The 57671-nt window shown below is 60.1% G+C and carries 50 protein-coding genes and 1 pseudogene (1 of these 51 running past the window's edge); 11 read left to right on the top strand and 40 right to left on the bottom strand.

The annotated features are described in order from the left end of the window. A protein-coding gene (gene ilvA, locus ACXIUA_RS11955; protein ID WP_421629300.1) for a threonine ammonia-lyase IlvA crosses the window boundary here: on the bottom strand, positions 1–258 show its 5' portion. 1032 nt of this gene lie to the left of the window's left edge; the window shows 258 of its 1290 coding nt (coding positions 1–258); its start codon is at positions 256–258; its stop codon lies beyond the left edge, outside the window. Between the two features lie 194 nt (positions 259–452). Here ilvA and ACXIUA_RS11950 point away from each other — a divergent pair, with 194 nt between their 5' ends. Next, positions 453–911 (top strand): hypothetical protein, encoded by a 459-nt coding sequence (locus ACXIUA_RS11950; protein ID WP_070362236.1) that lies wholly within the window; start codon positions 453–455, stop codon positions 909–911. 36 nt (positions 912–947) lie between these two features. Then, positions 948–1322 (top strand): hypothetical protein, encoded by a 375-nt coding sequence (locus tag ACXIUA_RS11945; RefSeq protein ID WP_256008081.1) that lies wholly within the window; start codon positions 948–950, stop codon positions 1320–1322. Between the two features lie 80 nt (positions 1323–1402). Here the strand turns inward: ACXIUA_RS11945 and ACXIUA_RS11940 are convergent, their stop codons facing one another. From ACXIUA_RS11940 to lspA, 8 genes are all read right to left on the bottom strand, one after another. After that, positions 1403–2611 carry a cobalamin-independent methionine synthase II family protein gene (locus ACXIUA_RS11940; protein ID WP_256008080.1) on the bottom strand — a complete coding sequence of 403 codons (1209 nt, stop codon included), beginning with the start codon at positions 2609–2611 and terminating at the stop codon, positions 1403–1405. Positions 2612–2712: 101 nt separating this feature from the next. Further along, positions 2713–6276 carry a DNA polymerase III subunit alpha gene (gene dnaE / locus ACXIUA_RS11935; RefSeq protein WP_070362233.1) on the bottom strand — a complete coding sequence of 1188 codons (3564 nt, stop codon included), beginning with the start codon at positions 6274–6276 and terminating at the stop codon, positions 2713–2715. Positions 6277–6332: 56 nt separating this feature from the next. Continuing rightward, on the bottom strand, positions 6333–7613 hold the full coding sequence (locus ACXIUA_RS11930) for an ABC transporter permease (protein WP_457976936.1): 1281 nt from the start codon (positions 7611–7613) through the stop codon (positions 6333–6335). After that, positions 7610–8323 (bottom strand): ABC transporter ATP-binding protein, encoded by a 714-nt coding sequence (locus ACXIUA_RS11925; protein WP_070478973.1) that lies wholly within the window; start codon positions 8321–8323, stop codon positions 7610–7612. Before ACXIUA_RS11925 ends, ACXIUA_RS11930 begins: the two co-directional genes overlap by 4 nt. Positions 8324–8509: 186 nt before the next feature. Further along, entirely contained in the window at positions 8510–10177 is a 1668-nt protein-coding gene (locus tag ACXIUA_RS11920) for an efflux RND transporter periplasmic adaptor subunit (protein ID WP_457976935.1), read from the bottom strand. Positions 10178–10241: 64 nt separating this feature from the next. Beyond that, entirely contained in the window at positions 10242–10790 is a 549-nt protein-coding gene (locus ACXIUA_RS11915; protein ID WP_457976934.1) for a hypothetical protein, read from the bottom strand. Further along, entirely contained in the window at positions 10783–11673 is an 891-nt protein-coding gene (locus tag ACXIUA_RS11910) for an RluA family pseudouridine synthase (protein ID WP_070976582.1), read from the bottom strand. The genes ACXIUA_RS11915 and ACXIUA_RS11910 overlap by 8 nt, the downstream gene beginning before the upstream one ends. 44 nt (positions 11674–11717) lie before the next feature. Then, positions 11718–12230 carry a signal peptidase II gene (gene lspA / locus ACXIUA_RS11905; protein WP_457976933.1) on the bottom strand — a complete coding sequence of 171 codons (513 nt, stop codon included), beginning with the start codon at positions 12228–12230 and terminating at the stop codon, positions 11718–11720. Positions 12231–12302: 72 nt separating this feature from the next. Here lspA and ACXIUA_RS11900 point away from each other — a divergent pair, with 72 nt between their 5' ends. Beyond that, positions 12303–13235 carry a DUF6263 family protein gene (locus ACXIUA_RS11900; protein WP_070362227.1) on the top strand — a complete coding sequence of 311 codons (933 nt, stop codon included), beginning with the start codon at positions 12303–12305 and terminating at the stop codon, positions 13233–13235. Positions 13236–13269: 34 nt separating this feature from the next. After that, positions 13270–14967, top strand: coding sequence for an ABC-F family ATP-binding cassette domain-containing protein (locus ACXIUA_RS11895; RefSeq protein WP_070976578.1), 1698 nt, complete (start codon positions 13270–13272; stop codon positions 14965–14967). 7 nt (positions 14968–14974) lie between these two features. On the opposite strand, the gene ACXIUA_RS11890 is transcribed toward ACXIUA_RS11895, so the two are convergent. Beyond that, on the bottom strand, positions 14975–15565 hold the full coding sequence (locus ACXIUA_RS11890) for a hypothetical protein (RefSeq protein WP_256041660.1): 591 nt from the start codon (positions 15563–15565) through the stop codon (positions 14975–14977). Between the two features lie 130 nt (positions 15566–15695). On the opposite strand from ACXIUA_RS11890, the gene ACXIUA_RS11885 reads away from it, so the two are divergent. Beyond that, a complete protein-coding gene (locus tag ACXIUA_RS11885; protein WP_457976932.1) occupies positions 15696–16607 on the top strand; it encodes an asparaginase in 912 nt (303 codons plus the stop codon). Here ACXIUA_RS11885 and ACXIUA_RS11880 read toward each other — a convergent pair. The 6 genes and pseudogenes from ACXIUA_RS11880 to rpsP all read right to left on the bottom strand — a co-directional run bounded on the left by ACXIUA_RS11880 (position 16596) and on the right by rpsP (position 23991). Then, positions 16596–17981 (bottom strand): DNA polymerase IV, encoded by a 1386-nt coding sequence (locus tag ACXIUA_RS11880; RefSeq protein WP_070976574.1) that lies wholly within the window; start codon positions 17979–17981, stop codon positions 16596–16598. The genes ACXIUA_RS11885 and ACXIUA_RS11880 overlap by 12 nt on opposite strands. A gap of 6 nt (positions 17982–17987) precedes the next feature. Continuing rightward, positions 17988–21176 (bottom strand): isoleucine--tRNA ligase, encoded by a 3189-nt coding sequence (ileS, locus tag ACXIUA_RS11875; protein ID WP_457976943.1) that lies wholly within the window; start codon positions 21174–21176, stop codon positions 17988–17990. Between the two features lie 344 nt (positions 21177–21520). Then, positions 21521–21703, bottom strand: a pseudogene (locus tag ACXIUA_RS11870) (DivIVA domain-containing protein); the annotation flags it as partial. A gap of 10 nt (positions 21704–21713) precedes the next feature. Further along, complete coding sequence (gene trmD / locus ACXIUA_RS11865; RefSeq protein WP_457976931.1) at positions 21714–22901, bottom strand: tRNA (guanosine(37)-N1)-methyltransferase TrmD; 1188 nt, start codon at positions 22899–22901, stop codon at positions 21714–21716. Next, the gene (gene rimM / locus ACXIUA_RS11860) at positions 22894–23406 is read right to left on the bottom strand and encodes a ribosome maturation factor RimM (protein WP_457976930.1); all 513 of its coding nucleotides are present in this window, start codon (positions 23404–23406) and stop codon (positions 22894–22896) included. Before rimM ends, trmD begins: the two co-directional genes overlap by 8 nt. A gap of 90 nt (positions 23407–23496) precedes the next feature. Next, positions 23497–23991 (bottom strand): 30S ribosomal protein S16, encoded by a 495-nt coding sequence (gene rpsP, locus ACXIUA_RS11855; RefSeq protein WP_070362270.1) that lies wholly within the window; start codon positions 23989–23991, stop codon positions 23497–23499. Positions 23992–24349: 358 nt separating this feature from the next. Between rpsP and ACXIUA_RS11850 the strand changes: the two genes are divergently transcribed. Further along, the gene (locus ACXIUA_RS11850) at positions 24350–26515 is read left to right on the top strand and encodes an acyltransferase family protein (protein ID WP_457976929.1); all 2166 of its coding nucleotides are present in this window, start codon (positions 24350–24352) and stop codon (positions 26513–26515) included. Positions 26516–26579: 64 nt separating this feature from the next. On the opposite strand, the gene ffh is transcribed toward ACXIUA_RS11850, so the two are convergent. Together ffh and ftsY are read right to left on the bottom strand one after the other, a co-directional pair. Continuing rightward, on the bottom strand, positions 26580–28181 hold the full coding sequence (gene ffh / locus ACXIUA_RS11845; protein ID WP_070478854.1) for a signal recognition particle protein: 1602 nt from the start codon (positions 28179–28181) through the stop codon (positions 26580–26582). A gap of 95 nt (positions 28182–28276) precedes the next feature. Further along, positions 28277–29860, bottom strand: a complete 1584-nt coding sequence (gene ftsY / locus ACXIUA_RS11840; protein WP_457976928.1) for a signal recognition particle-docking protein FtsY — start codon at positions 29858–29860, stop codon at positions 28277–28279. A gap of 78 nt (positions 29861–29938) precedes the next feature. On the opposite strand from ftsY, the gene ACXIUA_RS11835 reads away from it, so the two are divergent. Beyond that, positions 29939–30463, top strand: a complete 525-nt coding sequence (locus tag ACXIUA_RS11835; protein ID WP_070362267.1) for an META domain-containing protein — start codon at positions 29939–29941, stop codon at positions 30461–30463. Positions 30464–30478: 15 nt separating this feature from the next. Here the strand turns inward: ACXIUA_RS11835 and smc are convergent, their stop codons facing one another. The 7 genes from smc to ACXIUA_RS11800 form a co-directional block, all read right to left on the bottom strand. Next, positions 30479–33943: a chromosome segregation protein SMC gene (gene smc, locus ACXIUA_RS11830; RefSeq protein ID WP_457976927.1), complete on the bottom strand. Its 3465-nt coding sequence runs from the start codon at positions 33941–33943 to the stop codon at positions 30479–30481. Positions 33944–33953: 10 nt separating this feature from the next. Further along, positions 33954–34238, bottom strand: a complete 285-nt coding sequence (locus tag ACXIUA_RS11825; protein ID WP_071572497.1) for an acylphosphatase — start codon at positions 34236–34238, stop codon at positions 33954–33956. A gap of 3 nt (positions 34239–34241) precedes the next feature. Continuing rightward, positions 34242–35777: an alanine/glycine:cation symporter family protein gene (locus tag ACXIUA_RS11820; RefSeq protein ID WP_256005139.1), complete on the bottom strand. Its 1536-nt coding sequence runs from the start codon at positions 35775–35777 to the stop codon at positions 34242–34244. Positions 35778–35805: 28 nt separating this feature from the next. Then, complete coding sequence (gene mutM / locus ACXIUA_RS11815; protein ID WP_288792003.1) at positions 35806–36642, bottom strand: bifunctional DNA-formamidopyrimidine glycosylase/DNA-(apurinic or apyrimidinic site) lyase; 837 nt, start codon at positions 36640–36642, stop codon at positions 35806–35808. 3 nt (positions 36643–36645) lie between these two features. Beyond that, on the bottom strand, positions 36646–37431 hold the full coding sequence (gene rnc / locus ACXIUA_RS11810; protein WP_457976926.1) for a ribonuclease III: 786 nt from the start codon (positions 37429–37431) through the stop codon (positions 36646–36648). Then, complete coding sequence (locus tag ACXIUA_RS11805) at positions 37428–37964, bottom strand: YceD family protein (RefSeq protein WP_070362261.1); 537 nt, start codon at positions 37962–37964, stop codon at positions 37428–37430. Before ACXIUA_RS11805 ends, rnc begins: the two co-directional genes overlap by 4 nt. Positions 37965–38027: 63 nt before the next feature. Then, entirely contained in the window at positions 38028–38759 is a 732-nt protein-coding gene (locus tag ACXIUA_RS11800) for a DivIVA domain-containing protein (RefSeq protein WP_070363481.1), read from the bottom strand. A gap of 74 nt (positions 38760–38833) precedes the next feature. On the opposite strand from ACXIUA_RS11800, the gene ACXIUA_RS11795 reads away from it, so the two are divergent. Beyond that, a complete protein-coding gene (locus ACXIUA_RS11795; RefSeq protein ID WP_256000299.1) occupies positions 38834–39958 on the top strand; it encodes a glycerate kinase family protein in 1125 nt (374 codons plus the stop codon). On the opposite strand, the gene ACXIUA_RS11790 is transcribed toward ACXIUA_RS11795, so the two are convergent. After that, positions 39928–40326 carry a hypothetical protein gene (locus ACXIUA_RS11790; protein WP_070362260.1) on the bottom strand — a complete coding sequence of 133 codons (399 nt, stop codon included), beginning with the start codon at positions 40324–40326 and terminating at the stop codon, positions 39928–39930. The genes ACXIUA_RS11795 and ACXIUA_RS11790 overlap by 31 nt on opposite strands. A gap of 39 nt (positions 40327–40365) precedes the next feature. Here ACXIUA_RS11790 and ACXIUA_RS11785 point away from each other — a divergent pair, with 39 nt between their 5' ends. The 3 genes from ACXIUA_RS11785 (at position 40366) to ACXIUA_RS11775 (ending at position 45504) form a co-directional block, all read left to right on the top strand. Continuing rightward, a complete protein-coding gene (locus ACXIUA_RS11785) occupies positions 40366–41688 on the top strand; it encodes a DUF4921 family protein (RefSeq protein ID WP_176754849.1) in 1323 nt (440 codons plus the stop codon). A 97-nt stretch (positions 41689–41785) separates the two neighbouring features. Continuing rightward, positions 41786–43042, top strand: a complete 1257-nt coding sequence (locus ACXIUA_RS11780) for an amidohydrolase (protein WP_457976925.1) — start codon at positions 41786–41788, stop codon at positions 43040–43042. Between the two features lie 65 nt (positions 43043–43107). Beyond that, positions 43108–45504 (top strand): glycogen/starch/alpha-glucan phosphorylase, encoded by a 2397-nt coding sequence (locus ACXIUA_RS11775; protein ID WP_070976623.1) that lies wholly within the window; start codon positions 43108–43110, stop codon positions 45502–45504. A 139-nt stretch (positions 45505–45643) separates the two neighbouring features. Here ACXIUA_RS11775 and pyk read toward each other — a convergent pair whose 3' ends face one another. The 14 genes from pyk to hisD form a co-directional block, all read right to left on the bottom strand. Then, positions 45644–47089 (bottom strand): pyruvate kinase, encoded by a 1446-nt coding sequence (pyk, locus tag ACXIUA_RS11770; protein WP_070478976.1) that lies wholly within the window; start codon positions 47087–47089, stop codon positions 45644–45646. A 110-nt stretch (positions 47090–47199) separates the two neighbouring features. Then, on the bottom strand, positions 47200–48090 hold the full coding sequence (gene lgt, locus ACXIUA_RS11765) for a prolipoprotein diacylglyceryl transferase (RefSeq protein ID WP_284804492.1): 891 nt from the start codon (positions 48088–48090) through the stop codon (positions 47200–47202). An 18-nt stretch (positions 48091–48108) separates the two neighbouring features. Beyond that, entirely contained in the window at positions 48109–48903 is a 795-nt protein-coding gene (locus tag ACXIUA_RS11760) for a hypothetical protein (RefSeq protein ID WP_070362256.1), read from the bottom strand. 103 nt (positions 48904–49006) lie between these two features. Continuing rightward, positions 49007–49651 (bottom strand): TIGR02234 family membrane protein, encoded by a 645-nt coding sequence (locus tag ACXIUA_RS11755; protein ID WP_070362255.1) that lies wholly within the window; start codon positions 49649–49651, stop codon positions 49007–49009. After that, positions 49652–50020 carry a phosphoribosyl-AMP cyclohydrolase gene (gene hisI / locus ACXIUA_RS11750; protein WP_070362254.1) on the bottom strand — a complete coding sequence of 123 codons (369 nt, stop codon included), beginning with the start codon at positions 50018–50020 and terminating at the stop codon, positions 49652–49654. Next, positions 50020–50793 (bottom strand): imidazole glycerol phosphate synthase subunit HisF, encoded by a 774-nt coding sequence (gene hisF, locus ACXIUA_RS11745; protein WP_070478840.1) that lies wholly within the window; start codon positions 50791–50793, stop codon positions 50020–50022. Before hisF ends, hisI begins: the two co-directional genes overlap by 1 nt. Positions 50794–50863: 70 nt before the next feature. After that, positions 50864–51688, bottom strand: a complete 825-nt coding sequence (locus ACXIUA_RS11740; protein WP_071572489.1) for an inositol monophosphatase family protein — start codon at positions 51686–51688, stop codon at positions 50864–50866. Between the two features lie 5 nt (positions 51689–51693). After that, on the bottom strand, positions 51694–52443 hold the full coding sequence (gene priA / locus ACXIUA_RS11735; RefSeq protein WP_457976942.1) for a bifunctional 1-(5-phosphoribosyl)-5-((5-phosphoribosylamino)methylideneamino)imidazole-4-carboxamide isomerase/phosphoribosylanthranilate isomerase PriA: 750 nt from the start codon (positions 52441–52443) through the stop codon (positions 51694–51696). A gap of 44 nt (positions 52444–52487) precedes the next feature. Beyond that, entirely contained in the window at positions 52488–53141 is a 654-nt protein-coding gene (gene hisH / locus ACXIUA_RS11730; protein WP_143000865.1) for an imidazole glycerol phosphate synthase subunit HisH, read from the bottom strand. 11 nt (positions 53142–53152) lie between these two features. Then, positions 53153–54379, bottom strand: a complete 1227-nt coding sequence (locus tag ACXIUA_RS11725) for an MFS transporter (protein ID WP_083290931.1) — start codon at positions 54377–54379, stop codon at positions 53153–53155. 76 nt (positions 54380–54455) lie between these two features. Further along, the gene (locus ACXIUA_RS11720) at positions 54456–54632 is read right to left on the bottom strand and encodes a hypothetical protein (protein ID WP_168156151.1); all 177 of its coding nucleotides are present in this window, start codon (positions 54630–54632) and stop codon (positions 54456–54458) included. Further along, a complete protein-coding gene (hisB, locus tag ACXIUA_RS11715) occupies positions 54633–55235 on the bottom strand; it encodes an imidazoleglycerol-phosphate dehydratase HisB (RefSeq protein ID WP_070362250.1) in 603 nt (200 codons plus the stop codon). Then, positions 55225–56355 (bottom strand): histidinol-phosphate transaminase, encoded by a 1131-nt coding sequence (locus tag ACXIUA_RS11710; RefSeq protein WP_457976924.1) that lies wholly within the window; start codon positions 56353–56355, stop codon positions 55225–55227. Before ACXIUA_RS11710 ends, hisB begins: the two co-directional genes overlap by 11 nt. 2 nt (positions 56356–56357) lie before the next feature. After that, entirely contained in the window at positions 56358–57671 is a 1314-nt protein-coding gene (gene hisD / locus ACXIUA_RS11705) for a histidinol dehydrogenase (protein ID WP_252930773.1), read from the bottom strand.

The raw sequence follows: 57671 nt of genomic DNA, 5'->3' as shown, positions 1-57671 counted from the left end.
CGCTGACGCCGCAACGACGCCGGCTGCACGCGCCTCGTCACTGAGCCGTGAGATGCTGTAATACGCACCGCGAATCTTGTAGGAACGAACGTCTTGCAAATCTTCCCGCTTGAGGAAAATCTCGGCACCGTACTGCTGCGACAAGCGGGGGCAGTACTGCAATGGGGTCGGCTCAATAACCGCAGAAATCTTCGACTGCGCTGCTTGAACGTCTGCGGCGTGTACCGCGTGGAAAGCTGGCTGTTCCTGTTCACTCATAACAGCAAAGTGTATACCGCTGCACCACGTCTAGGTGATACTTTGCAGTAGTCAGTCCAAGCGGTCTAACTATTAAAATCGTCGCTTGTCTGCTAGATTTTCTAGCAACAATTCGTGGAAACCGTAGCATTTCATTGACATTGCTGTGGTTTCGCCTCGAATTCCTATCCTTTCAAACAACTTCAGGAGATTTCATGAAGCGCATTTCCACCGTTGCCGTTGCCGCCGCAACCGCAATCTCGTTGACCGTCGCCCCTGCGTTCGCAGAGGAGAACGCCCCAGCGAAGGACACCACGGCTCCAACCGCCGAGCAGACCCCTGGTGACACCAAGGATCAGAACACCCAGGAAACCCCTGACACCGGCAAGGAGTCCGACAAGAAGGACGAGGAGAAGCCAGGCGAGACCGAAAAGTCAGGCGAGACCGAGAAACCAGGCGACAACAACACGAATCCTGGCACCAACAACAACACGAAGACGTCCGGCAGCTCTAAGGGACACGCCCTCGGTGCTTTCGCAGGCATCCTCGCTGCGGTCCTGACCACCGGCCTTATCGTCCTGTCCGACCCGACTGGCCTCAACAAGCTCATCGACATGGCAAACGCGCAGTTCCACCTGGGTCTCGGCCACGTCCACGTGCCGAAGGTGTTCTAAGCTTCACCACTACTTCAGACAAACAGGGAGTTGAACGTGAATACACGCTCACTGGTCGCTCTTGCCATTACTACCGCCCTCGGTGGTGCTTGCCTCACGGCAAGCCCACTGATGGCACAAGAGAAGCAAGACACGCCGACCACGCAATCACGTGTTACTGCCACAGAAACAGCACCTGCTGTGACCGTGACGGTTACCGCTTCGCCAGTACCAAAGACCACGGAGCCACGAAAAGCTGAAGGCCCAAGCTCCGAAGCGATCAACAAAGGCATCATGACCGATGAAACTCGCGAGATTTTCAGCTATATCTCGGCTGGCATCGCACTCTTCGTCGGGCTGATTCAGATGATCACCGCGGCGATCAAGGTTATCCCTGGAGCGCAGGACAAACTGAAGTCCATGCTTAAGTAGCTGCGTAGCAAGTAACGCTAAGGCCGGTGCCCATCTCTTTCCGAGGTGGGCACCGGCCTTAGCGCTTCTGCTACTTCCGATTAGCCGAAGAGCTGACGTGATGCAATCTCCGCGCCCTTCACCAGTGATTCCAGCTTCGCCCAGGCGATCTGGTGGTTCAGGCGCCCACCCAAGCCACAGTCTGCCGAAGCGATAACGTTTTCTGGGCCGACGACCTCGGCGAACTGAACGATCCTATCCGCAACCAATTGTGGGTGCTCGACAGCGTTCGTGCTGTGCGAAATGACACCCGGGTAAATAACGCTGCCCTCTGGCAACGCGTGGTCCTGCCAAACGCGCCACTCATGCGCGTGACGCGGCGATGCCCCCTCGAAGGAAAAGCCGCCAACCTCTGCCCGCAGGATCTCCTCGATAATGTCGCCGAACGGTACGTCGGTAACGTGCGGGCCGTGCCACGAACCCCAGCAAATGTGCAGGCGAGTCAGTTCCTTCGGCAAGTCGCGGATGGACTCATTGATGGCGTCGATACGAATACGCAGCCACGCACGGTAGTCTTCCAGGGTCGGCTCGGGATTAATCTGATCCCAGGATTCCGCAAGGTCAGGTGCGTCGAGCTGCACGGTCAAACCGGCGTCGGTAATTGCCTTGTACTCGTGTGCCATCGCAGCAGCACACGCCTGTACGACTTCTTCGTCGGTGTTGTAATACTCATTCTTCAGACGGGCGGCGGAGCCTGGCGAAAGCGCTGCGACAAACCCCTGCGTGGCACCGGCGCGATCCATGGAGCGCTTCAGCAGTGCAACGTCCGTCTCAACTTCCTGCTGGCCAATGTAGGTAATCGGACCCGTGAACTTCGGGTTACCAACCTTCGCACGGCCAGTGAAAATGCCGGAGTGCGGGTCGGAGTACGCCTCGGAAAAGAGTGCGCGGTCTCGGCGATCAGCGAAGCTGGTCAACTCAATGTTTCCAGGCGTGGAACGCTTGATCTCCTGCGAGGCCCAGCGGTCCTCGTCGGTCATGGTCAGTCCACCAAGACGAGAGAAAGAGTAGTTCCACCAAGCACCGTAGTCGACCGCGCCAGAGGTGATGTGACCGTACTCACCCTCGTTGATGATGTCGATGCCCAGGTCAACCTGGCGCTGCACAACCTCGTCGATCGCGCGCTCAAGGATCTCCTTGAAGTCCTCGTCGTTGATTTGCTGCTCCGAACGAAGTTGGTTCGCTTCGAGCAGCTCAGGGGTGCGCGGCAGGGACCCAACATGTGTTGTCAAAATCTTGTGCTCGGACATATATTATGCTCCACTCATTCGCCTCTTAGCTGGTATTGATTCCAACGACAGAGTGTAGCCAAGCTGATTTTCACACCGGGGAATATATTCACTCCCCTCCACTAGCCGAGGATCCCAACCCCCATCGTCGCCTTCAGATCGCCCATTAAGCTCGCCGAACGCTCCACCCGCAGATGGTCGCCTAACACCATCATTTGCGTCTCGTCGCCATGTACAAGGTTCAGGTACACATCCGAGTCGCCCGGGTTGTTCTGCAGCACGCCCTTCAAACGCTGGATATTATCCACAGTGCACTGCTCGGTGCGCAGCGTGAGACGCAGTGGCAGCCCAGCACCGTTGCCAGGCCCGAGCTCCGGCGTTTTGACGTCGTCGCCGAACAGGCTCATGCGTTCGTCACGGATCGAGACGTGCGCCTTCACAAGGATGATATTGTCTTCCACAATTTGTGGCGCAACCAGCGAATACACCTTGTTAAACAGCAACACGTCAACGGAGGCGCCGTGGTGATCCTCAATCGTGACGATCGCCCAAGGGGAACCGTCCTTCTTCGAGAAACGCCGATCGACCGAAGAGATCAGACCGCCAATCGTTACCTCGGCGCCGTTTCGCAATTCGCCGGAGAGGATCGTCGTTAACTGAGTATCGGTCTGTGCGTCAATTGCTTCCTCGAAGCCGTCAAGCGGGTGGCCCGAGACATACAAGCCCAGCATCTCACGCTCGAGAGCAAGTTTGTGTTTCTTGTCCCACTCCTCATCCGGGATCTGCAGCGCAAACGCGTTGTCAGCAGCAACAGCGTCGTCACCTCCGAAAGAGGCGAACAGGTCGAACTGCCCCTTGTCAGCAGCCTTCTTCGTGGTAAGCACAGAATCGACGGCATCCTCCTGGATGAGCATCAACCCCTTGCGCGGGTGCCCAAGCGAGTCAAACGCACCGGCCTTAATTAGAGATTCAGTAATTCGCTTATTACATGGCAGTAGGTCAATCTTGTCGAGGTAGTCAGAGAAGCTCGTGAACTCGCCCTTCGTCCGGCGTGTCTCCTTAATCGACTCAACAACTTCGACGCCGACGTTACGCACCGCCGCGAGGCCGTATCGAACGTCCTCGCCAACAGCCATAAAGTTCTCTTCGGAAGCATTAATATCTGGCTGGAGCACGGAAATGCCAAGGTGGCGGCAGTCGGAAAGGTAGATCGCCGACTTGTCCTTCTTATCGCCCACCGAGGTCAACAACGCTGCCATGTACTCAGCGGTGTAGTTCGCCTTCATGTACGCCGTCCAGTAGGACACTAGCGCGTAACCTGCAGCGTGAGACTTGTTAAACGCGTACGAGGCGAACGGCTCAATAATCTGCCACAGTGCGTCCATCGCGCTCTTGGAATAGCCGTTGTCCTGCATCCCCGACCAGAACTTCTCGTACTGCTGCGCCAGCACCTCTGGCTTCTTCTTACCCATGGCCTTACGGAAGCCGTCTGCCTCACCAGCGGTGTAGTTCGCAACCTTTCGGGAGATCTCCATGATCTGCTCCTGGTACACGATCAAACCGTAGGTTTCGTCCAGGATGTCCTTCAGTGGCTCCTCAAGTTCCGGGTGGATGGCGGTAATCGGCTTGCGGCCATTCTTGCGGTCCGCGTAGTCCCAGTGGGCGTTCATGCCCATCGGGCCTGGGCGATACAGCGCGAGCGAAGCGACGATGTCCTTAAAACCAGTCGGTCCCATGCGCTTGAGCAGCTCTTGCATGCCACCCGAGTCCAGCTGGAACACGCCAAGCGTATCGCCGCGAGAGAGCAACTCGTATACCTTCGGGTCGTCAGTACTCAACGACTCAAGGTCGATGGTCTCGCCGCGGTTCTTCTTCACGTTTTCCAGTGCGTCGCCAAGCACGGTGAGGTTTCGCAGGCCAAGGAAGTCCATCTTCAGCAAGCCGATGGCCTCACACGCTGGGTAGTCCCAACCAGTAATGATCGCACCGTCGGCAGGCCGCTTCCACATCGGGATGTGGTCCATCAAAGGCACCGACGCCATAATCACGGCACAAGCGTGCACGCCTGCCTGGCGCACAGTACCTTCAAGGCCACGCGCAGTCTCGTAGATGCGGGCTACATCCGGGTCAGTCTCAATCATGGAGCGCACCTCGGTCGCCTCGTTGTACCGCGGGTGTTCCGGATCCGTAATACCTGCCAGCGGAATGTCCTTCGCCATGATCGCAGGAGGCAGCGCCGCGTTAATACGGTCCGCCATCTGGAAGCCGGGCTGGCCGAAGTTCACCTTGGCCGAGTCCTTAATAGCCTGCTTCGTCTTAATCGTGCCGAAGGTAATCACCTGTGCGATCTTGTCCTCGCCCCAGCGCTCTGCAGCGTACGTGATCATTTCCCCGCGGCGGCGGTCGTCGAAGTCGATATCAATATCAGGTGCCGACGGCCTCTCCGGGTTCAAGAACCTCTCGAAGAGCAGGCCATGCTCCATCGGGTCAATGTTCGTGATGGTCAGCGCGTACGCCACAAGCGCACCCGCCGCGGAGCCACGGCCCGGCCCGACGCGAATGCCGACCTCGCGCGCATGCTTGATCAGCTCGGCAACGATGAGGAAGTAGGACGGGTAGCCCTTCATATCGATGACGTCGATCTCGTAGTTCGCGCGCTCGATGTACTCCTCCGGCACCTCCCGGCCCTCGAAGCGCGCCTGCAAACCACGCATCACTTCCTTGCGCAGCCACGTTGTTGGGGTCTCCCCTTCCGGCACGTCAGCCACCGGCATCCGGTCGTGCGGATGTTCCTCCCACAGCTCGCTGTAGTCACCGACACGCTCCGCGATCCACAGGGTGTTATCGCAGGCGTCAGGCACCGTAGAGTCCCACAGGTCGCGCATCTGCTCAGCTGACTTGATGTAGTAGCCGGTGCCGTCGAACTTAAAGCGGTCCGGGTCCATCAGCGTCTTGCCGGTCTGCACACACAACATGGCCTCGTGCGCCGGCGCCTGGGACTCTAGGACGTAGTGACAGTCGTTCGTCACCAGTGGCGGAAGGTCGAGCTCCTTGCCGATGCGCAGCAAGTCATTACGTACGCGCTGCTCAATATCCAGACCGTGGTCCATGAGCTCGAGGAAGTAGTTATCACGGCCGTAGATGTCCTGCCACATCGCCGCGGCCTCAAGGGCCTCACGGTACTGGCCAAGCCGCAAACGGGTTTGCACATCACCCGACGGACACCCCGTGGTGCCGATGATGCCGTCGGCATGTTCGGCGACGAGCTCCGCATCCATGCGCGGCCACTTACCAAGCTGCCCCTCGTACGAAGCCAGCGACGAGAGCTTGAACAGATTGCGCAGGCCGGTCGCGTTTTCTGCCAGCATCGTCTGGTGCAGATACGCACCGGAGGCGGACACATCGTCGCGCTTCTGGTCAGGGGTGCCCCACAGCACGCGCTTCTTATTCAGGCGCGACTCCGGCGCCAAGTAGGCCTCGATGCCAATGATCGGCTTCACCCCCGCGTCCACCATCTGGCGGTAAAACGCGTTCGAGCCGAACATATTGCCGTGGTCAGTCATGCCCACCGCGGGCATTCCCTGGCGCACAACCTCCTCCGCAAGCATGTCAACTTTCGCCATGCCGTCGAGCATCGAAAACTCGGTGTGGTTATGCAGGTGGACGAAGGAAGATTTTTTGGCCATGCGCTTCATCTTATCCAGACTTCGGACACGGCCAAAAGAGCCAGCAACCAGCGAACTTATTCGTAACGCAAAGCATCAATAGGCTGCATCTTTGCAGCCTTCGCAGCCGGATAGGCACCGAAGAAAATACCGGTTGCCAGCGAAAACCCGAGCGCCAACACAATTGCGCCGAGCGGCGGCCAAGTAAAGGCATCGAACGCGGCCGTCGCGATCATGCCAATCGCCCCGCCCAGAATTACACCGATGATGCCGCCAATCAGGCACACCAGCATCGCTTCGACGATGAACTGCGTACGAATATCGCTTTGCTTGGCACCCAGCGCCTTGCGCACACCGATTTCCCGTGTGCGCTCAGTGACGGTGATCAGCATGATGTTCATCACGCCAATGCCACCGACCAACAGAGAGATTCCGCCAATAGCGGAGAGCACCGTCGACATGATGCGGAATACGCTCGTCAGCTCTTCCAAGCTCGAGGAAAGATCCACCACCTCAATGGTGTAATCCTCGTTATTGGCGTACCAACGGTCCATGTAGTGTTGCAGGTCGGCCTGGAAGGTCTTCGCGTCTTCATCCGGCGCCGATTGCACCAAAAATGACGTGAACCAGTCGCTGTCAAGCCCAACGCGATCTGCAGCGGTGAGCGGGATATAGATGTCCGCAAACTGTTCTGCGGCACCAAACATTCCGCCGCCGCGGGAATCTTCCTCGCCATCGAGCACGCCCACGATAGTGAACACTGCCGGCTGGTCGTCTACAACCACATCGATGCGCTTGCCCAAACTGGCTTGGGCGTTGCCGTCGAAGAGGGCGTCGATAAGCGAGGGGCTCACGACTGCGAGCGGCCGGTGCCCATCGATGTCATCCTGGGAAATCTCGCGGCCGAACTGCACTTCGATGTTTCGCACCTTCATCGAGTCTGCAAGGACCGGCTTGACGTTCGTGGACACAGTTGTGTCATCGGAGACCACTTCCCCACTCGTGGAAACATCGATGTCCACGCCCTGGATACGGTCCCCAAATGCCTGACGCAGCTCATCGAGCTGCTCGGGAGTGACTGCGTTGCGCTCATCGGATGGTGGCGCGTAAGAAAACGCCGCGAAGGGATCCTCGGATGCATCCGCGTCATCGGGACGCTCATGCACCATCACCGGGTGCGTCGTAGTGCCGACGCCTTCAAGCCCCGACATCACCTGGCGCTCCAGACCACGACCCAGCGTCATAATAATGACCACTGCCATAATGCCGATAATGATGCCCAGCAGCGTCAGCAACGAGCGAAGCTTGTTCTTCCGAAGCGACGAGGAGGCAAGCTTGATTGACTCTCCTACGTTCATGGCCTCGCCCCCAGTGGGGCGCGAACCTGCGCGATGCGCCCGTCCATCATCTCTACAATGCGGCCAGTTTCTTCTGCCAACTCAGGGTTGTGCGTAATGAAGACGATGGCTTTACCAAGGTCGTCGTGCAGCTCGTGGAAGAGGTCCATCACCATGCGGCCCGTCTTGGAGTCCAGGGCACCGGTAGGCTCATCCGCGAGCAGCAGGTCAGGGTCGTTCGCAAGGCTCCGGGCAATCGCCACGCGCTGCTTCTGTCCGCCCGACAATTCGTTCGGGTTGTGGTGCAAGCGGTCGCCCATGCCCATCATGTTAAGAAGTTCAGCGGCGCGCTCCTCGCGCTCTTTCTTATCGACGCCCGCATACATCATTGGCATCGCCACATTTTGCAACGCGTCGATTCGACCGATCAGGTTAAAGTTCTGGAAGATAAAGCCGATGTTCTGGCTACGATACGCGGCCAGCTCGTTGTCCGACTTGGCGTACACCGGCTCGCCGTTGAACGCGTACGCGCCGTCTGTCGGCCGGTCGAGCATGCCAACCAGGTTCATCAGCGTCGACTTGCCGCAACCCGACGGGCCGACGATAGAGACAAATTCGCCCTGCTCTGCATGGAAGTCGATGCCATGCAGCACGGTCAGCTCGCTGGGCTCTCCGACGTTGTACGTCTTGACGATCCTGCGCATGTCAATGAGCAGACCGCTCTTCGACATCGCCTCTTGCCCTGCAGGTGTGTGCAGTGCTGGTTGAGGTTGCGCAACTGGCTCTGTCGGCGTTGGTACTTCGAGCTCCTCCGTCGAAGGCTCGGCGGCCTCAAACAACTCGTCGAACTCTGCGTCGGTGGCATCGTCCTGTACGCGTTGTCGGGAGTGCTTTCGGAAGGGATTCCGTGCCATCGCCTACCCCTCCTTTTCCGCTGGCGCGGAAGACTTCGGCGCTGCAGAAGACGTCGCCGGAGTGGTTGCAGCGGCACTGCCTGTCGGCTTCTTGTCCTTTGCGTCCTTTACCTGCTCAGGATCAAAGTTTTCATCGTTGACCTTCACCGTGGAGCCAACCTTGTCCTTGAAGTTCTCAGGCCAGTTGATCACGATGTCGCCTGGCTTGAGCTCGCCCCCCGTGACAGCGACGTCAACGTCATTCTTCGCACCGGTCTTGACAGTGCGCTCTTCTACGACGCCGCTGGTGTCGCCGGGGTTCTCCGTTGCGAGCACCAAAATCTTGTTCTCGTCATAGACGGCATCGCGAGGAATGTTGATGGAGTTCTTCGCCTCTTCAGTGATAATTTCAGCACGCACACTGCCGCCAAGCAACAGCCCTTCCTTGTCACCGGTGACTTCGATCTCAACCGGGAACATCACCGAGGACCCGCCACCGCTGCCACCTGCGGACATTGCTGCTGCAGCCTCTGCCCCACTACCAGCACTCGCGCCTGTGGAACCGACCGGGGAAACTCGCGTGACGCGCCCAGTGAACTTCTTCTTACCCGTCGCAGTCGAGGTGAACTCAACGCGGTTGTCCTGCTTGATCGCCGGGACGTCCGCCTCGCGCACACTCGCGCGGATCAACAGTCGGGAGTCATCTGCGATGCCAAGGACGCGACCCTGCGGGATATCGCCTACCTGCACGTCAACGTTGGTGACTACGCCAGCCATTGGAGCGTTAATCGTTGCTTCCTGCACTTGGAGCTGCAGCGTGCCGTCGTCGTCAGCGGCAGAAGCATTCTCTGCTGCGCGCCACGCGGAGTCAACCTGTGCCTGGAGCTGCTGCCGCTCCTGCCCGGCCTGCGCCTTGGCGGCCTCCAGCGCGGCTTGCGACTCCTGAAGTGCAGCTCGAGCCTGCTCCACGCTCAGCATCGGGACAGCACCCTGGCCGCCACCCGGAACTTGACCCGGCGCGGCCGGGGCTGCAGGAGGTGCCGTGCGGATGCCGTGGCCGGAACCGCCTGGCAGACGGGAGGACAAATCGCCGGCCATCTTTTGAACGTGGGCTGCGATCTTCGGCGAAGCGATCATCCGTGCGCCACCCTGCGCGGCAAGCGCAGCATCAAGCGCTGCCTGCGCCTGATCCACCTGGGCCTGCGCCTGAGCCACGGCCGGGTTGGAGCCGTTTGCCATCGCCTGGTCGTACGCGTTGAGCTGACTCTTGGCCTGCTCAACGCCCTGCATTGCTTCTGCCTGGGCGCTCGCTTGCTGCTTTTCCTGCTTCGCCAGTTGGCGCTGCAGCGCGTCGGTGTTCATCTGCACCAAGAACTGGTCTTTCGCGACGCGGTCACCGGGCTGGACTGCGAGTCGCTCCACCTCGGACTGCAGCGGGGTCGTGATGCTGACAGAGCGAATCGGCGCGATGTTGCCGTTGACCACGATGCTGTTGGTGAGGTTTTCCTCTGCAGCAATCGTGTAATCTCCGGCGAGCAAACCATCGTGCCCACCGTCTTCACCACCGCCAATAGCGCCGCACGAGGCTGCAAATAACGCTGCAGTTGTAGCCAGCGTGGCACCCACAATTCGCGTTTTCGAAAATCGCTGACGCTGCGGGCTTCGGGCGTTGACTCCAGGATCGGAAACCAATGTCTCTCCTCGTGTTGTTTTCCGCGCATCATTTGGGCGCGCGTATAGGTGCAATCCCGAAAAACTATACACGCCCGCCCTGTGCGTCTATGAAACTTTCGGGCCGGATTGCAAATGCTCCCCACACTGCGTCAGCTGGTAAAACTTCCACAGCAAAAACATCGTTCACATCATTCACATCAGCCAAATGGGCAACAGTGTCGTAGACGACTGCGCCTTCAATGTGCGCTGAGACTTCTCGGAATATTTCGGCGCGCGACGCTCCGGGCGCAGGCTCTCCGACTGGATTCGCACCTAACTTGGTGATCACGGCATTCACACGCCCAATCGGGCGTAGCACTGCGTCTGCTTCTTCTGGGTCTAAAGGATGGCTAAACGATACAAGCGCGAAATGAGCCTGTTCACCTGCCTGCGCTGCCTCCTCGAGGCTCTGCTCCGCGCGCGCCGCGTACGCCTGCGCCGTCTCACCTTGTTCCACCCCAAGGGCATCCCCTTGCAGCACAGGTTGCTCCGGTGGATTATTGACGCCAACAAGGTAGCAGCATCCGTAAAGCAAAGCACCGGCGAGCAACGCCGCGATTGCGCCCCGCCATCCCTTTGCCTGGTTAGCCACGGTTCGCCGATCGCAACATGTCCAAGGCATGCTGCAGGTCGTCCGGGTAGGAAGATTTCACCGTCATTGGCTTTCCGGTACTTGGGTGGTCGAACGTCAAGCTGGTGGCGTGCAGCCACTGTCGGTTGAGCGCAAGTTTGGCGGCAAGGTTCGGGTCACACCCGTACATTGGGTCGCCGACGCACGGGTGCCCTACCGAAGACATGTGGACACGAATCTGGTGTGTGCGCCCTGTTTCCAGATGGACCTCAAGCAGGCTTGCCTGGCGAAACGCCTCGAGCACCTCGTAGTGCGTAATACTCTGGCGCCCATCCGCCGTGACAGCAAACTTCCACCCCGCCGACGGATGGCGCCCGATCGGCGCGTCAATCGTGCCGACAATCGGGTCAGGCAGCCCCTGCACCACCGCGTGGTACGTCTTGTGCACCGTTCGGTCCTTGAACGCACGCTTCAGCACCGAATAGCCACGCACACTATTTGCGACAACCATCACTCCGGACGTGCCGACGTCCAATCGCTGCACAATCCCCTTGCGCTCCGGGGGGCCAGCATCTGGCAGTGTAAAACCCATCGCCTGCAACCCACCGACCACGGTTGGCCCCTCCCAACCCAGTGTTGGGTGGGCGGCAACGCCTACCGGCTTGTCCACAGCGATGACGTCCGCGTCGTGGTAGATCACGTCGAGTCCGTCGACGTGCTCGGCCACAGGCTCCGGCGCGCGCTTCGGCGGTGGCAGCGTGGCCTCCAGCAGGGCGCCCGCAGTAACACGATCGGATTTCTGTACTGGGGAGGCGTCGATAAGTACGCTGCCGTCGGCGATCATCTCTGCCGCAACACTGCGCGAGACCCCAAAGAGCTTTGCAATTGCCGCGTCAACGCGCATCCCCGACAGCCCCTCAGGCACCGGAAGCGCGCGAAACCCCGTACTCACGACCGCGCCTCCTTTGCAAACATCGAGATGACGACGACGGCCACCCCGATGGTGATGGCGGCGTCGGCAAGGTTGAACACTGCAAACGAACCGATGGAGATGTAGTCAACGACATGGCCGAACCAAAAGCCCGGCTCGCGCGCGAGCCTATCGATGAGATTGCCAAGCGCCCCTCCCGCGATCAACGCCACCCCAAGTGTCTCCCACCTGCCAGCAAGGCGTGGGGCATAGATCAACGCACCGATAACGAACACAAGCTGGATCGTCGTGAACAGCCACGTCGAGTTCTGTCCCATCGAAAACGCGGCGCCGGGATTAAACAACAAATACAGACGTGCCCAATCGCCGATGACCGGGACAGGCACTCCAGGCGTCAACGATGCCACCATGATCTGCTTGACTATTTGATCCACAGCAGCAATAGCGAGCATGACGCCGACGATCACACCGAGCGACCGTCGCTTCGCTGACGCCCCGCCGCGCACACGTGATTCCTTTGAATTACCCATCGCAGATAACTGTAGTATGCAAATGCTGTAGCTTGTGAAGTTGTGTTGTACTCCGCTCATCCCAAAAGTTCATTGTTCGGCCCTCTGACCATCACCGCCGCGGTTTTTGCGCTCACTGCATGCAGCGCCGAGGAGCCGGATCCATTCGCTGACATTCCCGAGTTCGCCGTTGAGTCACCAGTCGTGCAGGTACTTTCACAAGGACAAAACCCGCAGGTGTGGAAGTACGAGGACGGCGCATCAGCAGACAGCGAAACTACGGCGCCGCAGCGGGTCGCGCTGTCGCACGCGATTGCGCAGTACCCCGGCGAGGAGGGCTCGGAGCCGGTCATCGCGCGCGAGCACGAGCGCGACACAGTCACGCTGACCGTTTCGACGCACACTTCAGAGAGCAACAACGAGGGTGCTGTGCGCCAGGTAGACCTTGTCGCAGAAGGGTTAGAGCACTCGGATTTAGCGATGCAGAACAGCTTGACGTCAAACGAGGGCTTCCAGATGCGCTGGCACAGCGACCCTAACGGCACAGTATCGGCGGTACAACTGATGCCTACGGCGGATTCCGATGAGGAAGGCCGGGCCATCGCCGAGCAGAACTTGCTCGAGTTGATGTCGTGGCAAGTTGTCTTCCCGGATGAGCCAGTCGGCGTAGGCGGCTCCTGGAAAGTTGAGCAGCGAGGACTTGGTGCCTCGGACATGCTACGGACCACCACGTACACGCTGGAATCCGCACAGGACGCAACACTCGAGCTGAAAGTAGATGTCCAGGAACGCCCGCTCAAGCGATCCATCACGATTGATAACGAGGTCGCTGGCGCCCTAGACGGCACGACGCTGCACGTGGTGAGCAACACTTCGCACTCGGAGGGCTCGCTGACGGTGGACCTGCATTCGCCACTTCCGGTGGGCGGTTCTGTGCTTACCGCTACGCGGCTTGTCTACGGCAGTGACGAAGCCGATACCCGTGTGGCCCAAGACACCACGAGCGTTGTGGACTATAACGTATAAGAGACGGCCCACATTTGATGACGAGGAACATCCCATGACTGCCCCACTGCATATTGGCCTTGACGGCATTTCGTTTTCGTACCCAGGCGGACACCGCGTCCTCACCGACATTTCTTTCGCGGTGCCATCCGGGTCTGTCACCGGGCTCATCGGAGAGAACGGCGCCGGCAAATCGACGCTGCTCGGCATCATCTCCGGAGAGCTGAAACCCGACGCAGGGGTGCTTATCACGCCCCCGATCACGGGCTTCATCCCGCAGGAAACCTCGCTGCCGTTCAGCGAGCCCGCCCAATCACTTATCGACGAAGCCGTAAAAGAGCTTCGCGCTGTCGAGGAAGACATCTCAACCTTTGCGCAGCGCATGGTCGACAACCCAGACGACCAGGAGGCGGCCGACGCATACGACCGGGCGTTGTCCCGCGCGGAAAACTCCGGCGTGTGGGAGTTAGATGCCCGCATCGCTACCGTGTTGGCTGGCCTCGGCCTTGCGAACGTCGACCTGGCCACCCCACTGGGCGAGATGTCTGGCGGGCAACGCCGACGGTTTGCACTGGCCACGCTGCTGCTACACCCGGTGGACGCCATGGTCCTCGACGAGCCGACCAACCACCTCGACGACGAAGCCGTCGACTTCCTCATCGGCGAGCTCGAGGCATTCAAAGGGCCTGTACTCGCCGCGTCGCACGACCGCTACTTCCTCGACACCGCCTGCGACGGCATCGTCGACCTCGACCCCGGCCTTGGAGCCGAGGGCGGCTTCGGCGAGGAGACCCGCCAGGGCACCCGCTACCGTGGCGCGTTCAGCGACTACCTCAAGGCCCGCGAGGACCGACGCCGCCGCTGGGAAAGCGACTACGCAGCGCAAGAGCACGAGCGCGCCAGGCTTGAGAAGGCCGCTGAGCAAACCGGCGAGGACATCTTCCACTCCCAAGAAGCTTCTTCTGACATCCGAATGGCGGCAAAGTACCAGGCGGACCGCGCGGCGAAGACGGTGGGCAACCGCAGGCGCTCGGCGTCGCAACGCCTCGAAGCGCTTGAGCGAACGGAGATTCCGGAGCCGCCGGCTCGCCTGCGCTTCCGCGGCCTTCCGCCGCATACCGCGACCTCGCTTGGACTCCCGGCGCTGGTCACCCAGAACCTCTCCGTTCCTGACCGCCTCGCCCCACTGAGTATCAAAGTGCAGCCCGGCCAGCAGCTCCTCGTTGAAGGCCCAAATGGCTCCGGCAAGTCCACGCTGCTGAAAATTATCGACGGCCAGCTGCGCGACTACGAGGGCGAGATCATCATGCCGGAAGAGATGACCGTCGCACGCCTCGAGCAGGACGACTCGTGGACGGACCTCGACAAAACCGCGGCCGAAGTGTTCGCGGAGCTCACCCCAGAGGGTGTGCCAGACCTCGTAGAAATGGGCCTGATGACCGAGGAGCAGGCGGCGAAGAAGCTCGACGACCTCTCGCTCGGCCAGCGTCGCCGCGTCTCACTCGGCATCATCCTGGCGTGCCCGCCTGACCTGCTGCTGCTCGACGAGCCGACAAACCACCTCTCGCTTGCACTGGCCGAAGAGCTGGAGCACGCCTTGCTCGCATTCGAGGGCACCGTCATCATCACCAGCCATGACCGTTGGGTACGCCGCCAGTGGCACGAGCGCCAGGCCAAGAAAGACGCACGCGCCAGAACTCTGACTCTCGCCACGTTGTGGACTGAGGAGCTCTGGCGCGCGGATAAGCAGTAGTGTCTGCTTAGAGGTTCGGTGCCTGCTGGTAGCCTTCCGCAGGCTGCTCACCTGGCTGCTCTTCAGCCGGGGCTGCCGGCTGCGGAGCGGAGCTCTTGCACATCTCTGGCACCTGCTCAGGCGGCAGGGTGTTGTTGATCAGTGTGCATGCCCAGACCTGAGAAAGCTTCCACACGCCGTCTTCGAAGACGAATTCCACGTCCTCCGCGAGCTGCGGCTGGGAGTCGGGACGGGTGAAGCTGACCGTTGCCAGAACGGTATCCGGGGTGTAGCCAGGAAGCACAGGCGGTACGACCTGGAAGTTCGCGCCGGACTCCTCCTGGGACTGCGCCATCACGTCGAACAGTTCAGGGACGTTCTCGCCGCCCTGGACCGTGTTCACGCGCTCCTCAATCGGCAGGCTTGCATCGGTTGCGCGCATGAGCACTGCGTTGAGTTCTTCAGCGGTTGGCTGCTGCGCGGCGGGCGCGACAGACTCGCTGGTGGCCTGCGTTGCTGTGGTCGCGGGATCATCCTGGCTGTTGTCGCCAGAGCATGCGCTCACGCCGAGCCCGATGCCCAGCGCGGCGGCGACAGCTACGATCGGTGCTGCTTTCACGATTTCTCCTTGAAGCATTGTCTTCAGCGGCTCACGGTCACAGTTAGCGATCCGACACCGCTCTAACCTTGCCAACGTTACCGGCGTTTTTACCTTGGCACCAATACGCCACTCTGGCACGCTGTGAGTTATGGAATCTTTCGTACTGCTCATCGCCACCGGTGGCACCATCGCATGCACCGCAAACTCTGAAGGTGCACTCGTTCCAAGCCTTAGCGCTGAAGACCTCGTCCACTCCAGTGGCACCACCGAGCCCGTCCGCGTGTATGACGCGCTGCGTCTCGACTCGTCCGCGATCACCTTCGCTGACATCGACAAGCTTCGCTCCCTCACTGCACAAGCACTGCAAGACCCGCAGATCAGTGGCATCGTAATTAGCCACGGCACCGACTCCATGGCGGAGACCGCATTCGCACTCGACATCGTGCACGACGACCCCCGCCCTATTGTGCTTACCGGTGCCCAGCACGCCGCCGACCACGAACACCCCGACGGCCCCGGGAACCTCGCGGGCGCAATTGCCGCCGCCGCAGATCCGCTTCGACGCAACAACGGCGTACTCCTCCACTTCGGCGGCGCCACCCTGCCCGCCCGCGGGCTGTTGAAGCGCGACACACACGCCCTCGAAGCCTTCACCTTGAGCAGCGAACGCCCACTTCCCCGCCCCGCAGCACTTGCCTGCAAGCCGTTGGCAGCCATTCACATTCCCATCCTGCGCGCATGGCCCGGCGCGGACGGCGAGATCGTGGATGCCGTGACCAGTATGAACCCGGATGGCATCGTGATCGAGGCGCTCGGATCCGGCAATGTTGGCCCCGGCATGGGTGAGGCAATCACCCGCGCACTCGATTCGGATATCCCCGTCGTAATCACCAGCTCCGTGCCGTACGGCGAGGTCACTTTCGCCTACGGCGGCACCGGTGGTGGCGCTACCCTCGGCTCCCAAGGGGCGATCGCCGCGGGGTTCCTACGCGCTGGTCAGGCGCGCATCGCGCTCGCGACCGCGCTGGCCAACGGCGTGGATCCGGCGTCAGTGTTCTGAGTCGAGCCAGTCCTGCCACGCAAGGGAATCCACCGGGTCCGCTGGCTGGAGCTTGGGGTCGTCGATACGCAATGTGTGCATCTTCCCAGGTCCCGTGGCCCTCGTTTCAAAACGCACGCTCACCCAGCCTTTGCCCGCGCCTTGGACCCAGCCGTGGCCGAAGTCCTCGTGGTAAATGTCCTGGGTGGCGCGCCACACGCCGTTGGTAGGCCCGTCGTATAGCTCGACTGCAACATCGCTGCTGGCCACGTGGTCGCTGACCCCGGATTCGTAATCACTGTCAGCGGGTACAGGCCGGATGATTTCCTGGTCTAGCTCCGGAAACAGCACGTCCTGCAGCGCATCTTCGAGTCCTGAGTAGGACACGCCTACGAGCCGGATCGGGCCGACCTCGTCCGGGTAGCGCACGATGCGAAACGCCGTCGCGCGCAGTGTCTCCGCATCGTCAGTGGCGTAAGGCAGCGTCGCAGAACGCGACTCAATGCGGAAGTCCGCCATCCTTAGCTTCACCGTCACAGTCCTCGCACCGCGCCCATCTTTCAGCAAGCGCCTGTGCGACTCCTCGGCGGCGCGCTCGACCGCGGCGTCAACCTCGGCCGCAGTGGTCAGGTCCTGGGGAAAAGTGTGCTCGGAAGAAATCTGCTTCGCCACGGCCCTCGGCGCCACCGGACGATCATCGTGCCCCCGCGCCAGCTGCCACAACTGCTTCGCGACGACCCCTCCGAGCGCGATATCGACTTCCTTCTCGCTCAGCGCCGCGAAGTCCCCGATCGTTTCAATCCCGGCCTGCGCAAGCTTCGCCTCCGTGACAGGCCCAACGCCCCACAACTCGTTGACGTTCAGAGGGTGCAGCAGCGCTTCCTGCTGTTCGTGAGGCAAAATGTACACCCCGTCGGGTTTTGCCAGGCCCGAGCCGATCTTCGCGTATTGCTTACCACTGCCCGCACCAATCGAGCTTGGCAAGCCTGTCTCATCCTTAATGTCTCCACGTAGCTCGTTGGCCCACTCAAGCACGGTCTCCGGATTCGCTCCCGCGAGCTCCTCGGGCTCCATGAACGCCTCGTCGATAGAGAGCTGCTCCACGACGCTGACCCTGCGCTCAATGATTTCAAACACGCGTTGCGACGCCACCTTGTACACCGGGCGCCGCGGGGCAACGAGCACCGCTCGCGGACCCACCAGCTTCGCAGCTTGGTGGGTCGGCATTGCGGAACGCGCCCCATACTTGCGGGCTTCATAGCTTGCGCCCGCGACAACGCCCCGCCCGTTGACACCAGCAACGAGGACGGGGCGTCCACGTAACGTTGGGCGTGTGAGCTGCTCACAGGATGCGTAGAACGCATCCATGTCGATGTGCAGGACCCAACGTTTCATCGCAAATTACTGCTTAGCAATCGCTGCGCTCACACCTTCGTGAATCGTGTGCGCCTCGCCGTTGAGCGTCTCGACGATCTCGAAGGACGTCGCGAGCGTCTCATGCGCGATGTGCTCAGCGTGGCGCTGCGCCCACTCGACCTTGTCGGAAGGTACGCACAGCTGTACCGAGATGCGGTCAGAGACTTCGTATCCTTCCTGCTTACGAGCATCCTGCAGACCACGAATCACGTCTGCTGCCCAGCCCTCGGCCTCGAGCTCCTCGGTCAGCTCCGTATCAAGCACGACCAGGCCAACGACGGCATCGGTAGCGTCAACCCGAGCGGTACTCGTCGGGTCCTCAGCCACTAGGCGCTCGGTGTAGAGCTCCGGGGTGAGCACGATGTCGCCGTCGACAACAACGTTTTCGCCTTCTCGGACGTAGTTGCCTGCCTTGACGTTCTTGATAGCGCGCTGTACGTCACGGCCCAGCGTTGGACCCGCGACCTTCGCGTTCACCACAACCTCGAAGGAACCAACGGAGTCGACGTCGTCAGTCAGCACGACTTCCTTCACGTTGACCTCATCCTTGATCACGGACGCGAAGTCCTGCAGCTGGTCCGAGCCCGCCAGCGCCACCGTGAGCTTCGGCAGTGGCAAGCGGTTGCGCAGCTTCTTCGACTTACGCACCGACGAAGCAGCGGAGCACACCGCGCGCGTTGCATCCATCGCGCTGACTAGTGCAGGGTCCGCCGGGATTGCATCCGCGGACGGGAAGTCCGCCAAGTGCACCGAGCGACCACCGGTCAGGCCACGCCAGATGACCTCACTGATGTACGGCAGCAACGGGGCCGTCACACGGGTCAGGATCTCCAGGACCGTGTACAGCGTGTCAAACGCCTCAGGATGCTCCTCCTGACCCGCCCAGAAACGGTCGCGTGACCGGCGCACGTACCAGTTCGTCAGCGAGTCAGCGAAGCGACGGACCTCGTCACAGGCGTCCGCGATGCGAGTGTCGTCGAGCGCCTCCTTCACCGCAGCCACGAGGTCATGCGTCTTCGCCAAGATGTAGCGGTCCAGCACATCCTGCGAATCGACGCTGAACTTCGCCTCCTCGGAGGAGTACAACTGCAGGAAGGTGTACGCGTTCCAGATCGGCAGCAACGCGTGGCGCACGCCCTCGCGGATGCCCTGCTCCGTCACGATGAGGTTGCCGCCACGAAGAATTGGCGAAGACATGAGGAACCAACGCATCGCGTCGGAACCATCACGGTCGAAGACCTCGTTGACGTTCGGGTAGTTCCCCTTCGACTTCGACATCTTCAGACCGTCATTGCCCAGCACGATGCCGTGCGCAACGACCTTCTTATACGCCGGGCGGTCGAAGAGTGCCGTCGCCAAGACATGCTGCACGTAGAACCAACCACGCGACTGGCCCGAGTACTCCACGATGAAGTCCGCAGGCTGACGAGCGTCGTGCTCCTCAACATTCTCAAACGGGTAGTGGTACTGCGCAAACGGCATCGAACCAGAATCAAACCAGCAGTCCAACACGTCCGGCACGCGACGCATCATCGACTTCCCGGTCGGATCGTCCGGGTTCGGGCGGACCAGCTCATCAATGTCTGGGCGGTGCAGCGACTTCGGGCGAACGCCGAAGTCCTTCTCCAGCTCTTCGAGCGACCCATAGACGTCCACACGCGGGTACTCCGGGTTATCCGACACCCACGCCGGCACCGGTGAGCCCCAGTAGCGGGTACGCGAAATGTTCCAGTCACGCGCGCCTTCCAACCACTTACCGAACTGGCCGTCCCGAATGTGCGATGGGATCCAGTCGATCTCCTGGTTCAGCTCCACCATGCGGTCGCGGAACTCAGTGACCTTCACAAACCACGCCGGAAGCGCCATGTAGATCAGCGGCTCGCCCGAACGCCAGGAGTGCGGGTAGGAGTGTTCAATCGTCTGGTCACGGACCACGCGGTGCTTCGCACGAAGGTCACGGATGATGTCACGGTTCGCATCAAAAACCAGCTTGCCTGCGTACTCCGGCACCAGCGAGGTGAACTTACCATCAGCATCAACCGGGATGACTAGGTCGATCCCGTACTCCTGGCAGGTGTACATATCGTCTTCACCGAACGCAGGCGCCTGGTGAACAACGCCCGTGCCGTCCTCGGTGGTCACGTAGTCCGCGTTCAACACCATGAACGCCTTTTCCTGGTCACGGAAGTAGTCGAAGACCGGCTCGTACTCCAAGCCCTCGAGCTCGGAGCCCTTGAAGGTGGCGACAACCTCGCGCTCCTCGCCGAGCTCCTTCGCGTACGCGCCGATGAGCTCCGTCGCCAGCAGCAGCTTCTTGCCGACGACCACCTCTTCACCGTCCGCACCAACACGGACCAGCGAATACTCAACGTCCGGATGGACCGCAAGCGCCAAGTTCGACGGCAGCGTCCATGGCGTAGTGGTCCAGGCGATCGCAGCTGCGTCGTGCAGCTCAGGGTGCTGCTTCCAGGTCTCCGCAGCAGCAAATCCTTCACGCCCACCCGTAAACGGCATCGTTACGGTTACGGTCGGATCCTGGCGGTTGCGGTAAGAATCATCCAGACGCGTCTCTTGGTTCGACAGCGGCGTATGCTCCGCCCACGAGTACGGCAGCACGCGGAAGCCCTGGTAAATCAGCCCCTTGTCATACAGGGTCTTAAACGCCCACATGACGGACTCCATGTACGGCAGTTCCATCGTCTTGTAGCCGTTATCGAAGTCCACCCAACGAGCCTGGCGAGTCACATACTCTTTCCACTCATCGGCGTAGTGCATCACGGACTTGGCACAGTACTCGTTGAACTGTGCCAGACCCATGTTTTCGATCTCAGCCTTATCCTTGATGCCGAGCTGCTTCTCAGCCTCGAGCTCCGCGGGAAGGCCGTGGCAGTCCCAACCAAACACGCGCGGAACGTAGTAACCAGCCATCGTGCGGTAGCGTGGCACGATGTCCTTGACGTAGCCCGTCAGCAGGTGGCCGTAGTGTGGCAAACCGTTGGCGAACGGAGGGCCGTCGTTAAACACATATTCTTCGCAGTCTTCGCGCTGCTTCAGCGATGCCTGGAACGTATCATCCTCGTTCCAGTACTTCAGTACCTGCTCCTCCTTTTTTGGAAACGCGGCACTTCCCCCGGTCAGATCTACCTTTGGGTAGACACTTCCGACCTTGCTCATCTCCGTCTCTCCTTCACGCACAATGCTTACCTTGTCACAGGGACGCAGCGAACAACGCCACGCGGTACCACCCTGCTTGAAGTCCGCCGTGAGACGAACTTCCGCTTCATTTGCGGTGAAAGAAATAACGCTTCCTAATTACGTCCGGTTCTACTAAGCAATAGCGCACTGTAGCGCAACAGCTGTTCTTCCGGAAACGCTCCCCGATGATGGTCGGATCATCACGCGCTACCGCACCACCAGGTGGTGAAGCACGTAGCTTGTCTCATTCTAGCCCTTTGTCCCCCAGAAATGGCAACAACCACCACTCACCGCAGTGAATGGTGGCTGATGTTTGAAAGAAACTACTTATTGCCAGCGTCGCCGCTCGGAGCGGACGTGCCACGGGTCTCAAGCTCCTCCAGCTGGGACTCGAGCAGTGTGCGCAGGCGAGTGCGGTACTCGCGCTCGAAGGTGCGCAGCTCAGCGATGCGGTTCTCGAGGGCGGTCTGCTGCTGCTTCACCGTGTTCATGATCTCGGTGTGCTCATTCTAATGCTTATGCGTTCCCATCCACGAGGCGGGTCGATCCGTACCAGTAGGTACCTCTGGGCAGGCCTGCAACCACCGCTTGCGTCGCAGCGTCCAGCTCGAGCGCGGTGCGGCCGCGCACCTCGAGCCTGCACAAAGACTCAAGAGGCGGATGCCCCTCCTTCAACAGGTAATCGGTCTCAAGAATCGACTCATCCTCGCAGTGCGGGCCGATCGGCTCCAGTGAGATTTTGGGCTCGCGGTAGCCAGCCTTGCGCAACGCACGGGCCAAAGACTTGCGCGCCTTCGGCCAGCGCTTCTCGTCGACGAGCACCTGCATTGCCGTCACGACGTCGCGGCCGTACAGCGCAAACTCGTCATCCTCATCGAGCTCGGCGGCGTCCAATAGCTCCGGGCGGACTTGCTGCGTGCGCAGCAGCGATGCATCACGTCGGTAGCGCTCCACCTTGGCGTGATCACCCGAAAAGAGCACGTCAGGGGCGCCGATCCCGCGCCACGTTCGTGGCTTTGTGTAGCTCGGTCCCTCAAGCAACCCATCGGAAAAACTATCGTCCTCGTGGCTCTGCGTATTGCCCAGCACCCCGGGGATCAGACGGGTGACGGCCTCCACGATCACCAACGTAGCCACCTCCCCGCCGATTAGCACGTAATCGCCGATAGAGACCTCGCGCACCCGGTACCGCTGCTGGGCGTCAACAAAGACTCGCTGGTCAATACCCTCGTAGCGGCCACAAGCAAACACGATGTGGGACTCGCGCGACCACGCCTGCGCATCCTGCTGCGTAAACGGCGATCCCGCCGGAGTAGGCACAATCAGCAGTGGTTGCTCAGCAGACTCGCCTTCGCGGACATCACTAACTTCATACGGCCGTGGCGCGACGGCGTGGACCTCATCGTGGCGGGCCTTGTCATTGCGGTGCGGTGCGGCGGAACGCAACCCTTCACCTTCGTTGCCAGCTGCCACGGCATCAAGCGCCTCACCCCACACATCCGGGCGCATCACCATACCAGGCCCGCCGCCGAGCGGAGGGGCGTCGACAGACTTATGTACACCAAGCCCCCACTGTCGAAGATCATGCACGCGGACGCTCACAATCCCCTGCTCAATCGCCTTGCCCAACAACGCGTGGCGCAGCGGCTCAAGGTATTCGGGGAAAATGGTGACAATGTCGAGCCTCAAGGTGTGCCTAGACATTGAGCAAACCCTCAGGCGGGGTGATGGACAGGAAGCCCTTCTCCAGATCTACTTCGGGCACAATATCGCTCACGAACGGCACGAGGACCTCACGGCCGTCATACTCAACCTCCAGAATCTGGCGCCCCGGCGTATGCATCACACCTGTGACCTGCCCGATCTCCTCCCCATCAAGACGCACGTTCAGTCCAATCAATTCGTGATCGTAGAACTCATCCGGGTCCGCGTCCTCCCCGCGTTCAAGCGGCGTCGCGAAGAACTTCAGCCCTCGCAGCCCCTCAGCGGCGGTACGGTCCGGCACCTCTTCGAAGCTGAGCAACAGGCGTCCTTTGTGCGGGCGGGCAGTCGCAACGGTGAGTTCAACTTCCTTCCCCGTTTGCGTACCGCGCAGCTTGCTGCCCACCGCGAAGCGAACCTCGGGCTGGTCCGTGTGCACTTCCACCGCGACTTCGCCCTTAATACCGTGAGTCTTCACGACCCGACCAATCAGTAGCTCCATGCTCAATTACCCTACTTTTCGACGCCCACTTCGCAAACAAAAAACGGCACGCCCTCCGACCACACGGATCGGGAACGTGCCGTTGCGAGGTTCGGATTAGTCCTCGGACTCCTCAGCCGGGGACTCCTCTTCAGCGGACTCCGCAGCCTCAGCAGCTGCAGCTGCCTCAGCCTCTGCGGCAGCCTTGGCCTCAGCCTCTTCCTTCGCCTTCTTGCGCTTCTCGGTGATAGCTTCAGCGGTCGGGCCGTTGTTGGCCTCCTCGAGAGCCTTGTTGAACAGGTCAAGCTTGGATGGCTTCTCCTCAGCAACCTTGAGGGTGCCCTCAGCACCGTCGAGGCCCTTGTGCTTCTGCCAGTCGCCGGTAATCTTCAGCAGAGCGAGCACAGGCTCGGTCGGCTGCGCACCAACGCCGAGCCAGTACTGAGCACGCTCGGAGTCGATCTTGATGAGGGAAGGCTCCTGCTTCGGGTGGTAGATACCGATGTTCTCGACAACCTTGCCATCACGACGAGCCTTCGCATCAGCGATAACAACACGGTACTGCGCGTTACGGATCTTACCGACGCGCTGCAGCTTAATCTTTACAGCCATGAAAATCTTCCTTTACGGTCACCGGGCAGTACAGACACCCGCCAACACGATAGGCGGGCCGGTTCAACCCTTCTTCTTTACCCTGCGCGTGACTGGTTGGGCGACATCGCACATCTCTGCACGTGACGGGTCCAACGCGAACGCAGTTTGGTCCTGTTCAAAACCTGCATACACAGATAATCAACCTGAAAGAGGTTACCCCATAGCGAACCAATTCCCAAACAGGACTTGTTATCTAGGCAGATAGTTACCATTTGCCTGCCTGTTGCGGGTATCGTCTTTTCAGTTGCCCGCCGAAAAATAGCATGAAGCGTAATGAGGGCGCGAAACAATCTGAGAGTACACGAGGTTTTTCAGCATGCCTGCACCGAGCACGAAACGCTCAACCGCATACCGCGTCGACCTTGACGGGCTTCGAGGCTTTGCTATCGCACTAGTCGTCTTGTTCCACGTCTACGTCGGCCGAGTCTCAGGCGGCGTCGACGTCTTCTTGCTGCTGTCTGGATACTTCTTCCTCGGCGGCCAGATCCGCTACGCAATGCGCCCAAACCCAAGCCTCAACCCCTGGTGGCCACTGTGGCGCACTATTCGACGCCTCGTTCCAGCACTTGCGCTCACTGTCCTGGCAACCATGCTTGGCGTGATGCTGCTCGCCCCCGAGCTGATGGGCGTGGAACTCTCCAAGCAGTTCACAGCGTCCATGCTGTACTACCAAAACTGGGAGCTGATCGCCCAAGATGCGGATTATGCGGCGGCAAGCCAGGACACGTCTCCGTTGCAACACCTGTGGTCAATGAGTGTGCAGGGCCAGTTCTACGTTTTCGCGATTTTGTTGGGGACGCTGCTGGCCTTCTTGATCTGGAAGTGCAAAGTCCCGGCTGTCATCGCCAAGCGAGGCGCGATCACGCTGCTCGCCATTATCACCGTTGCTTCGTTCGCATACGCTGCGCGCTTCGGCTTCGTCGGTACGGGCCAGAACTACTACTCCACCTTCTCCCGTGCGTGGGAGCTCGCGCTCGGTGGGTTGCTTGCCTTCGTGCCAACCAGCCGTTTCCTGCCACAGCGCACAGCCGCGTGGACTGCGGGCCTTGGCGTTGTGATGATTTCGATTACCGGCATCGTCGTCACCACTTCACTCGCGTTCCCCGGCCCTGTCACGCTGCTGCCACTCACTGGCGCCGCGCTGATTGTCATGAGTGGCAACCAGAACTCGGTCTCAAACATTCTGGCGTCGAAGCCGATGACGTGGCTAGGCAGCATCGCCTATTCCCTCTATCTTTGGCACTGGCCGTTGCTCATCATTGTCACCCTTGCTGGGGGGTTCGGGACTCCTCCGTGGTGGGTTGGCACCCTCGTCATCGCGGTTTCGCTCGGACTCGCACACGTCACACACCTGCTGGTAGAAGACCCGCTGCGTCAACACCGCAAGCGCCCGCAATCGACCGATACACCGGTTATCGACGCCCGCTCGACGCTGCGCACCCGCACCGGCATTGGCCGCGCAGGCGGCGGCGTGCTGGTTTCCGTGCTCGTTGCCACTATTTTTGCAATCCAACCGCTTTGGAATCAGCGCATCGAGGACGCAGACCGCGATCTTCCGGAGGACCTTTACCCGGGCGCCCTCGCCATTGCTGGTGCTGAAGTCCCAGACGTCAAGCCGCAGCCCGATCCCGCCCTGATTGCGGGCATCTACCCACCTATCGGCGTAGACGAGTGCATGATCATGATCCCCCAACCGGCAACGGACATGCCTCGTCCCGACTGCCAGTACGGCGACCTCGAGTCCGACGTCACTGTAGTGATGACCGGTGGGTCCCACATCGAGCCGTACGTCGTGCCCCTCGACAAGCTCGGGAAAGAGCACCACTTCCGGGTCATTCCGTACGTACGGCAGGAGTGCCCGATTGTCATCGGCGGTGCCGACAGAGACGAGTTCGTCAGCGATGTATGCGCTCAATGGTCGGAGCTTGCGTTCCAGAGCATCGTCGAGATGAACCCGGACCTGGTGATTTCAAACTCCACACGCCCCGAGGGCCACGCGGGCGGTGCAGCGTTTTCCACGGACAAGGTCCCCGACGCCTACGCGAACCTGTGGCAGAACTTCGCCTACTACGGCGTCCCGTTCGTTGGTTTGCGCGATAACCCATGGATGTTCACCCCAGAAGGCGATCCTATGGACCCGAACCTCTGCATCGTTGCTGGCGCCTCCGAACGCGACTGCTCAGCACTGCGCAGCACAATCTACGGGCCCGAGGACCCAGCAACCTCGTACCTCTTGCCCGAGAATCACCAGTGGTCTATCGATACCGCTGACTGGTTCTGCGACGACAAGTTTTGCCCGCCACAGCGTGGCAACGTGTACATCTACCGCGACCAGAACCACATCTCGAACGCCTACGCAGCAACGCTCGCTCCGCTTCTGTGGGCTGAGCTGATGCCGATCTTCGAAGAGCTAGGCCTGCTCCCGGGGCCCGCCACGGATCCCACACCGAGCTTGGAGATGGACGCACCCGCTACGCAGTAGCGTGCGAGCACGATAGCAAAGGGCCGGTACGGATGCCCGTACCGGCCCTTCAGTGTTTTGCTGACTACTTCTTCTTGCCCATGCGCTTCATCGCTGCGCCGAAGTCAAGATTGTTGAGGTCAAGCCCCTCCATACCCGGAGGAAGTTGTTCCTGCATCTTCTGCAGATCCTCCATGCCAGGCATGCCCGGCATCTGTGGCATGCCCGGCATCTTCGGGCCTCCACCACGGCGCTTCGCGGGCTTGCGCTTCCCGTTCTTGCCCCTGCGTCCCTTGGGCTTCTTCTTTGTCGCGGAGCGTCCGCCACCCATGCCCGGCATTCCTGGTAGGCCGAACTGGTTGGCCATCGCGCCCATCATCTTCTTCGCCTCAAAAAAGCGTTCAACGAGCTGGTTAACGTCAGAGACTTTCACGCCTGAACCAGCAGCGATGCGCTTCCTGCGCGACGCATTGAGAATCTTCGGGTTCGCGCGTTCCTCAGGAGTCATACCGCGGATGATTGCCTGGATGCGGTCCAGCTGCTTCTCATCAACCATGTCCGCCATCTGGTTCATCTGCTTGCCGCCAGGCATCATCTTGAGCAGATTGCCGATCGGGCCCATGCGGCGGATCATCAGCATCTGGTTCAGGAAGTCTTCAAGCGTGAGCTCCCCAGTGCCGAGTCGGCTCGCGGCCTCCTCAGCTTCCTTCTGGTCGAAGACGGTCTCTGCATGCTCAATGAGTGAGAGCAGGTCGCCCATACCGAGGATGCGACTCGACATGCGCTCCGGGTGGAAGACATCAAAGTCGTCGAGCTTCTCACCGGTGGACGCGAACAGGATCGGCTTGCCGGTGACTTCGCGAATGGACAGAGCTGCACCACCGCGAGCGTCACCGTCGAGCTTCGTCAGCACAACGCCGGTAAAGTCCACGCCGTCTGCGAAGGCCTGCGCAGTCGTGACCGCGTCCTGACCGATCATCGCATCGATCACAAACAGGACTTCATCAGGCTGGACTGCATCACGGATGTTGCGCGCCTGCGTCATCAGCGTTTCGTCAATACCCAAACGGCCCGCGGTATCGATGATCACCACGTCGTGCTTGTTTTGCTTCGCGTGCTCAATACCAGCCTGCGCCACCGCGACGGGGTCGCCGTGGGAAGTGCCCATCTCGTGCTCAAACGAGTCTATGGACGTGCCAGGATCCGGAGCGAACGTTGCAACCTCGGCGCGCTCACCCACAATCTGGAGCTGTTGCACCGCGCCCGGGCGCTGGAGGTCACAGGCCACCAGCAGCGGTGTGTGTCCTTGTTTTGCCAGGTGGCGGGACAGCTTACCTGCCAGGGTGGTCTTACCAGCACCCTGTAGACCTGCCAGCATGATGACGGTCGGCGGTGTCTTTGCAAAGTTGAGGCGTCGAGTCTCTCCGCCCAAAATGGCGGTCAGCTCCTGGTCAACAATCTTGACCACTTGCTGTGCCGGGTTCAGCGCCTCTGAAACGTCGGAGCCCAAAGCGCGCTCTTTCACGCGCTTAATGAAGGCGCGTACGACAGTCAGCGAGACGTCAGCCTCCAGCAGCGCGATCCGAATCTCACGTGCTGTGGCGTTAATGTCAGCCTCGGTGAGCTTGCCTTTGCCGCGCAAGCCTCCAAGCGCTGATTGTAAGCGGTCAGACAGTGACTCGAACACAGTGCGTTGCTCCCTTAACTAATTCATTCTTCGGTAATGAGACAGAACGCACCTAGCCTAGCGCCTTTCCGCCCAACTGTTCACATCACGCCAGGCTATCCCAGCAGAGCATCCACAAAGCTCTCTACTTCAAACGGCGCGAGGTCATCGGCGCCTTCGCCAAGACCCACAAGTTTGACCGGCACGCCCAGTTCCTCTTGTACCTGGAACACAATGCCGCCCTTCGCGGTACCGTCCAGCTTCGTCAGCACCACACCGGTGATATCGACGACCTCTCGGAACACTCGCGCCTGCGCAATGCCGTTTTGTCCAACCGTTGCATCCAGTACCAGGAGCACCTCATCAACAGTAGATTTCTTTTCGACGACCCGTTTCACCTTACCCAGCTGATCCATCAAGCCAGTCGAGGTGTGCAGACGGCCCGCTGTGTCGACAAGCACGACATCCGCACCCTCTTGCACGCCGGTCGCCACGGCGTCGAACGCGACAGAGGCAGGGTCCGCGCCTTCTGCTCCGCGGACCGTAGAGGCACCTACCCGACGCCCCCACGTCTCCAGTTGGTCTGCCGCAGCAGCGCGGAATGTATCCGCAGCGCCAAGTACCACCGAGTGGCCCATCGCTACGAGTACACGTGCAAGCTTGCCCGTCGTGGTGGTCTTACCCGTGCCGTTGACGCCGACTACCAAGATCACGGCGGGCTTGCCTTCGTTCGGCATTGCGTGAATCGAACGATCGAGCTCTGGCTTCGCGGCTTCGATCAGGGTTTCCCGCAGCATTGCGCGTGCTTCAGCCTCAGATGCCACGCCTCGCTCGGCAATCTTCTGACGCAGTGCATCGGTAATGCGCATGGTCAGATCCGCACCGATATCCGCCATGATGAGGGTGTCTTCGATCTCTTCCCACGCGTCCTCGTCGAGGTCGCCCGCGGTAAGAATGCCAAGCAGCCCTTGGCCAATCGCGTTCTGCGAGCGCGACAGGCGCCCGCGCAGCTTACCCATCCGGCCTGCGGCTGGCGCGATTGCCTCGACAGGCTCGGAGGAGACTGGTTCGCTGACAATTGCGTCCTCGGTCGGTTCGGCACCGTCTTCCAGGGCACGTTCCGCCCCGTCGACCGTTGCTGCGGCTGCGTCAGCTGCCTCTTGTGCTTCTTCGATGTCTTGGTGTTCGACGTCTGCTTCGTCGGAGGCGGGTTCTGCAGGCGCGGGCGCCTTTGGCTCTTCCGCGACCAGTGTCGGTTCCGGCTCCTTCTCAACCTCAGGTTTCGGTTCTACTGCAGGTTCAGGGTCGACCTGCGGTTCCGGTACAACCACCGGCTCAGGCTTTTCGGACTGAGTTTCCTCAACCGGCTCCGGCTCAGGCTCAGGCTCAGGCGCCGACCCGTCCTCTACAACCGGCTCAGGCTCCGGCATTGGCGCAGCCTGAGCGGGCTTCGGATCGGAGGGGGCGTCGACACGCGGGATAGGTTCCTTTTCCTTCACTCCTGCTTGAGCGAAATTAAAACCCCCCTTTGCCTGGTAGTTGCCGGACTTTTCCTGCTGGGTAAGTTCTTTCGGCTCCTCGGTCTTTTCAAAGGAAACAGACTTTGCCGATTTCCGTTTATTGCCAACAATGATGATGCCCACAATGAGAATCACGAGCACCACAGCTGCGATTGCAATCCATAACGAGTACGTAGTCATGACTTCCATAGTGCCAAAGGCGCTCAAAAACTGTGTGGAATACCCCATTTATGCCAACAACGTGGTTGAATAAGGTTTATGAATACTCCCCCATTTTTGAAGAATCTGCCACAAGACGTTGCCCAATGGATCCTGCCAGTCCTCACAACGCTGATTTCGCTGGCCGTCGGACTTGGCATCATTGCCTCAAGTGGCCAGCTTGGCAGCTCAAAGGTAGACGTGCCGAGCGTTGGCACCGACGCGCCGAAGGAGGCAGTACCAGCAACTGGTGAGGCGCTCACCACCGCGCTGAACACCACCTGGGCACCGCTGCCGTTGTATGACGGCGCTACTGTCCAATTTGTCAAGGAAGATAAGGGCTACGTGCTTGTAGGCGGTCCATGCAACGGCTACGGCGTCGGCTTCACCATTGACGAAGCAACTGGTGCGGTCTCCACGTTCAAGACGCCGACGACGAGGAAGGCATGCCCGTCTGAGGACACCATCTGGGAAAACACCACCAGCGACTTGCTGAAGCAGACCACGAGCCTGAAGGTGCTCGGCCAGGATAAACTCTTCGCAGTTGGTCCTGAGGGAACACTGGAGCTTGTTGTAAAGAACTAACCCCCGCACCCCTATTTACGCGTCCGGATCGGAGTCAGGAGCTGACCCCGCCGGGCGCATTCTTTGTGAGAGCACCCTCGTTACACCATCACCGCGCATGGTGACACCGTAGAGCACGTTCGCCACATTCATGGTCGGCTTCTGGTGCGTGATCACAATGAGCTGCGAGTCCTGCCGCAGCTCCTCGAGCAGCGCGATCAATCGGCGCAGATTCACGTCATCGAGCGCTGCCTCCACCTCGTCCAGCACGTAGAACGGGCTCGGGCGCGCTCGGAAAATCGCCACTAGAAACGCCAGAGCAGTCAGCGACTTCTCCCCACCTGAAAGCAGTGACAGCCGCTTGACGCGCTTGCCCGGTGGGCGCGCCTCGATCTCGATACCGGTAAGCAGCATGTCATCTGGTTCCGTGAGTATCAGGCGGGCTTCCCCACCGGGAAACAGCGTATGGAACACACGTGGAAACTCCTCCTCCACGTCGTGCCATGCATCCGTGAAGAGCTGCAGGATGTGGGCGTCGACATCCTCGATGACGTCGAGCAAGTCCTTTCGAGCCTGAATCACATCGGCAAGCTGGGTAGAGAGGAACGTATAGCGTTCCTCAAGCGCCTTAAACTCTTCGAGAGCCAGCGGGTTCACCTTCCCCAAAGAGCGCAAGTCTTTTTCGGCCTGGCGCAGTCGCTGGGTCTCAGTGGACTCGTCAAAGTCTTCTCCCGGCGTGAAGTTCGCGAGCAAGTCATCGACCGAAATACCGAGCGACTCGACGATCTTCTGCTGAGCTTCCTCAAGACGCACCTTCGCCTGCGACCTTGCAATGTCTGCGGCGTGCGCGCGGTCACTCAACCGATTCAGCTGCTGACGAGCAGCGCTGACCTGCGATCGCTCTTGTTGAATCCTGCCCTGCAGCGCAGCAAGCGTGCGCTGCAGCTCATCGCGCTGCGCGGTGGCTCGCTGTAATGCATCCTGGACTCGCGAGATCAGAACCTCCGTATGTTCCTTCACGGCTCCGGCGAGCAGGGCCTGGGACCGCCGACGTGCAACGGCTGCGTCATGACGCGCTTTTGCCTGGCGCTCGTTTTCCGCCTGGCGCCGCAACGCATCGCCCTTCCCCGCAATTGTCTGAGCGCGCTGTTGCGTCTCACGAGCAGCGAGAACCGCTTCCAGTTCGATCGCCTTCGCCTGCGTCAGTTGCTGGGATGCAGCATCACGGGCCTCGGGCGAAGGGCCTTCCGCAGCAGGAGTGTCGTCGATGCGAGAAAGACGCTCCTGGGTTTCCAGCAGTTGCTCACGGCGCTGAGCGAGCCGCTGCTCTGCCTCCTCAAGCTGCTGCGCGGCACGGACGCGCTCTTGCTCGGCCGTGTCCGATTGCGCAGCCAAGCGCTGATGCTCACGCTGCCACGACGCAACCACCGTGTCGTGCTCGCGCAGCGCTGCCTTCGCCGCCGCAACATTCACCCGCGCGTCCTCGGCTGCGAGCTGCGCTCCCTCAAACGTGCCCGAGAGCTCCGCCAACGCGTGCTCTGCGGTGTGTAGATCTCGCTGTGCGGCTTCAACCTGCGCACTCACCTCGACCGTAGACGCGCTCGCGATGCCTACCGACATCCAGCCTTCGCCGAATAGTGCCCCCTCTCGCGTCACAGCACGCAGTCGTGGGTCTGCCTTCACGACGTCCACGCCCTCCTGCGGCGTCTCCACTACAACAACGTCTGCTAACAGGCGCGCCACGGGGCCCGCGACCGAAACGTCGACGTCGAGGTGGTCGAGGAGCCAGTCATAGCACCCGTCGGTTTCAACACGCCACAGCGCGCCGCCGACTGCCTCAACGATGCTGGCACGATCTGCGGATTGCAGCTGCTCCACAACGTCCAAGTCGCGCTCGCCCACCAATGCCTCACTGAAGCCACCAAGCGCGGCAGCCAGCGCTCCTGCCAGGTCAGCAGGAGCCTTCACCAGTGATGCAAGCGCGGGATAACCTCCGAGCATCTCCTCCGCGGTACGTGTTGGCATTTGGTGCTGCAGCGTCTCTATCTTCGACTGCAGCGTAAACACCGCCCGCTCATGCTCGCGCTGCTGCATCTGTAGCTCCTGAAAGCGCTGCTCGGCGGCAGTGAGCTCTGAGCTTGCTTGCTCGTACTCATGGACGAGTGGCCCTCGGCGGGCTTCAAGCTCAGCAATCTTCTCCGCTACCTCCTCGGCTTCGCCGCGGGCGCTGTGGGCCCGCTCGCTGCTGAGTGAAAGCTGCTCTTCAAGCCGGGTTGCCTCTTGCTCACCTCCGAGCACGGCCTGCTGGTGCGCCTCCTCTTGCGCCACCAGCCGCACAACGCCCTCACGGCGATCCGCTACCGCCTGAATCTGCGCCACGTGTTCGCGTTCAGCTTCATCGAACGCAGCCTGGTATTCGGCAACGTCTTCCCGAACAACCTCAAGTCGCTCCGCGGCTTCCTCGGCAGCCTCAATGGCCACCTCATATTCTTCGTCCGCTGCTGCTGCCCGAGCGAGCAGCTCCTCTGGGTCTTGTCCGTGGTACTCAGTCTGCGTGTTCAGGTTGTGCGCGCGTTCCTGTGCGATGCGCAACGTCGCGTTCGCCCGTTCCTCGAGAGATGACAGTGCAAACCAAGTTTCCTGTGACTCCTGGGCACGCGGCTGTACCTCCCGTTGTTCTTCCTCGAGCTGCGCGTACTGTTCCTCAGCGCTCTCGAGCGACGCGGTCACGGTCTCGACCTGTTCTTCGAGCAGCTTCGCACTCTCGTCACTTTGTGCATGCGCTGCCTGCAGCGTGACCATCTGGTGGCCGGCGAGGCGGAGCCGGGCGTCGCGAAGCGTGGCTTGCACAGTCGCGGCGCGCTTCGCGGCTTCGGCCTGGCGCTCCAGCGGCTTGAGCTGCTTGCCAAGCTCATCTGTCAGATCCTGCAACCTGTCGACGTTGCCTTGCATCGACTGAAGCTTGCGTTGCGCCTTTTCCTTGCGACGCCGATGCTTCAGCACACCCGCAGCTTCCTCAATGAACGCTCGGCGCTCCTCAGGGCGCGACTCCAAAATCTCAGACAGCTTGCCCTGCCCGACGATGATGTGCATCTCGCGGCCAATACCGGAGTCCGACAACAGCTCCTGAATGTCCATCAGCCGGGCTTTCGAGCCGTTAATTTCGTACTCGGAGGCTCCATCACGGAACATACGTCGCGTGATCGCAACCTCCGTGAAGTCCACTGGAAGGTGCTTATCGCTGTTGTCGAAGGTGAGTGTTACCTCTGCGCGCCCTAGTGGCTTGCGATCCCCCGCTCCCGCGAAGATGACATCCTGCATCTTCCCACCGCGTAGATTCTTCGCACCCTGCTCCCCCATCACCCAGGCAAGCGCGTCGACGACGTTCGATTTACCTGAGCCGTTCGGTCCGACAACAGCGCAGATGCCGGGCTCGAACTTCATCGTCGTCGAAGAAGCGAAGGACTTAAAGCCCTTCAGCGTCAACGATTTCAAATGCATTGTGGTGAGTTTACCGTTCGTGGAAGCCTTCCGCCCCACGAGGCTCACCGTACTGCGCGACTACTATGTCCACGTGGCCCGGTCGTTGCGTTGAGGAGGGCTGTTCTTCCAGTAGTCGCTTCAGCGTATCGACGTCCCCTTCGTCGCCTTCCGCGACTACTTCAACGCGGCCGTCGACAAGATTCTTCGCATACCCCTGTAGGCCGAGCTCCAAGGCCCGGCAGCGGGTCCACCAGCGGAACCCGACGCCTTGAACGTGCCCGTGCACAAACGCGGTCATACGAATGGTGGCCATCGGCTACTTCAAACCGCCCTGCTCGTTGTCTTCACCTACGGCGCGGGCCTCGGAAGCCGTGATGCGGTCCTCCAGGCTGCGGCGCGTGACCGGGTCGGAGCCGTCCCAGAACTCTACGTTCTTGACCTCAGGCATCATGTCGCGGTGGAACACCGGGTCGATGCCCTGGACGCGCTGCTCGTTGTAGTTCTTGAGCAGCTTGATGGCGACACCCGCAAGCGGGACGATCGCGATGATGTTGATGATGGCCATCGTGCCCGCCATCGTGTCGCCAAGCGACCACACCAGCGGAATCGAGCCGAACGCTCCGAAGAACACAAAGACGATGACACCGCAGCGGAAAATGTTCAGCACCGTCTTCGAGTCCGAGAGGTACTCAATATTCGCCTGCGCAAGGTAGTAGTTACCGATCACTGACGAGAACGCCAGGAAGAAGAGAATGAACGTGATGAAGTGCGTGCCCCACGCACCCACCGTTGCCGCCAAGGCGGACTGCGTCAACGATGCACCCTGTACATCATCCAAGCCGTAGTTGATCTCAGGGCCGAGCAGCACGACGAACGCCGTAATCGAGCACACAACGAGGGTGTCGAAGTACACGCCGAGCGTCTGCACCAGTCCCTGCTTCACCGGGTGCGATACCGTCGCAGTAGCCGCTGCGTTCGGAGCGGACCCCTGGCCGGCCTCGTTCGAGAACAGACCACGGCGCATACCCCAGACAAACGCCATACCCAGCGTCGCACCACCAACCTGCTTCAGCCCCAGGGCGTGGCCGACGATCAGCGCGATCATCCCTGGAACTTCCTGAATGTTCAGAATGACTACCAGCAGGCCAACCAGGATGTAGGCGACCGCCATGAAAGGAACGACGACCTGCGTGAAGTTCGCGATACGGGTCACACCGCCGAAGATGATGGCAGAAGTCAGGGCAGCAAGGATCACTGCCACAATCAGCTTCAGCGTCATCGAGTCGGAGCCAACAGAACCGCCGACGGCCTCAACGATGGAGTTCGTCTGAATTGCGTTGTACACAAAGCCATAGGTGAACGAGAGCGCAACAGCGAAGATCACGGCGAGCGGGCGCCACCCGAGTCCGCGCGTCATGTAGTAGGCGGGACCACCGTGGTAGTTGCCGCTTTCGTCTTTCGTCTTCCACAGCTGTGCGAGCGTGGACTCAACGAACGCGGTAGCGCCACCCACAATGGCGATCATCCACATCCAGAACACTGCGCCAGGCCCGCCAACCGAGATCGCGAGAGCGACACCAGCGATGTTGCCCGTGCCCACGCGGGAAGCAGCGGAAATGGTAAACGCCTTGAACGCAGAAATACCGCCGTATTCTTCGTCCAAATCGCGCCCGTCGCGGTCTTTGCCCTTCGGGGTCTCAGTGACCGCCTTGAACATTTCCGGAAGCAGTCGGACCTGTACGAACAAGGTACGTAGCCCGAAGTAGACACCCGCAGCAAGCAGGAGCCACGGGACAATGTCCCAGATGATGCCGTTGAGAGTTCCGTCAATGAACTCGGTTGCTTTTTCCATGCGGAGAATCCTAGTCGCAATGACAGGATTATTCGCGATTTTGCTCAGGATCCTGGCATGTTGGGCAGTAATAACTCGACCGCTGGTTCACGACCGTCTTCACAATGGCGTCCCCGCAGCGGGCGCAAGGTTCACCCGCGCGCCCGTAGGCATTCAGCGAGCGGGCAAAATACCCCGAGGCACCATTGACGTTCACGTACAAGGAGTCGAAGCTCGTTCCGCCTTGTGCAAGAGCACGCTCCATGACGTCACGTGATGCGTCGAGAAGCTCGACCGCACTCTCCTGAGCGAGTGTATCTGCCCGTTGCCACGGCGCGACGCGTGCCGCCCACATTGCCTCGTCAGCGTAGATGGATCCAATACCGCTGACTACGGCCTGATTCAACAACACCGTTTTGACCGCAGATCGCTTGTGCCGCATCAACTCTGCAGTTGTATCAACGTCGAAGCCTTCCTCGAACGGGTCCATCGCAATGTGGCTTGCACGTTCTGGGATGCCATCGTCAAGCTCGCAGTACTGCCACGAGCCGAATGTCCGCTGGTCAACGAATACCAGCTCAACGTCGCCCATCCTGGCACGAATTCGCGCATGCGGGCTATCTACGCTGCCCGGCGCGCCGACGAGCATCTGGCCGCTCATTCTAAGGTGCACCAGGAGGCAGGCTCCGTCGGACAGCGTCAGCCAGAGGTACTTGCCACGGCGTCCGGTGCCCGTGACGCGGAGCCCGGGAAGAGTTGTTGCCAAATCGACGGTGTTATCCCTGACCGCCCTGGGGTGCGCGACCTCGATGCTGTCGAATGTCCTGCCAACAATGTGCTCGTTCAGGCCACGACGCACGACCTCAACTTCCGGCAGTTCGGGCATCAGCTACGCCTTGTCTTGGGTCTGCTGCTCAAGAACGAGCGCTTCCGGGTGCTTCTGAAGGAACGCCACTGCTTCCCTGGCTGCTTCTTGCTCGGCGAGCTTTTTGTTATGCGCCACTCCACGTCCGCGGTTTTCACCAAGAATGATCGCGTACGACGTAAATTCGAGGTCGTGCTCGGGGCCTTCAGACGTCGTTTCGTACTCGACCATTGGGATGCCACGTTCCGCGAGGCGTTCCTGCAGCACAGTCTTCCAGTCTTGCCTGTGGCCGTGTGCCGTCGCGTTGTGGAGCTTCTCGTGGAAGAGCTTAAGAATTACGTCGCGGGCTGCTTCGAATCCGTGCTGCCGATAGATCGCGCCAAAGAGCGCCTCCGTCGTATCGGCGAGGATGGACTCTTTGTCCCTGCCACCGGTATGCAACTCGCCTTTTCCAAGCAGCACGTACTTACCAAGCTCGATGCCACGGGCGACATCCGCCAACCCGTAGCGTGACACAATTGAGGCCCGCATCGGGGAGAGCACCGACTCGGAGCTCGAAGGGTAGATCTCGAAGAGCTTCGTGGCTACGGTCAGACCGAGCACTGCGTCTCCGAGAAACTCAAGCCGCTCGTTATTTGGCAGGTAGTCGTGCTCGTTGGCAAAGGAGCGATGCGTCAAGGCGAGTCGCAACAGTTCGTCGTCCAGCTCCACACCCAGCCACTCGAGCAGAGGCGCATGGTCTACTTCGGAGAACGCGCTGTTCCACGCTTCTTCGCCCCTGACGCGATTCTTCTTTGAACGTCGGCTCATAGGAACTTCTCCAATCCAGCCCAGCGCGGATCCACCGCGTCGGTTGCTTCGCCGCTGATGCCGTCTGGTGCCGGAACGTCGCTGTCTTCGGGGCATGCAGGCTGGCAGGTCGGGTTAAACGGCAGTGTGAGGCCAGCTTCGTCGACGAAGGCCTGCTCGAGATCAACCGTTTCTTCCACGATGCGCATGATCTCATCCCCGGATCCTGCGTCTTCCTCTACTTCTTCATCACCCTGGATGAAGTCGTCGCCGTTAGAAAACACCTGGGAGACACGCAGCGTTTCCGTCGGCTGCAGGGTGCGCAGGCAGCGTACGCACTGCCCTTCCAGTACCGCGGTCACGGTGGCGTCGACCATCACGCCAGAACCAAGCGGGGTCACGGTAGCGTCAACGGCCACCTCCTGGCCTTCCGGAATTGCGATCATCTCTGGCCCGATGCGGGAGGGAGCTGGGCCCACGTTGTGGACAACTACCGGCATGCCGTCGCCGTGCAGAGCGTCAGCTACTTGAATAATGAAAGGATTTTTAGCCATAGCAACCCAAACTCTACATCGGTTTTCTTCTGGAAGTGCTACCTGGTTTTCTCTTGTGCGTTCCTAATGCTCGCCGTAGTCGTAACGCTCCGCGCGTTGGCTGCCGCCTGAGACGCCGGCGCCACGCCGGAGCGCAGAACGGTCCTTAGATACTGTGCGAAGCACTGCGGAAAGTGACTCCTCAAACTCCGCAAGCTTGGAATCCACAAACTCGTCGCACTCCCCGCGCAGACGCGAGGACTCCGCATGCGCCTGCTCGACCAGGCGGTGCGCCTCCTCGTCTGCGCGACGCATGACCTCTGCCTCGGAAACAAGGTGTTCCTGCTGCGCCAAGCCCTCATCAATTGAGCGCTGGTATTCTTTCTGACCGTTTTCAACCAGGCGCTGAGCTTCTTCCTGTGCTCGCGCCACGGTGGCTTCCGCGTCTTCGCGTGCGCGGCTGACCATATCGCGGGAGTCCTCTTCAGCGTTGGTCACCAGCATGGTCGCGTGGGACTGGGCGTCGTCAATCATTTCTTGAGACTGCTCGTTTGCCTCATCCATAATGTGCTTCGCGTCTGCATTGGCTTGAGCCACCAAATCGTCCGCGCGTTCCTGTGCACCATGCAAGATAGCGTCCTGCCGGTCGAGGACATCTTGAGCGTCGTCCATCTCATTCGGGATTGCGTCACGAATATCGTCTAACAGCGCAAGCACTTCGTTGCGCGGCACGAGGCAAGAGCTTGATATTGGCACGCCGTAGGCCTGCTCGACGATTTGGACGAGTTCATCAAGTGCTTCAAAAACGCGATACATGTCGGTCATCGTACCCGAGAACCACTGCGCTGAGTGTGCAACACAACGGAAGGTATGCACTACACTTTGCCCTCATGGATGAAGCATTGCGTACCCCAACCACAGTCACCATCGCCCCAGACGCATTCAAAGGCACGGCGTCGGCTGAGCAGGCCGCAACGTGGATCGGAGAAGGCGTCCGCGAGATATTAAAGGACGCAACCATCAAACTCGCCCCAATGGCCGACGGCGGCGAAGGCACCTCCGAACTGTTCAAGGGCGAGCGCATCACCCTGCCCACCACGGACGCCGCGGGGCGCCTCACGGAGGCTACCTACACCTATGATGCCGCTTCAACCACAGCGTTTATCGACGTCGCTGCCGCCTCTGGGCTACCCGCCGTCGCAGATTCACCAGTTCCGTTGACCGGCGATACCTACGGCACCGGAGTGCTCATCGCCGACGCACAAACCCGTGGCGCAACACGGATCGTGCTCGGCTTGGGTGGCTCGGCAACCACCGATGGCGGCACCGGCATTCTCGTAGCCCTTGGCGCGAACCCCGTCGACGCTGAGGGCTATCAACTCAAGCCTGGCGGCGGCGACCTCGAGCGCCTCGCGGACCTCGATACCGCAAAGGTCAACATTCCCGCAGGCGCGCTCGACTGGGTACTACTCACCGATGTGGATTCGCCCGCCACGGGACCGGAAGGCTCCGCCGCTGTATTTGGACCTCAGAAGGGCGCTTCCGAAGAAGACGTGGCCAAGCTCGACCGCGGGCTGGCCAGGCTGTGCGAAGTAGCAGGTCTCGACCCCACTACTCCGGCCTTCGGGGCTGCGGGTGGAATCGCGATCGGCATCACCTGGCTATCAACGCTCCTGCACGGCGATGCCAGCCACGTCTCCATCTCCCCCGGTGCGCCCGTCATCGCGAACGCCAGCGGGCTCGCAGATCTTATCGCACAGTCCGGACTCGTCATCACCGGCGAGGGACGCTATGACGCCCAAACCGCCGCTGGCAAGGTTGCCAGCACGGTAAGCGACCTTGCCGCTGATGCAGGTGCTGTCTGCGTAATTGTGGCGGGTAGCTTCGACGCCGAACCCGCTGGTGAAGCAATCGCAGTCCCCCTTGAAAACATCGCTGACACCAGTGAGCAACTCCGCCGCGCAGGCCGCGAGGCGGCGATTCGTTACCTGAACACCTCGACGGTCCAGGGGTAAAGCGCAGGCGTCTCAAACTGGTCTTGCTGCTCCAACGCGACGGGGTCTGATGGAAGCTGCGCTCGCGGGGTCAGAATCCGCGACAGGCCCATCGCCAGGCTGTTCAGGCTCCTCGCGCCTTCAACCTCGATGTCGTAGCGCTGGAGGGCGGCACCCTCTTCTTCAGCCGAGACCTGCCTGTCCTGCACGTATGTTGCTTCCAGTTCCTCGGTGACCTCGCTAGGCAACGCTACATGCGGGGTGTACACAACATTTCCGGCAGTGAGTTTTTCGCGCCGCACCAAAATATCGATTGCGCGCTGGTACGCCTCCGCCAACTTTTCTGCCGACGCATCGGGGGCCAGCACATGGAACTGAATGATCGCCATGACGAACAGGCTAATACACCGGGGAGTAACGTAGCAGGTATGACTTTTCCAGTGCACTCGTATCGTGACGCCCTGACGACCATGGCTGACGGCACGATCAAGCAAGTCAACCCATTTTCCGGCACCGAGGTTTGGACGGTCCCAGGCAGAGGAAACCGGCCCCTTTCCCACCCCTCAGGGACCCCGCACCCGCTCAGCGATTCCGACTTTCACGAGCACTGCAACTTCTGTGACGCCCACCAGCTTCGCACCCCACCAGAGAAGTCACGCATGGTTCGCACCCGGGATGGTTGGGAGATCGTCCGCAACGCGATGCCCGAAGAGCTCGACGCCACCACCGCCGAGTTCCGCCGCGTACCGAACCTCTTCGAGATAGTCTCCTACGACTACTGGGCAAAGAACTACGGCTACAGCATGCCCCAGTCCCAGCAGGAACACATGGACCGCTACCTCGCGGACCCCGCTGGCAAGGCCCACGTCCTCGACATCGTTCGCACCCGCCTCAAGGCCTCCGGAGAGAATCCCGACCGCGACGAGGCGTCACTCTTGGAGATCGCGCCCGCGTATTTCGGCGGCGGTCACGACGTCATTATTGCTCGACGCCACTTCGTCGACGGCGCCACCGACGACACACAGCTAGCAAGCTCCGGAACACTCACCGAAGACGAGCACGGGGCTTTCTTCAAGTTCACAGTTGATTCCCTCCACGACCTCGTCGTAAAGAATCCCTACTCCCCGTACGTCGTAGTCTTCCAAAACTGGCTTGCGCCTGCTGGCGCCTCCTTCGACCACCTGCACAAGCAGCTCGTCACCGTCGACGCGCGTGGCGTGCAGGCCGAGATGGAGATTGCAAAGCTGCGCCAGAACATCAACATGTACAACGAATGGGGAGTGAACTACGCGTTCTACCACAACCTGGTGATCGCGGAGAACGACTTCGCAATCGCCATCGCAGGCATCGGGCACCGCTACCCCACTGTCTCCATCTATTCCAAGTCCGCAACCTGCGCACCTTGGGAGCAGTCGGAGCAGGAAGTGCGCGGTCTGTCGGACCTCGTGCACGCGATCCACGCAGCGATGGGACCTGAGGTCGCGTGCAACGAGGAGTGGCACTACCGGCCTGTGGATCTGGACCTTCCGATGCCATGGAGGGTGAACATTAAGTGGCGTATTTCTACACTCGCCGGGTTCGAAGGCGGCACTAAAATTTACGTCAATACGCTTTCCCCGTTTGATGTTCGTGACAAAATGGTGGACAAACTCTACCGACTCCGCGATGCCGGGAATGTGACAAAGTCGCTGCGTATTGCCACAGAATGTGCCCCGTCACGCAACTCTCTCCTCTACAACCCAGTCCTTTAGACCAAAGTTGTTTATACCTTCCTCCCAAAAGACTGGTATTACTTAATGTGATGGTAGTTAAGCAAGCACGTGCGGAGTGACGCACAGAGGGACGTACATGATCAACATCAACGATATTCTCAACAGTTACGTCGTTGACGAATCGTGGCAGCGTGCATTCTATGAATTCATGCACACCACGCCCGAGCTATCGATGCAAGAAGAGGAGACGCACCAACGGCTCCTCGCCGAACTTACCCAGTTCGACTGCGAAGTAATTGCACCGATTGGGGGCTACGGAATCTGTGCGGTCTTCCGCAACGGTGACGGGCCAACTGTACTGTTCCGTGCCGACTTCGATGGGCTCCCAGTTACGGAATCTACCGAAGTTCCATACGCTTCAAAGAAAAAGGTGCGTCTTGAGGACGGCACGAGCGTCGGCACTATGCATGCTTGTGGCCATGACATGCACACCACGGCACTTCTCAGTATGTGCAGTTTTATGGACGACACCCGCCACGCCTGGCGTGGGACGTTCATTGCGCTGTTTCAGCCAGGAGAAGAGCTGGGGGTAGGGGCAGAAGCGATGGTCAATGACGGACTTCTGGAACGCATCCCGCGTCCTGACGTCTGCTTTGGCCAGCATGTAATGCCCGGACCTGCGGGAACCGTGATGTCAAAAGCGGGTCCCCAGTTCGCGGCATGTGACTCCATCAGGATTACGATCCCGGGGCGAAGTGCGCACGGCTCTATGCCACACAACGCCATAGACCCAACGTTTACGGCAGCGATGATCATTGCCCGCCTGCAAGGTCTCGTGGGCCGGGAAGTCGATCCTTCTGACTTCGCAGTCGTCACCGTTGCCAGTTTGCACGCTGGAACGACGAACAACATTATCCCCGACTCCGCGGAACTCGTACTCAACTGTCGCTTTTATCAAAACAAGACAAAAGAGCAGATGTACGCCTCCATCGAGCGGGTTGTTCGCGCAGAGGTGCAGGCATCGGGTGCCACCGAAGCGCCTACGTTCGAGTACTTCGCTCACGGAGAACTTATGAGCAATGACGCCGAGGTGTACGCAAAGGTCCGCCAGTCTTTCGACGAGGTTTTCAAGCATGAGTCTGCTGAAGCCGACCGAAAGACAGTGTCTGAGGACTTCCCAGTCATTCCCCTGGCGTTCGACGTGCCGTACTTCTACTGGCTTATCGGGTGCACCCCGAAGGCACAGTGGGATGAAGCCGTTGCGGCAAATAGAGTCGCGGAAGACATTCCAGTCAACCACATGCCGACCTTCTTGCCGGACTACGCACCCACGGTGAAAGCAGCTACCAATGCCGGACTCACGGCAGTTCTGACGTATCTTGCTCAGCCATAGCGCAACGCGGTTCCGGCTGAGCACGACGCATTCCAATTCGACACATCAAGAGATCTGAGGTTTTTATGAAGAACACTGTAGGAACATCGGTACCGGCACTGCAGGACACTGTCGCCGGCCATGTTCGTGGTTTCTCTGGACGCAGCCCGCAGGCATCCACCAATAACAAGTTTTGGACTGGCCTCTCGGCCGCCGTTGTGGAGCAGATTGCCGACAAGTGGGATGCAACCCAAAAAGCCTACTCGGCTACTCGTCAGCAGGCGTACTTCTCCGCAGAGTTCCTGCAAGGCCGTGCACTGCTGAACAACCTCACGAACCTGGGCATGGTGGAAGAGGCTGAGGCTGCAGCAGCAGAGCTCGGCCACAACCTGACCGATGTCCTCGAGGCAGAGCACGATGCCGCGCTGGGCAACGGTGGCCTTGGCCGCCTCGCGGCGTGCTTCCTGGACTCCGCAGTGACGCAGGACTACCCGGTCACCGGCTATGGCCTGCTCTACCGCTACGGCCTGTTCCGCCAGGAGTTCGTCGATGGCTTCCAGAAGGAGCACCCAGATTCCTGGAAGGAATCGTTCTACCCGTTCGTTGTTGAGCGCACCTCCCAGCAGCGCATCGTGAAGTTCGACGACATGACGGTTCGAGCAGTACCGTTCGACATGCCGATTACCGGCTACGGCACCGATAACGTTGGTACCCTTCGTCTGTGGGACGCATCCCCAATCCACGAGTTCGACTACGATGCGTTCAACTCGCAGCGTTTCTCCGACGCCATCCTGGAGCGCGAGGCTGTCCACGACATCACCCGCGTGCTCTACCCGAACGACACCACGTACGCTGGCAAGGTGCTCCGCGTACGCCAGCAGTACTTCTTCGTCTCTGCTTCGCTGCAGGAGATGATCGACAACTACATCGAGCACCACGGCGAGGATCTGAGCAAGTTCCACGAGTACAACTCAGTGCAGCTCAACGACACCCACCCGGTGCTGGCGGTTCCGGAACTCATGCGCCTGCTCATGGATGAGCACGGCCTGGGCTGGGATGAGGCGTGGAACGTCACCACCCAGACCTTCGCGTACACGAACCACACCGTGCTCCAGGAGGCTCTGGAGACTTGGGACGAGTCCATCTTCAAGCAGCTGTTCTGGCGTATCTGGGAAATTGTCCTGGAGATTGACCGCCGCTACCGCCTCGACATGGAGTCCCGTGGCATTGGCCCGGAGGACGCACACCACTACTCCCCAGTCCACGACGGCAAGGTGCACATGGCGTGGATCGCCTGCTACGCTTCGTACTCCGTGAACGGCGTGGCTGCGCTGCACACCGAGATCCTGAAGCGCGACACACTCAACTACTGGTACTCCATGTATCCAGAGCGCTTCAACAACAAGACCAACGGTGTCACCCCACGTCGCTGGCTGCGTATGTGCAACCCGCGTCTCGCATCCCTGCTCGACCGCCTGTCTGGTTCTGATGAGTGGACCACGGACCTGTCCAAGCTGAAGGAGCTGCGCAAGTACGCTGATGATCCTGCAGTGCTCAAGGAACTGCGGGAGATCAAGGCTGCTAACAAGCAAGACTTCGCTCGTTGGATCGAGCAGCGTCAGGGTTCTGTCATCGACCCGGACTCCGTCTACGATACGCAGATCAAGCGTCTGCACGAGTACAAGCGTCAACTGATGAACGCGCTGTACATCATCGACTTGTACTTCCGTATCAAGGAAGACGGCGAGACCGACGTACCGAAGCGCACCTTTATCTTCGGTGCGAAGGCTGCACCTGGTTACACGATGGCAAAGGGGATCATCAAGCTCATCAACGCCATCGGCGAGCTGGTGAACAACGACCCAGTCGTCTCGAAGTACCTGCATGTGGTCTTCGTGGAGAACTACAACGTCTCCCCTGCTGAGCACATCATCCCGGCAACGGATGTTTCCGAGCAGATCTCGACGGCCGGCAAGGAGGCGTCGGGCACCTCGAACATGAAGTTCATGATGAACGGTGCGCTGACCTTGGGCACGATGGACGGCGCAAACGTGGAAATCGTTGACGCTGTCGGTGAAGAGAACGCCTACATCTTCGGCGCTCTCGAGGAGGATCTGCCTGAGCTGCAGCGCTCCTATGACCCGAAGGCTACCGCCGAGCAGACCCCAGGCCTGCACCGTGTGCTCAACGCACTGGTCGACGGCACCCTGGACGACTGCGGCACCGGCGCGTTCCACAACATCCGTGCTTCCCTGCTCGAGGGCTTCGGCTTCGACGAAGCTGACGTCTACTACGTGCTGGGCGACTTCGCGGACTACCGCGCAACCCGCGACCGCATGGCCAAGGAGTACTACGAGGACCCAGATGCATGGGCACGCAAGTGCTGGATCAACATCTGCGAATCCGGTCGCTTCTCCTCTGACCGCACGATCCGCGATTACGCGAACGAGGTCTGGAAGATCGAGCCGACGCCGATTAACTAGCCTGTAGCTCCTACTACAAAAGGCCTGCCGCTGTTGCTTCGCGGCAGGCCTTTTATATGTCCCCATGTATTTAGCGAGCTACAAGCCGAGATGAAAAACACCCCGGAGCAGCTGCCCGGGGTGTTCTCCGATTTGGAACTTAGTCTTGTTCCTCTTCCTTCTTCTTCGACCAGTAAGCCTCCTCGCCCAACTGGTGGACGTGGACCGTGTTGGTCGAGCCTGCAACTCCTGGAGGGGTACCTGCAACCATCACCATGGTGTCATTCTCCTGGTACTCATCCATCGCCAGCAGGTACTTGTCAACGGTGGCGATCATGTCATCCGTGCTGTGCACCGGCGGGCACAGGAAGGTCTCCACGCCCCAGGTCAGTGCGAGCTGCGAGCGAACCTCCTGCTTCGGAGTAAACACGAGCAGCGGCAGGTCTGGGCGCAGGCGCGCAACGCGTCGAGCGGTATCGCCGGTCGCGGTGAACGCCACGATTGCGCGTGCATGCAGACGGTTTGCCACATCGTTCGCCGAGTAGGAGATCACACCACGGCGGGTACGCGGGATGTGGTTCAGAGGCGGCACCTTGTCCATAGCCTCAGCGGAGCGGACAATGCGGCTCATCGTGCGGACCACGTTGTGCGGGTCAACGCCAACGGAGGTCTCACCGGAGAGCATGACGGCGTCTGCACCGTCGAGCACGGCGTTCGCAACGTCGGAAGCCTCAGCACGCGTCGGACGCGAGTTATCAATCATCGAATCCAGCATCTGCGTAGCGACGATGACCGGCTTCGCGTTTTCACGAGCGATCTGGATGACGCGCTTCTGCACACCTGGAACAAGCTCAAGCGGAATCTCAACGCCGAGGTCGCCACGGGCAACCATCACGGCGTCGAATGCCAGGATGATTGACTCCAGGGCGTCGACTGCTTCTGGCTTCTCCAGCTTCGCGATGACTGGGACACGACGGCCAACTTCGTCCATGATCTCATGAACCAGGTCAACATCTGCCGGCGAGCGCACGAAGGACAGCGCGACGACGTCGACACCCATCTTGAGTGCGAACCGCAGGTCCGCCTTGTCCTTCTCGGACAACGCCGGGACGGAGATGTCCATCCCCGGCAGGGAAACACCCTTGTTGTTGGAAACAGGGCCACCTTCGGTCACGCGGCAGACAACGTCGTTGCCGTCGACTTCGACACAGACCAGACCGACCTTGCCGTCGTCGACGAGCAGGCGGTCGCCCGGCTTCGCGTCCTTGGCGAGGTTCTTGTAAGTCGTCGAGACTCGGTCGTGCGTGCCTGGCACGTCATCGACTGTGATGCGGACCGTTTCGCCCGTCTCCCAGACGGTCGCGCCTTCTTCAAAGCGCCCAAGACGGATTTTCGGACCCTGAAGGTCGGCGAGGATGCCAACTGCGTGTCCCGTTTCATCGGTGGCTTCGCGGACCCAGCGGTAGTTCTGCTCGTGGTCCGGATAGTCGCCGTGGGAGAAGTTGAGGCGGGCGACATCCATGCCGTCGCGCACAAGTCCGAGGATTGCTTCTTTGCTGGCCACAGCAGGGCCGAGCGTACATACGATCTTTGTTCTTCTATCCACGAGATCCAACCTAGTAGCGATTCAACAATTACCGGTGGTTTCAAGGCCAGATAGTGTGTGAATTCTCCACTGCCGTATCGTGTGGCCTATCTTCCACTTCGGATACCACCCTACCCCGAATCACGATTCGTATCATCATTATCGTTGTGAGCGAGTTCCTTCTCGGCTTCTCTCCCACGTGGCAATAGGAAGAAAATCCCAAGTGAAACAACAAAAAGCAGGCCTGAAACCCACGTGTTCACACGCAACCCCAAAATTAGTGTTGCGGCGTCAGTACGCATCAACTCGATTGCAAATCGGCCCATCGTGTAGCCAGCAACGTATAGCCAAAATACCCTGCCGTGTCCGAGCCTGAAGTGCTTATCTGCCCAAAGCAGGAAAGCAAACACAAGCAGATTCCACACCAACTCGTAGAGGAACGTCGGGTGAACGCTCGCGATGACCTCACCGGTAGAACGCCCTGTCAGCGGAGCGAACGCCCCTTGCTCGTCAACGCGGTAGTAGATATCCAACGCCCACGGTACCGCAGTTTCAGCACCATAGAGTTCCTGGTTGAACCAGTTCCCAAGGCGCCCCACCGCCTGGGCCAACACGATGCCTGGCGCCAGCGCATCCGCAACAGGCCCAACAGCAATCTTCTTCCACCGCAGCAGCAACCACACGCTCGCCGCGCCCAGTGCGACTGCGCCCCAAATACCCAGTCCTCCAGCAGTAATGTTCAGAGCTTGTAAGGGATCTTTCCCGGGGCCGAAATACTTCTCGTGGTCCGTCAGCACATGGTAGAGCCGACCACCAACAATGCCCATTGGGATAGCGACGATCGCCGCGTCCCAAATCACGTCGGGATCACCACCACGCGCACGATAGCGCCGCGTGCCCACCCACATTGCAAGCAGAATGCCGGTGATGATGCACAGCGCGTACGCCCTCACCGGGAACCAGCCAATGTGCCACACACCCTGTGGTGGCGAGGGAATGTTTGCCAGAATCGTAGTTTGCACGCCCCCTAGTGTGCCTGATTATCGGCGGGAAGCGCACGCGGGGTGTCGCCCGGCGGTAGCAAGTGAAGGAATAGCCGCTTCGGCATTCGCCAAAATGGCGTCTGCTCCTGCGGCAGCGACGTTAAACAGATCACGCGGAGTCAACACATCCGCCATCATCACCACGCGGATCTTGCTCGGAAGGCCTGCAACAAGCTCACCCAGCGCGAAGTGATCAGTCTCCCCCGACGGACGTTTCGGCGGCACAACAGCCAGCACGGATGCGCCCGCCCGAAGCGCACGTGCCGCCTCCTCAGCGTCTCCGACTTGTACGAAGGCCGACATGCCAAGCGTCTCCGCTCTATCTAGCAACGCCTCCAGTCGCGGCTGCTCAAGAATATCTGCACGAAGCACAAGCGCATCGGCTCCATAGCAGCGAGCCTCGTGCACTTGGTATGGATCAACAATCGTATCCAAGCTCACCACCGGTATATGCACTGCTGCCCTCGCTGCGTCCATCTCAATGTTCGCGACCTCACGGCCAAACAGCGCACCCGAACACGCGAGCAGCTGCGCCCCCTGCATCTCAAGCTCCACTGCGGCAAGTGCCGCTCGGTGAATCCGCTGCTGCGTAGTCCGGACGCCGTGCTGGTTGTACTGTACCTGGGCAATAATTGCGCATCCGTCTGAGTCAACGGCCGCGTATGCGTCGCGCGCAGATGCAGCTGCCCGCGAGCGATCCTTCACCTCTTGGAACGACACCAAGGACTCACGGCGCGCGACCTGCCGCTGCACTGCAGCGAAGAGATCGCTGTGTACATCCGTGGCACACATACTCGCCTCCCGCGTGACTCCGAGGTGAAAGCCTATTGTTGCAGTTGCCAGCGTAGCCCGCGCGTATTTAGTTCATGAAATTTCACGGGGGTATACCGAATATTTATCGGCGTGCCTCATCATCCGTAGGGTCAATTCCGGAGTCCAAGGCGTCCCACATCACGCGCCCAGAGTCCGGCCGAGCTTCGAGATCTTCACCTAGCTTTTCACGGCGCACAGCCTCTGTCTCATACTTGTTGAGCTTCGCGGAATCTACACCGGGCCGCATTACAACCGTGAGCGCTCCAATAAGCCCCAGGAGCGCCCCCAAGATGACCAGGTAAATGCCAGCGCTATGCTGCTGCACCTGTGTGATCTCCGCCCACGCGGCAATCGCCCCGTCACTGGCTGCTCCTCCCTGCTCCCCGCTTCCGGCACTCAGCAGTGTGTGCAAACGCTCCAAGTCAGGCTCGGCTAATAAGGTTCGCAAGCCCGATACGCCGGCGCCCACAGCGCCTAGTGCGGCCACCACACCTACTATTCGACGCCCAACTCGCCGCAGCGCGAATATCGCAATCATTGCAACGATCAGAATGAGCGCCACTGCCGCGATCTCCGTAGACCACATTGAACCATCGACGGTAGTGGTACTGGCTCCAGCGCGGTCGTCGAAAACTTCGACAGTAAACCAGTCCATCCTGGACCCCACCCACGCCAGCGCACCACCGACGCCCACCAGCAGTGCGCCGACGCGGTTCGCCGTATTCACCTAGATATCCTCCAACAGCAGATCTGCATCGAAGCACGTACGGTCCCCCGTATGGCAGGCACCATCCGTCTGGATCACCTTCACCAGCAAGGTGTCGCCGTCGCAGTCGAGGCGCACCTCGCGGACCTCTTGCACAGCGCCACTGGTGAGCCCTTTTACCCAGTATTCGTTACGGGAGCGAGAGAAGTACGTCCCTCGTCGCGTTTCCAGCGTGTACGCCAGCGCCCGCTCATCCATCCAGGCCATCATGAGGACCTCACCGGTGTCAGCAGCCTGCACCACGGCGGGAACCAGGCCGCGGTCGTTCTTCTTCAGCCGAGCAGCAATTGCAGGATCCAATACGGCATCTTCTGGTCGTAGTTCAGTCATCAGCGAACCTCAAAGCCCTCATTCCGAAGCGCATCCTTTACTTCCGCGATGCTCACTTCGCCGAAGTGGAAGATCGACGCCGCAAGTACGGCGTCTGCGCCCGCTTTTACTGCTGGCGGGAAGTCTGCAGCCTTGCCAGCGCCACCGGAAGCAATCACCGGGATGCTTACCGCTGCTCGAACCTTCTCCAACAGCTCGAGATCGAACCCTTCCTTGGTCCCATCTCCGTCCATCGAGTTCAGCAAGATTTCCCCCACACCCAGGTCTTGTCCAGTGCGAGCCCACTCCACCGCGTCGAGACCAGCCGAACGCGTACCTCCGTGCGTGGTCACTTCAAACCCAGACGGCTGCGGAAGCCCACCATTCGGCACGCGACGCGCGTCGACAGACAAGACAATGCACTGCGCTCCAAACTTCTCGCTGAGCTCACGCAGTAGCTCTGGCCGGTGAATCGCCGCTGTATTCACACTGACTTTGTCCGCGCCAGCACGCAGCAACTCAGAGACGTCTTCGACGCTTCGAACGCCTCCGCCAACGGTCAGCGGGATAAATACCTGCTCTGCGGTCTTACGGACGACCTCAAGCATCGTTCCACGGCCCTCACGCGACGCAGTTACGTCCAAAAACGTAAGCTCATCAGCGCCTTCCAGTCCATACCGCTGAGCAAGTTCTACGGGATCACCAGCGTCCCGCAGGTTTTCAAAATTTACGCCTTTTACTACCCGCCCGTCGTCCACGTCGAGGCAAGGAATCACACGGATTGCAACAGACAAGGTAATTACCCTCCATACATGTTTTGTGCCACGCTACTCCAGCCCGCAAATACGTTCCGGAAACTACATACTACCGCGAAGCACTCTGCCTATCAGGGCTTTCAAAGCACCGTTGGACCGTCGCGAGCGCAGTCGCATGGGCAGCATTCGTACCAATGACAGCCCCCATCGACGACATCTCCCATGGCTGCCCGTACACGTCAGTCACCGTCGCGCCCGCGCAGCGACCGAACAAGACACCGGCCGCGTTATCCCACACGTGCGGGGAGAAACTCACGCTGGCCTGGAACACACCCGACGCCACAAACGCCAAGTCCACGCCCACTGAGCCAGTCATGCGTGGTCGCAGTGAGGTGGCAGCCAATTCACCGACGAAGGCCAAGCGGCCTTCCGCTGGAAACGCAGCGCGATCATCCGAACCAACGGTTGCAACGCCTACCTGAGCGGCCGTCGTCGAAGGATCAACGCCCTGTGGGAGCGCAGGCAATGGGTCGCCGTCAAGCACAACGGGCTCACCCGAGATCGCATGCATGCGGTGCCCCAGCAAAGGCATGTCGGTCACCGCGACGACCGGTTGGCCGTCGATAAGGAGCGCTACCAAGATCGCGCACATCGGGTTGCCACACGAATAGTTCGAGGTGCCGTCGACAGGATCGAGCACCCAGCACGCCTCAGCGTTGAGGTCCCCGCCGTGTTCCTCCCCGAACACGGGGATACCGGTCGCTTCCGTCAAGCGTTTCCTCAGCAACGTTTCAATGGCGAGATCCGCTTCCGTGGCAAAGTCACCTTCGCCCTTAAAGAGCGCTGGAGCTGCACCGATATGTGTTCGAAACAGCTCGGCGGCTTCATCGACCGCCTCTAACGCAATAGCTCGGTATGCCTGCAGATCCCGCACGCTGTTTACTCGCCCTTCGATACCTTTGCGACGGCCTCCAGCGCCTCACTCAGCGTGAAGCGCTTCTCGTAGAGAGCCTTGCCGATAATGACGGAGTCGATCCCTTCATCGGCATACCGGGCCACTTCTACAACGTCGTCGAGAGTCGCGATTCCGCCCGAGGCAGTAATCTGAGCATCCGTCGCTGCGGCGACCTCCCGCAACAGTGCAACATTCGGCCCCGCTAGCGTGCCGTCCTTGCTCACGTCGGTCACCACGAAACGGCTGCAACCAGCGGCATCGAACCGCTCCAGAACCTCCCACAGATCACCGCCGTCGGACGTCCAGCCGTTCCCCTTCGTACGCCACTCACCATCAGTTTCACGCACCGCGATATCAATCGCGATCTTGTCGCCGTAGCGCTCAATTGCCTTACAGGTCCACTCCGGATCCTGTAGCGCCGCGGTACCAATATTGACGCGCTTCGCTCCGGTGGCAAGGGCCCGCTCCAACGTGGCGTCGTCACGAATACCACCCGTGAGCTCGACAGCGATACTCAGCTTCGCAGTGATATCCGCCATCAACTCATGGTTCGAGCCACGCCCAAACGCGGCGTCCAAATCCACGAAGTGCAGCCACTGCGCCCCCTGCTCTTCCCAGCGACGAGCAGCCTCCAGGGGATCCCCGTAGCTCTTCTCCGTCCCAGCTTCCCCCTGGTCCAGCCGCACGGCCTGACCTTCAACAACATCAACAGCAGGCAACAAGGTAAAAGTCATGGTGCTCATCTTATCCAATCTAACTCAGCCAGGTTCGGCGCCCGCTACAGAGTCTTCACCCAGTTTTCCAGGAGATGAAGTCCTGCGTCACCAGACTTCTCGGGGTGGAACTGCGTCGCCCAGAGCGGGCCATTTTCGACGGCAGCCACAAACTTATCTCCACCGTGCTCCGACCAGTGCACAAGTGGCGGCGCAATGAACTCATCCGCTTTCAGCGTCCATTCGCGAACGCCGTACGAATGCACGAAGTAGAAGCGCTCGTCTACATTAATGCCATCGAACATGCGCGAGCCGCCAACTATGTCGACGGTGTTCCACCCCATGTGTGGAAGCACAGGAGCCTGGAGCTTTTCAACGGTCCCCGGCCACTCTGCTAATCCAGCAGTATCAATGCCATGCTCGACTCCGTGCTCAAAAAGGATTTGCATACCAACGCAGATACCCAGCACAGGACGACCACCTGCAAGGCGCTGTCCGATGATGCGCCCCCCTTGCATTGCCTGCAACCCACGCATGCATGCATCAAACGCGCCAACCCCCGGCACTAACAGGCCGTCAGCCTCCACCGCGATCGACGGATCGGCAGTAACGCTGACGCGCGCGCCAACTTGTTCTAGCGCACGCTGAGCGGATCGGATATTTCCTGCCCCGTAGTCGAGCAGCGCAACATGGGGTTGTGGCATGTCGTTAGCAGTCATGAAGATTAATTCTAGCGCCCGTTCCGCCGATAAAGGCGCGGGGGCTGAACATTTTTCAGCCGCACGGACAAGTTATTAACTTCGACGACGCGGTGCTTGCCCAGCTGCCTATCCAGCAACGTAATAACTACGCCAATAAGGATCACGGCCGCCGCCAGACCAAACATCGGGGTAAACATCATCATTGTCAGCAACATGCCGTACATCGTCGACCCCAGACCTGTTCCTCCGTCGAATGCGATATTCCAAATCGCAGAGGCCTCAGAGCTCTTCGAACGGGGCAAGCGATAGAACATCAAGGTGAGCGCCTCGTTCTGTACCGCGCCGAATCCAACACCGTAGATCAACGCTGCCAACGCCATCCACCACACCGGCAGATCAAGAAGCAGAATGAGCGCGATGAGAAAGACACCACCTGCAGCAATGAACTGGCACGGAATGAGAATGCTGCCTGGGTATCCCTTGCGGTCCATGACCTGACCCGCTGCGTACCGCGACAACATAGAAGCGAAGTTCATCACGCCCAGCATCACACCGCCAAGCGCCGCTCCCTTGGCCGGATCGAGATCGCGCATCGCCGCGGGAAGGAAGTTAGTAATTGCGCCATACGCTGAGGTGACGAACATCAAGGCCATGCCCGGAACAAACACAAGCCGCCACATCGGTACGTGCACGTGCGCCACGCTCAACTCGTCGCGGTCCGCTTGTGGCACAGCTGGGATGAACATGCATGCCACCAACGAAATGAGGCCTACGCCCGCTGCAATGTAATACACCGCGTTATACCCAATGACGTTGACCAGGGCGAGGCCCGTCGGCAAGCCGACCATCTGAGACAAGCCCACCATGATGCCCAGCGTGCCGGTCGCCCGCCCCAGCAAGCGACGCGGTACCAACTCAGCGACGACGGCTGCCTCCGCTACCGTCAGCGCGCCAAACCCAACACCGCGGATCGCGCTCACAGTCAGCACTGTTCCGGCTTCCATTCCCAACGCGTAGGCGAACGCCGGAACACCCAAGAGCAAAGAAGACAGCCCCATAATCAGGCCAAACCCGAACTTGCGCAGCAGCGCAGGTGTCGCCATCTGTGTAAGCACTGTAGCGAGCATGAACACACCGGTGGTAAGCCCGGCCAGCGTTTCGGTTCCTCCTGCATCGAGCACCGCCGTAGGAATCACCGGCAGCAGCACCGCCCATGCGGCGAACGCTGCCATCACCGCGAGCAGAACGGGCTTCATGCCGCGTGCCTTCCAAACGCTCGAGACCGAGTTGATTTCCTCAACAGTAAGCGGTGTTGGTGGGAAGAACTTCAAACTACATAACCTCCATCATTGCCATGATCGCGAATGCGAGCGCCAGCGCAGTAGCCAAGGCTAACACTGCAGTCGGCACCCTCAATCCACGCTGGTACGTTGACCACACTCCGCCTGCGAGCACACCCGCCAACACGAAGAGGCCAAGCACTCCCATACTTGCTGGAATGCCTCCCACCTACAACGCACCCTTTGTCGACGGCACACCCGTAATCTTTGGGTCTGCATCCACTGCAGCTCGCAAACTGCGGGCCACAGCCTTGAATTCGGCTTCCGTAATGTGGTGCGGATCGCGACCATAGCGCACATTCACGTGCAAGGTCATTCGGGAGTTATACGCAAGCGTCTCAAAGAAATGACGGTTTATCACCGTGGCGTAGTGTCCGCCGATGACCTGCCAATCCATATGCTCCGGCTCACCGTTCATCACAAAGTACGGACGCCCAGACAGGTCTACAACTGCCTCAACGAGCGTTTCGTCCATCGGCAACAGCATCGAGCCAAAGCGGCGGATGCCACGCTTGTCCCCGATCGCATCCAGCAGGGCCCACCCGAGCGTGATGGCGGTGTCTTCCACCGTGTGGTGGGCATCGATCTCCGTGTCGCCTTTCGCCTTCACCGTGAGATCGAAAGCACCGTGCGCCCCGAATGCGGTGAGCATGTGATCGAAAAACGGCAATCCGGTGTCAATGTCAGTCACGCCTGTGCCGTCGAGATTGATGGACACAGCGATGTCGGATTCAGACGTCTTCCTGTGTGCGGTCCCTACCCTATTCGCCATGAAGTACCTTTCTTGCTGCCTCTAGGAAGGCATCGTTTTCGCTATCAAGTCCAACCGTCACTCGCAGGTGACCTGCGACGCCAACGTCACGAATGAGTACGCCACAGTCGAGGAACTGCTGCCACGCTGCATGGGTCGAAGTGGCGTCGCCAAACGGGCCGAAGAAGATGAAATTCGACGAGCTCGGCACAACCTTGTAGCCCATCTCTTCCAGCGCTGCTTGCACGCGCACGCGCTCCTGCGCCAACTTGTCAACCGTCGCGAGCGTGTCCCCGGCGTGCTTCAGCGCCACGCGTGCAGCGACCTGGGAGAGCACCGAGAGGTGGTACGGCAAGCGAACCAGCATGACGGCGTCGATAAACGCCGGTGCTGCAACGAAGTACCCTAGGCGCGCGCCTGCGAAATCGAACGCCTTCGACATCGTGCGCGACACAACGAGCTTCTCTGGATACGTTGCTAGCAGCGTCGTTGCGGACGGGGAATCCGAAAACTCAGCGTACGCCTCGTCAATAATCACGATGCCAGGTGCAGCCTGAACAATCTTTTCGATGTCTTCGAGTACAGTCTCACCGCCAGTTGGATTGTTCGGCGTAGTGATAAAGATGACGTCCGGCGCGTGCTTTTCGACGGCCTGCACGGCCTGCTGCACATCGATATCGAAAGATTCGTTGCGATCAATCGGGATAAACTCGGTTTGCGTGCCCGCCGCAAGGATTGGGTGCATCGAGTAGCTAGGCACGAACCCCAAGGCACTGCGTCCGGGGCCACCGAAAGCTTGCAACAGCTGCTGCAAAATCTCGTTCGAACCGTTTGCGGCCCAAATATTGTCTTTGCTGACTTGGACCCCCGTCTGCTTCGACACGTATGCGGCCAAGTCTTCCCGAAGCAACACGGCGTCGCGCTCTGGGTAGCGGTTGAGCGACCGTGCCGCTGCTTCAACCTCGGCAACCAGGTCCTGAATCAACGCCTCAGAGGGCGGGTACGGATTCTCGTTGGTGTTCAGCGCGACAGGCACTTTCAACTGTGGGGCGCCGTATGGGTTCTTTCCTTGCAGCTCGTCGCGAAGTGGTAGCGATTCGAGCGTGACGCCCTTCGCGATCGTCGAAGGATCAGTAGACATACTTACTTAGCTCCGTTTCCTCGTGCCTTAATGGATTCACCGTGTGCAGGAAGCTGCTCTTCCGCAGCCAGCACCATGATGTCCTCAGCAATTTCCACCAACGCTGCCTTGTCGTACTCGATGAGATTGACAGGCTTCAGGAACGTCAGGGTGGACAGGCCGGGGTTGAAGCGCGCCGTCCCGGATGTCGGCAAGACGTGGTTCGAGCCAGCCGCATAGTCACCGAGTGGGACCGGTGAGTATGGCCCGACGAAAATTGCGCCCGCGTTTCGAACTCGCTCCGCAACCGCGCGAGCATCGCGCGTGTGCACCTCCAGGTGCTCTGCTGCGTAAACGTCTGCGACTGCGACAGCCTTCTCAATATCGTCGACCAGGATGATGCCGGATTGCTTACCGCCCAGCGCAGTAGAGGCACGCTCAGCGTTGAGCGTTTCCTTCGAGCGCTGCTCAACGAGTTGGCCGACTTCCTGCGCCAGGGCCTCTGAGTCGGTGATAAGCACACTAGCTGCTTGCTCGTCGTGCTCTGCCTGCGAAATCAGATCGAGCGCCACGTATTCCGCATTCGCGCTGGCATCGGCGATAACCGCGATCTCGCTTGGGCCGGCCTCCGCGTCAATGCCCACCGTGCCGTTGACTACGCGCTTCGCGGCAGCAACGTAGATGTTCCCCGGTCCGGTCACCATATCAACTGGTTCCAGCCCGTGGGCATCATCGCCGTACGCCAGCAATGCAATCGCCTGGGCTCCACCGACTGCCCACACTTCGTCGACGCCGAGCAGCGCGCACGCGGCGAGCGTCGTTGGGTGCGGCCAGCCGCCGAACTCCTCCTGAGGAGGAGTGCAGACCACCATGCTGTCCGTCCCCGCCTCCTGCGCAGGAATCACGTTCATGAGCACGCTCGAGGGGTACACCGCCTTTCCACCTGGAACATAAAGCCCCACGCGCGAAACAGGAATAAATGTCTCGGTGACAGTTGCGCCATTCGCAAGCGTCGTAGTGTGTGGCTGCGGCTTCTGCTCAGCGTGTACCTTGCGAATCCGCTCGATCGCGACTTCAAGCGCGGAGCGCAGCGCAGGATCAAGCTTGTCGACGGCCTCTTTGATCACCTCCGACGGCACCCGCACGGATGCTGGACGGATCCCGTCGAACTTCTCTCCGTATTCGAGTGCCTTTTCGGCACCGCCTACGCGAACCTCTTCAACGATCGGCGTAACTGCGGGAAGCACGGCATGGACATCAACGCCACCACGTGGCAGTGCCCTGCGAAGTTCGGCGGTCGTTGGGGTTGTCCCCCGGAGGTCGGTAACTCTCAGCAT

The sequence above is a fragment of the Corynebacterium sp. UMB8791 genome (assembly GCF_054166365.1).
Note: the sequence above shows the minus strand (reverse complement) of the source record. Positions and strands in the feature narration are given on the sequence as shown.

Excerpts from the sequence above, each read along its gene's own strand:
- ileS (WP_457976943.1), bottom strand. The coding sequence starts at position 21,176 with ATGAGCAAGGTCGGAAGTGTCTACCCAAAGGTAGATCTGACCGGGGGA.
- ACXIUA_RS11925 (WP_070478973.1), bottom strand. The coding sequence starts at position 8,323 with ATGTCGAAGAGCGGTCTGCTCATTGACATGCGCAGGATCGTCAAGACG.
- ACXIUA_RS11930 (WP_457976936.1), bottom strand. The coding sequence starts at position 7,613 with ATGAACGTAGGAGAGTCAATCAAGCTTGCCTCCTCGTCGCTTCGGAAG.
- ACXIUA_RS11910 (WP_070976582.1), bottom strand. The coding sequence starts at position 11,673 with ATGCGCGTTGACGCGGCAATTGCAAAGCTCTTTGGGGTCTCGCGCAGT.
- ACXIUA_RS11710 (WP_457976924.1), bottom strand. The coding sequence starts at position 56,355 with ATGTCTACTGATCCTTCGACGATCGCGAAGGGCGTCACGCTCGAATCG.
- ACXIUA_RS11795 (WP_256000299.1), top strand. The coding sequence starts at position 38,834 with ATGGATGAAGCATTGCGTACCCCAACCACAGTCACCATCGCCCCAGAC.
- ACXIUA_RS11760 (WP_070362256.1), bottom strand. The coding sequence starts at position 48,903 with ATGTGTGCCACGGATGTACACAGCGATCTCTTCGCTGCAGTGCAGCGG.
- ACXIUA_RS11885 (WP_457976932.1), top strand. The coding sequence starts at position 15,696 with ATGGAATCTTTCGTACTGCTCATCGCCACCGGTGGCACCATCGCATGC.
- ACXIUA_RS11780 (WP_457976925.1), top strand. The coding sequence starts at position 41,786 with ATGATCAACATCAACGATATTCTCAACAGTTACGTCGTTGACGAATCG.
- ACXIUA_RS11785 (WP_176754849.1), top strand. The coding sequence starts at position 40,366 with ATGACTTTTCCAGTGCACTCGTATCGTGACGCCCTGACGACCATGGCT.
- ACXIUA_RS11950 (WP_070362236.1), top strand. The coding sequence starts at position 453 with ATGAAGCGCATTTCCACCGTTGCCGTTGCCGCCGCAACCGCAATCTCG.
- hisB (WP_070362250.1), bottom strand. The coding sequence starts at position 55,235 with ATGGCGAATAGGGTAGGGACCGCACACAGGAAGACGTCTGAATCCGAC.
- ACXIUA_RS11775 (WP_070976623.1), top strand. The coding sequence starts at position 43,108 with ATGAAGAACACTGTAGGAACATCGGTACCGGCACTGCAGGACACTGTC.
- mutM (WP_288792003.1), bottom strand. The coding sequence starts at position 36,642 with ATGCCCGAACTGCCGGAAGTTGAGGTCGTGCGTCGTGGCCTGAACGAG.
- dnaE (WP_070362233.1), bottom strand. The coding sequence starts at position 6,276 with ATGGCCAAAAAATCTTCCTTCGTCCACCTGCATAACCACACCGAGTTT.
- ACXIUA_RS11940 (WP_256008080.1), bottom strand. The coding sequence starts at position 2,611 with ATGTCCGAGCACAAGATTTTGACAACACATGTTGGGTCCCTGCCGCGC.
- ACXIUA_RS11725 (WP_083290931.1), bottom strand. The coding sequence starts at position 54,379 with ATGAAGCCCGTTCTGCTCGCGGTGATGGCAGCGTTCGCCGCATGGGCG.
- ACXIUA_RS11820 (WP_256005139.1), bottom strand. The coding sequence starts at position 35,777 with ATGGAAAAAGCAACCGAGTTCATTGACGGAACTCTCAACGGCATCATC.
- hisD (WP_252930773.1), bottom strand. The coding sequence starts at position 57,671 with ATGCTGAGAGTTACCGACCTCCGGGGGACAACCCCAACGACCGCCGAA.
- ACXIUA_RS11800 (WP_070363481.1), bottom strand. The coding sequence starts at position 38,759 with ATGTATCGCGTTTTTGAAGCACTTGATGAACTCGTCCAAATCGTCGAG.
- hisH (WP_143000865.1), bottom strand. The coding sequence starts at position 53,141 with ATGACTGCTAACGACATGCCACAACCCCATGTTGCGCTGCTCGACTAC.
- ACXIUA_RS11895 (WP_070976578.1), top strand. The coding sequence starts at position 13,270 with ATGACTGCCCCACTGCATATTGGCCTTGACGGCATTTCGTTTTCGTAC.
- ACXIUA_RS11825 (WP_071572497.1), bottom strand. The coding sequence starts at position 34,238 with ATGGCCACCATTCGTATGACCGCGTTTGTGCACGGGCACGTTCAAGGC.
- ACXIUA_RS11790 (WP_070362260.1), bottom strand. The coding sequence starts at position 40,326 with ATGGCGATCATTCAGTTCCATGTGCTGGCCCCCGATGCGTCGGCAGAA.
- ACXIUA_RS11805 (WP_070362261.1), bottom strand. The coding sequence starts at position 37,964 with ATGGCTAAAAATCCTTTCATTATTCAAGTAGCTGACGCTCTGCACGGC.
- ftsY (WP_457976928.1), bottom strand. The coding sequence starts at position 29,860 with ATGACTACGTACTCGTTATGGATTGCAATCGCAGCTGTGGTGCTCGTG.
- ACXIUA_RS11880 (WP_070976574.1), bottom strand. The coding sequence starts at position 17,981 with ATGAAACGTTGGGTCCTGCACATCGACATGGATGCGTTCTACGCATCC.
- rnc (WP_457976926.1), bottom strand. The coding sequence starts at position 37,431 with ATGAGCCGACGTTCAAAGAAGAATCGCGTCAGGGGCGAAGAAGCGTGG.
- ACXIUA_RS11850 (WP_457976929.1), top strand. The coding sequence starts at position 24,350 with ATGCCTGCACCGAGCACGAAACGCTCAACCGCATACCGCGTCGACCTT.
- trmD (WP_457976931.1), bottom strand. The coding sequence starts at position 22,901 with ATGTCTAGGCACACCTTGAGGCTCGACATTGTCACCATTTTCCCCGAA.
- rpsP (WP_070362270.1), bottom strand. The coding sequence starts at position 23,991 with ATGGCTGTAAAGATTAAGCTGCAGCGCGTCGGTAAGATCCGTAACGCG.
- ACXIUA_RS11835 (WP_070362267.1), top strand. The coding sequence starts at position 29,939 with ATGAATACTCCCCCATTTTTGAAGAATCTGCCACAAGACGTTGCCCAA.
- smc (WP_457976927.1), bottom strand. The coding sequence starts at position 33,943 with ATGCATTTGAAATCGTTGACGCTGAAGGGCTTTAAGTCCTTCGCTTCT.
- hisI (WP_070362254.1), bottom strand. The coding sequence starts at position 50,020 with ATGACTGAACTACGACCAGAAGATGCCGTATTGGATCCTGCAATTGCT.
- priA (WP_457976942.1), bottom strand. The coding sequence starts at position 52,443 with ATGACTTTTACCTTGTTGCCTGCTGTTGATGTTGTTGAAGGTCAGGCC.
- lspA (WP_457976933.1), bottom strand. The coding sequence starts at position 12,230 with ATGGGTAATTCAAAGGAATCACGTGTGCGCGGCGGGGCGTCAGCGAAG.